The organism is Arthrobacter sp. YAF16, from assembly GCF_052113385.1.
Classification (GTDB): Bacteria; Actinomycetota; Actinomycetes; order Actinomycetales; family Micrococcaceae; genus Arthrobacter.
Map to the genome: position 1 here is coordinate 278526 of NZ_JBFRDC010000002.1, position 48074 is coordinate 326599.

The window sequence follows — 48074 nt, forward strand, 5'->3', positions numbered from 1 at the left end:
CCTTGAGGCGCTTCTCCAGGCGGGTGACGAACAGGTCCACGATCTCGATGATCTCGTCCTGGGTCAGCTGCGGGAACACCACCACGTCGTCAACACGGTTCAGGAACTCGGGGCGGAAGTGCTGCTTGAGCTCCTCCGTGACCCGGGCGCGCATCCGGTTGTAGCCGGTCTGCGTGTCCGTCCCGGACTGGAAGCCGGTGGCGACGCTCTTGGAGATGTCCCGGGTGCCGAGGTTCGTGGTCATGATGATCACGGTGTTCTTGAAGTCCACCACGCGGCCCTGGGAGTCGGTCAGGCGGCCGTCTTCCAGGATCTGCAGCAGCGAGTTGAAGAGGTCGGCGTGCGCCTTCTCCACTTCGTCGAACAGCACCACGGAGAACGGCCGGCGCCGGACCTTCTCGGTCAGCTGGCCGCCTTCCTCGTAGCCCACGTAGCCCGGAGGGGCACCGAAGAGCCGGGAGACGGTGTGCTTCTCCGAGTACTCGGACATGTCCAGCGTGATCAGCGCGTCTTCCTCGCCGAACAGGAACTCCGCGAGGGCCTTGGCCAGTTCGGTCTTGCCGACGCCGGTGGGGCCGGCGAAGATGAACGAGCCGCCCGGACGCTTCGGATCCTTCAGGCCTGCACGGGTACGGCGGATCGCCTGGGACAGGGACCTGATGGCCTCGTTCTGGCCGACCACGCGCTTGTGCAGTTCGTCTTCCATCTTCAGCAGGCGCGAGGATTCTTCCTCGGTCAGCTTGAAGACCGGAATGCCGGTGGAGTTCGCCAGCACCTCGGCGATGAGATCCTCATCCACCTCGGAGATGTCGTCCATGCCGCCGGTCTTCCATTGGCGTTCCTTCTCGGCGCGCTCGGCAATGAGCTTCTGCTCCTTGTCGCGCAGCGAGGCGGCGCCTTCGAAGTCCTGCGCGTCAATCGCGGATTCCTTCTCGAGCTTCATGGCCGCGATCTTCTCGTCCATGACCTTGAGCTCCGGCGGGGCGGTCATCCGGCGGATGCGCAGCCGCGCGCCGGCTTCATCGATCAGGTCGATCGCCTTGTCCGGCAGGAAGCGGTCCGAGATGTAGCGCTCGGAGAGGCTGGCCGCCGAGGCGAGGGCGCCGTCGGTGATCGTGACGCGGTGGTGCGCCTCGTAGCGGTCACGCAGGCCCTTGAGGATCTCGATCGCGTCGGCGACGGAGGGCTCCTTGACCTGGATCGGCTGGAAGCGGCGCTCCAGGGCGGCATCCTTCTCGATGTGCTTGCGGTACTCATCCAGCGTGGTCGCACCGATGGTCTGGAGCTCGCCGCGGGCCAGCATGGGCTTCAGGATCGAAGCCGCATCGATGGCACCTTCGGCAGCACCGGCACCAACCAGGGTGTGGATCTCGTCGATGAAGAGGATGATGTCGCCGCGGGTGCGGATCTCCTTGAGCACCTTCTTCAGGCGCTCTTCGAAGTCACCGCGGTAGCGGGAGCCGGCCACCAGGGACCCGAGGTCCAGGGTGTACAGCTGCTTGTCCTTGATGGTCTCCGGCACGTCGCCGCGGACGATCGCCTGGGCCAGGCCCTCGACGACGGCGGTCTTGCCGACGCCGGGCTCGCCGATCAGCACCGGGTTGTTCTTGGTGCGGCGGGAAAGGACCTGCATGACGCGTTCCATTTCCTGCTCGCGGCCGATCACCGGGTCCAGCTTGTTCTCACGTGCGGCCTGGGTCAGGTTGCGCCCGAACTGGTCGAGGACGACCGAGCCTGCGGGGGTGCCTTCGGCCTGGCCGGAGCCAACGCCGGCACCGGCGGATTCCTTGCCCTGGTAGCCGGAGAGCAGCTGGATGACCTGCTGGCGGACGCGGTTCAGGTCCGCTCCGAGCTTGACCAGCACCTGGGCTGCCACACCTTCACCCTCGCGGATGAGGCCGAGCAGGATGTGCTCGGTGCCGATGTAGTTGTGGCCCAGCTGCAGGGCTTCGCGCAGCGAGAGCTCCAGCACCTTCTTGGCGCGCGGGGTGAAGGGGATGTGGCCGGACGGGGCCTGCTGGCCCTGGCCGATGATCTCCTGCACCTGCTCGCGGACGCCGTCGAGCGAGATGCTCAAGGACTCGAGGGCTTTGGCGGCAACACCTTCACCCTCATGGATCAGACCCAAGAGGATGTGTTCGGTGCCGATGTAATTGTGGTTCAGCATGCGTGCCTCTTCTTGGGCAAGCACAACTACGCGACGGGCACGGTCCGTAAATCGCTCAAACATTTCGCCACACTCCTAGCTACGACGTACTTTGATGCTACGTGGCGGAGTTCGAGATTTGTGGCTTGTTCGCCACGGGGGAAACCCGGACGGGTCCCGGGCGTCACGGCGGTCCGCGGATACCGGCCGGCCGGGGCCCTGCCTCGGCCCCGGTCAGGGCTGCGCTCCCGCCCGGTTACTTCTTCCCAAATCCTGAAGACACGGCGTGTCCTCGGCTTATTGAGGGATTTTCCGGAGGCAACCGGGCGGGAACGCACAGTTGCCGCCAGCACCGGCCGTCCGGACACGACAATGCCCCCGCCGCGGGGGCAGGGGCATGGTCGAAGGAAAGAGGCGAGCCGACGCGCCCTTCCGGGAAGCAGGTACTAGGAATTTGCCTTTTGGTAGGCTTCCTGAATTTCGGCTTGGATACGGCCGCGGCTGTTTACCGCATAGCCGTTGTCCCGGGCCCACTGTCGAATCTGCGCCGAGTCCTGATTGCGGCCGCTCGAAACTTTAGTCCGGGTTGCCCGCCCGGTCGACGTCTTGCGCGCGTGGGCCACGTACTGCTCGACGGCCGAGCGGAGTTCTGATGCGTTGCCCGATGACAGGTCAATTTCATAACTCACGCCATCAAGGCCAAACCGGACAGTTTCGTCCGCGGATCCCCCATCCAGATCATCAACAAGGATGATTTTAACTTTCTGTGCCATAAAAACTCTCTTTTCAAAAGGTCGAGTATTTAGAAAAGCAGGATGTATCTGAAAAAAGTATCCATCCTTTTATGGCCGGGAGTCAAAGCGGAAAAGCCCTTCCAAAGAAAGTCCACAGGAAGGAATAGCCCCAGCTTTTAGCGCTGTTCGGGGGAATGCCCGGTCCCGGGAGCGGGATTTTGCTCCGGCCCGCGGGCTGCCGCCTCCGCCTGGGCGCGGGCCTCGGCCTGGCGCTCGGATTTGTCGGCATTGAAGATTGCCTTCATGGCGAACCAGAAGATGAGCCCGACCACCACGGACGGGAGCAGGACGGCAATGTATTCCATGATCAGTGGCCTTCGGGCTTCAGCAGCGGGAAGAGAATGGTCTCGCGGATGCCGGCGCCGGTGAAGAGCATGACCAGCCGGTCGATGCCCAGTCCGATGCCGCCCATCGGCGGGGCGCCGTACTCGAGGGCGCGGAGGAAGTCCTCGTCCAGCTGCATGGCTTCGACGTCGCCGGCGGCGGAGCGGCGGGACTGCTCGGTGAGGCGTTCGCGCTGGATGACCGGGTCGATCAGTTCGGAGAAGGCGGTGCCGCGCTCCATCCCGCCGATGATCAGGTCCCACGCTTCGATCAGCCGGTTGTCCTCGCGGTGGTGGCGGGCCAGCGGCTGCGCGGAGGGCGGGTAGTCATAGACGAAAGTCGGGTTGAGCAGGGTCGGTTCGACCAGCTCGCCGAAGAGCTCGACCACGAGCTTCTCGGCGTCCCAGGCCGCGTCGACCTTGACCTCGTGCTTGGCGGCGATGGCCAGCAGTTCCTCGACGGGGGTTTCCGGGGTGATGTCCTGGCCCACGAAGTCGGAGAGTCCCGGGTACACGGCCATCCAGGCCCAGTCGCCGTCGAGGTTGATCTCGCCGGCCTCGGTCTGCAGCACGCGGCCCACCCCGGCGGCGTCGGCGGCGTCCAGGATGATCTCCTTGATGCGGTCCGCCATGACGAACTGGTCGGCCCAGGCCTCGTAGCTCTCCAGGGTGGTGAATTCGGGGCTGTGGGTCGAGTCCACGCCCTCGTTGCGGAAGACCCGGCCCATGTCATAGACCCGGTCGATGCCGCCGACCACCGTGCGCTTGAGGTACAGCTCGGTGGCGATCCGCAGCGTCATCTTCTGGTCAAAAGCGTTCATGTGCGTCTCGAACGGGCGGGCCGTGGCGCCGCCGTGCACCAGCTGCAGCATCGGCGTCTCCACCTCGACGTAGCCCTGGCGGTGCAGGGTTTCGCGGATGGAACGCGTGATCGCGGCCCGGGTGTAGACCATTTCGCGGGCCTCGTCGCGGACAATCAGGTCCACATAGCGCTGGCGGACGCGGGTTTCCTCGTTGAGCTCCGCGTGCAGCACCGGCAGCGGCCGCAGCGCCTTGGACGCCATGGACCAGGATTCGGCCATCACGGAGAGCTCGCCGCGGCGGGAGGAGATGACCTCGCCCTTGATGAAGACGTGGTCGCCGAGGTCCACGAGGGACTTCCAGTCCGCGAGCGCTTCCTCGCCGATGTTGGCCAGGCTCAGCATGACCTGCAGCCGGACGGCCTTGCCGTCGAGGCCGCCCTCCTGGAGGGTGGCGAAGCAGAGCTTACCGGTGTTGCGGATGAAGACAATGCGGCCGGTCACGCCGACGACGTCGCCGGTGGTCTCGTCGGCCACGAGGTGCGCGTACTTTTCGCGGATCTCCGTCAGTGAGTGCGTGCGCTCGACTCCCACCGGGTACGCCTCGATGCCACGTTCGATCAGCTTGGCGCGCTTTTCCATGCGGACCAGCGTCTGCTCGCTGGCGTCGGAGTGCTCGGCGGTGTTCGGGGCGGGGGTGTTTTGGGAAGTCACAATCCCCAAGTTTACCGGGCATCCGGCCCCCTCCGGTGCGGCAGGCGCGGGAATGGACCGGGAATACAATCACAGCTGTGGAGACGTGGACGATTCGGACCGACGACGGCGAGGGGCACCTCGAGCTGCACACCTTCCGGCCCAGCGCGGAAAAGGCCCCGGAGGGCGCCCCGGCAGCAGCGCCGGAAGCCGCCCCGGGGGCAGCGCCCGGGCACTTCCCGGAGCCCGCCGGCGCGGCGCCCGGGGACGCGCCTGCGGCGGCGGCCGGCATCGTTCTGGTACATGGGACCTTGGTCACGGACGCCCTCTACCGCTCGTTCGCCCGGAGCCTGAGCCGGCTCTTGGGCCGCCCGGTGCACTGTTACAACCGCCGCGGCCGGGCCGGGTCCTCACCGCAGCCCGCGGACTACTCGGCGGCCACGGAGGTTGCAGACCTCGCCGCCGTGCTGCGGCAGACCGGCTCAACGGACGTGTTCGCGCACAGCTACGGCGGGTTCGTGGCGCTGCAGGCCGCACGCAGCGTGCCGATCCGCCGCCTGGTGACCTACGACGCGGCTGTGTCCCTCGCCGGGAACCTGACCAGCCGCTGGCGACCGGAACTGGAACGATCGGTGGCGGCCGGTGAACTGGACCACGCGTGGGCCCACCTGGTCCAGGGGCTGGAAACCGCCGGTCCCGTGTCGAAGCTGCCGCTCGGCGCCCTGCGCATGCTCAGCATCCTCTCGGCCCGGACCAGCCTGGGCGCGGAGATGCGGGAACTGCTGCCCACGGCCGTGAAGGAGATGCGCGCGGCGCTGGCCGCGGACGCCGAGCTCGACGACTTTGCCGGCATCACCATGCCCACGCTGATGCTCACCGGCGGGTGGAGCCCGGACTACTTCGCCGAAACCGGGCGGCAGCTCGCGGCGGCGGTACCGGCAATCGAGTTTGCCGTGGTGCCGGGCCAGCTGCACGAGGGCCCCATCCGTCCCGGCAACCGGCGGCTGGCGCTGATTGCGGCCAGGTTCCTGCTCGACGGCGACGCGGTCCCGGCGCGGCTCCGGGTCCGGCGGCGGCTGCGGCCGGCCCGCTGACTTCTGGCACTAGAATCGGGGGCGACCTAAGTCGAAAGGACCCCCTTGGCCAAGCTCTACTTCCGTTACGGCGCGATGAACTCCGGCAAGTCGACGGGCCTGCTGCAGGCCGCGTTCAACTACGAGGAGCGAGGCCAGCGGGTGGTGCTCGCCAAGCCGGACATCGACACCAAGGGTGACGCCGACGTCGTATCCCGGCTGGGCATGACCCGCTCGGTGGACTTCCTGATCCCGTCCGGGGCGTCCGCCCGGAAGCTGTTCGCGGCGCACGCGCACGGGGATGACCCCGACGCGTTGCTGCAGCACGTGGACACACCCCCCGTGGCCTGCCTGCTGGTGGACGAGGCCCAGTTCCTTGAGCCCGAGCAGGTGGACGACCTTTTCCGCATCGCCGTGCTGGACAACGTTCCCGTGCTCGCCTACGGCATCCGCACCGACTTCCGGACCCGCGCCTTCCCCGGCTCGCTCCGGCTCCTGGAAATCGCGCACACCCTCGAGGAGCTCAAGACCATCTGCCGGTGCGGCCGCAAGGCCATCTTCAACACCCGCCGGATCGGCGATCAGGTGGTGTTCGACGGCGACCAGGTGGCCATCGACGGGCAGGACGCCTGGTACGAGTCACTCTGCGGCTCCTGCTACCTCGAGATCTCCGGCGGCCGGCTGGGCAGCTGACAGCACCCTGCTGTGCGGTTCCGGGCGCCTCGGCTAGGCTCGGAGCATGACCCGCGAGAACATCAAAACCCCCGACGGCGGAACCCTTGAGCTTTTCAGCACGGGCGCGGAGCTTGCCGCGGCGGGTTCCGGCGTCGTCGTCGTGCCGGCTTCGATGGTGACGGCGGCCGACTACACCCGTTTCGCGCAGAAGCTCAGCGCCGCGCTGGGCCGGCCGGTCCACACCTTCAACCGCCGAGGCCGCGGCTCGTCCTCGCCGCAGCCGGAGGACTACACCCTGGACGTGGACATCCGCGACCTGGACGCCGTGATGAAGCACACCGCCAGTACCGACGTCTTCGGGCACAGCTTCGGCGGCGCGGTGGCGCTGCATGCCGCACGCACCCTGCCGGTGGAACGCCTCGCCGTCTACGACCCGGCCGTTTCGGTGAACCACAGCGTCACGGCGGACTGGACCGCAGAGTACGAGCGCCTGACGGCGGCGGGCGACGACGACCGGGCCCTCGCCGTCCTGGTCCGCGGCCTAGAGACCGGAAGCGCGCTGTCCCGGATGCCGCTATCCATGCTGACGCTGGCGAACAAGCTCACCGCCGGCACACCTGTCGGCAAGCAGCTGCGCGAGCTGATGAAGACCGGCGTCCGCGAGATCAAGGCGATCATCGCCGCCGACATGCCGGCCGAACCATTCCTGGAGCTGCCGCTGGAGACCCTGATCATCGTGGGCGAGAAGAGCCCGGCGTACTTCGGGGTGGCCTGCGGGCAGATCCACGACGTGCTCTCGGGCTCCAGCTACACCATCCTGCCGGGCATGGGCCACGACGGCGTCAACAAGGCCCCGGACAAGCTCATCGCCGAACTCAGCGAGTTCTTCGCCGGCTAGCAGCTGCCGGGTCAGTGGGCCGCCGGGCCCGCCGCGCCTTCGGTCTTGCGCATCAGCACGGACAGCACCACGGCAGCGAGCGCTATGGCGGCCGCGGTCAGGAACGCCGCGTGCATTCCGGCGACGATGCCGGACCCCGCCGAGACGACCGCGTAGATCGAGACCAGCAGCGCCGTGCCCGCCGCGCCCGCGACCTGCTGCAGGGTGCTCATGATGGCCGAGCCGTGGGAGTACAGGTGCGGCGGCAACGGGTTCAGCCCCGTGGTGAACGCGGGGGTGAACAGCAGCGCCAGGCCCAGGCTCAGCGTCACATGCAGCGCGATGATCCAGCCGACCGGCGTCTGGGCGTCCAGCCGGGAGAACTGCCAGAGCGAAAGCACCATCAGGACCGATCCCGTCACGGTCAGCGGCAATGGGCCGAACTTGTCGAAAAGCCGGCCGATGACCGGGCCCAGCAGGCCCATTGCGAGGCCGCCGGGCAGCAGGGCGAGGCCGGTTTCCAGCGACTTCAGGCCGCGGACTTCCTGCAGGTACAGGGGCAGCAGGATCACGGCGCCGAACAGGGCAATCATCGCGACCACCAGCAGCAGCACGGACACGGTGAACATCCGGAAGTTAAAGGCGCGCAGATCCAGCAGCGGCGCGTCGGACTTCTGCAGCCTGAGCTGGCGCAGGACGAAGGCGAACAGGGCCACGACGCCGACGGCGAGCGCCGCCACGGCCGGGGTGGCGGGGCCGCCCTGGCCGCCGCCGATCTGGCTCAGTCCGTACACGACGCCGCCGAAGGCCGGGACGGTCAGGACGACGGAGAGCGCATCGAGCCGGGTCTTCTCGTTGTCGCCGATGTTCCGCAGGAACCTGGCTCCGATGGCGAACGCGAGCAACGCGATCGGGAGCACGAACACGAACATGAACCGCCAGGAGAAATTCTGCAGGATCAGCCCGGAGACCGTCGGGCCCATGGCGGGCGCCACCGAGATCGCGATGCTCACGTTGCCCATCACGGCGCCGCGGCGCGCAACCGGCACCAGGGTCAGGATGGTGGTCATCAGCAGCGGCAGCATGATGGCGGTGCCGCCGGCCTGGATGATTCTGGCCAGAAGCAGGATTTCGAAACCGGGTGCGAGGGCTGCCAGCAGGGTGCCGGCGGAAAACAGCCCCATCGCCAGCATGAAGACCGCCCGGGTGGAGAGTCGCTGCAGGATGAAGCCCGTGGTGGGAATGACCACGGCCATCGTCAGCATGAAGCCGGTGGAAAGCCACTGCACGGTGGGTGCATCGACCCTCAGGTCCACCATCAGCCGCTGCAGGGCCACGTTCATGATGGTTTCGTTCAGGATCACCACGAAGGTGGCTACCAGCAGGGTGGCGATGATGGTGACGGACTCCCGGGACAGCTTCTCCGGCCCGGCCGCCGGTGCCTCCGCGCGCTGCACGGGCGCCGGGGGCAGGGCTGCGGTCCGGGGCGGCTGAGCCAGGTTCTCCTGGACGTTGGAAGGGGCATCTGCTGGCATGGGGATTCCCTCAGGGAGTTGAAGTGGGTTTCGGCGCACGTGGTCGCCACTACGAATTCCAACCCGCCCCCCGCAGCGGTAATTCCCGGCGGCGGCGATAAATTATTCCGATTCGCAGCGGGACGGAAACTCGGCCCGGGGCCTTTGTCCCCTACCCGCTTTCCGGCGGCGGGCGTTGGCTGGTAACGGGCCGAGGCTCCCCTCCGGGCGCCCGCACCCCCGACTTACTCCACCGGCTTATTCCACGAGAGGATGATCCATGGGCCACATCAAGCTCGACACCCAGATCGACGCGCCGGTCGGGCGCGTCACCGAGATCGCCGTCGACCCCTACCACTGGGCGTCGTGGTGGGTGAACCTCAGCGAGCCGAAGAAGGTCGAAGGCGACGGCCGGGCGGGGACCGTCGTCGAGCACAGCTACCTGATGGCCGGGGTTCCGTTCCCGGTCACCACGCGCGTCCTGGAAAACGAGCCGACCCCCAGCGGCGGCCAGCACGTCCGGCTCGAATTCGACGGCCCGCTCAAGGGATGGCAGACGTGGGACTACGAGCCCTCGGGAACCGGCACCCGGGTCACCGCGGAAATCGAGTACAACGTCCCGGGCGCGGCGATCGGGAAGTTCGCCGACCGGGTGCTGGTGGAACGGCTGCAGGAGCGCGCCAGGGAACAGACCCTGGCAAACCTCAAGCTGATGGCCGAGACGGGGAAGGGCTAGGAGTCCAGCGGCACGTTGTCGATCAGGCGGACCGGGCCGACCTTGGCCGCGATGAGAACCAGTCCTTCGCCGCGGAACGGGGTCTCGCGGCAGTTCTCCGCGAGCGGCTCAAGGGTGCGCGGGTCCACGACGTCGAAGTAGTCCAGCTCCACGAGGGGCTGGGATTCCACGAGCGCCCGGGCGGAGTCCAGGTCCAGGGGTTCGTGGGCGTTGGCGCGTTCCTCGACCAGCCGCAGCGCCCGGGAGAGCACCAGGGCGGCCTCGCGTTCCTCGGCCGAGAGGAAACGGTTCCGGCTGGAGAGCGCGAGACCGTCCGGGGACCGCACGATCGGCACCGGGACGATCTCCACCGGGAAGTTCAGGTCCGCCACCATTCGCTGGACCAGGGTCAGCTGCTGGGCGTCCTTTTGGCCGAAATAGGCGCGGTAGGCGCCCTGTCCCAAGGCGGGCAGGCCGTAGTGCAGCAGCTTCGCCACCACCGTCAGGGCGCCGTCGAAGTGCCCCGGCCGGGAGGCTCCCTCCCACTTGTCGGCCAGCACACCGGCAGTGATCCGCACCAGGGGTTCGCCGCCGGGATACACCTCCTCCACCGCCGGCGCGAAGGCGAGGTCTACTCCTTCGGCCTCGAGCAGGGCCAAATCCGCCTCAAGCGTCCGCGGGTAGCGGTCAAGGTCCACCGCCTCGCCGAACTGCAGCGGATTGACGAAGATGCTGGCCACCACGACGTCGTTTTCCGCGACGGCGGTGCGTGCGAGCCGGGCATGTCCCTCGTGCAGGGCGCCCATCGTGGGCACGAGCCCCTGCGAGGTGCCGCGCTTTTCGGTGAGCAGCCGCGCGCTTTCAGTGCGCAGCTGCGCAGCCGTGGTCACCAACTGGATTGCCATCTCAGGGTCCTTCCTCAGGAATCGGGCCGCCGGCGTCGGGGGCCTCGAGCGCCTGCCTGATGCCGTCGATTTGCTCCGGCTTCAACAGCCCGCGGCTACCCGCACGGCGGGCCGTTGCCCGGGCCATGGCCAGGTACGCCTCAAGAATATCGCCGCCGGAGCCGCCGTCGAGTTCGCGCAGCGCCTCCGAGTGCGCGGCGACAGTCCCCACATCCCCGCGCGCCACCGGACCGGTCAGCGCCGACTCTCCCGAGGCGAGGGCGTTTTCCAGGCTGGCGCGCAGCAGGGGGCCCAGCATGCGTTCCGGGGCTTCGACGCCCACTTCGCGCAGCAGCTGGGAGGCTTGCGCCACGAGCGTGACCAAATGGTTTGAGCCGTGCGCCAGGGCCGCGTGGTACAGCGTGCGGTCAGCTTCGGCGATCGCGACCGGCTCCGCGCCCATCTCCACCACGAGGGCCTGCGCGATCGGCAGCATGGCCGGGTCGGCCGTCACGCCGAAGCTGCAGTCCAGCAGCCGGGTCAGGTCAAGGCTCATGCCGGTGAAGGTCATGGCGGGGTGCAGCGCCAGCGGGATGGCCCCCGCGGCGCGGACCGGGCGCAGGATCCCGACGCCGAATCGCCCGGAGGTGTGGGCAACGAGCTGCCCGGGCTGCCAGGCGCCAAGTTTCGCGAGCCCTTCCACGAGCGGACCGAGGGCGTCGTCCGGGACCGCCAGCAGTACCAGTTCGGCGCGTTCCACGATGTCCTGCACCTCGAGGATGGGAACGCCGGGCAGCAGGGTTTCGGCGCGCTCCCGGCTCGCGTCCGAGACGGCGGAGACCCCGACGACGGCGTGCTCGGCGGCGCGCAACGCCGCCCCTAGGACGGCCCCCACCTTGCCGGCTCCGATGATTCCGACGCCGAGGCGTCCTGGCTTAGCCATGCTGCGGACCTTCCTTTGGTGCGTGTACGAGGTGCTCTGCCGGGGCGAGCCAGTGTTCGCTGGTCTGCCGTTTCCGCGCGGTCCGGGCGCGGGCCGCCTGCGCGTCCAGCAAGGCCCGGCCTTCGTCCAGGCCGGCCTGGATCAGCCGCGGCGCGACCGGCCCGGCGGTGGTGTGCAGGACCAGGTCCGCCACCCGGAAGCGCTGGGCGAGCGGGCCCTGCTGCAGCGCGATCGACTGGGTGCGCTGGTGCGGGACCAGGATGAGGTGGCGCCACCAGCGGCCGGAGCGGATCAGCAGCGCGGTGTCGGTGGCGGTGAAGCCGTTGCGCCGCCAGCCCAGCGGGGCCAGCAGGCGGGCCCGCCTCGGCGTGGTGACGAAGCCGCCGTCTTCCGGAGCGGCGTCGTCGCCGCCGTCCGGAGCGGCGGAACGGCCGGCGCCGCCGGCGGGCGCCAGCCCGTTCAACCCCGCGGTGAAGACGCGCCCGGGGTCCGGGGTGCCGGGGTCGGGCAGGACCAGCGACAGCATGGTGAACACCTCCGCCAGCGTTCCGACGGGCAGCAGGGTGGTCCGGGCGGAGGCCTCGCCGTTGCTGCCGGCGGTGCCGTAGCCGGCCACGTTGACCTGCATCCGGTACCAGCCGAAGACCCGCCAGAGCGGCGGCTGGCTGACGCGCACGGCCTGGATCCGCCCGGGCGGCAGGGTCTGGGCCTGGGTGTCCAGCAGGCCGTAGCGGAGCCGGATACCGTCCGGGGAAATGGCGGCGGTGAAGTTGAAGCCCTTGTTGAAGGAGTTCCAGTACGCCGCGGCCAGGCCCAGGCCGGCCGGGACCAGATAGAAGTAGAAGCTGCGGTTCTCGGTGAGGGCGGAGAGCAGCACCGAGGCCACGGCGCCGAGGACGATGACGACGCTTTGCTCGCTCAGCACCAGCGACCCGACCAGCCGCGGCGGCGGCACGGTGAGTACGGCATGTTCCGGCGCCTCCTCGGCGACGGCCGCCCGCTGCCCCGGATCCTGCCCCGCCGTTACCGGCGCCGGCGTCCCGCCTCCGGCGCCGGAGGCACGGGCAAGGATGGTCGCGCGGAGCTGGCGGGCCTCGGCCAGGGGCAGGTAGGCCAGGTGCACCGCGGACTGGCCGGCGTCGGCGACCTCGAACCTGAGCTCGGCGAGCCCGAAAATCCGCGCCAGCAGGGGCTGCACGACGTCGATTGCCTGGACCCGGTCCAGCCGGGCCTGGCGCTGCTGCTTGAACAGGAACCCGGTGTTGATCCGCACGTACCCGTCAGCCACCTGGTACCGGGTGAAGTACCAGCTCAGCACGAAGCCGAGCACGGTCAGCAGCAGCACCGTGCCGCCGCCAAGCAGCAGCCATGGCGCCCGTCCGGCGAGCCGATCGTCAATGACGGGTCCGCCCTGGAGCAGGCGTTCAAAGGCATCGCGGCCAAAGAAGAAGAACATCGCGGCCAGCGCCACCCAGCCCCGAACGAACGGCGATGCCGGATGCACGCGCCGCCAGCTGTCCCCGGCGGCCGTCACAGCCCGGCCAGGCGGGCCTCGCCGCGGGCGGACAGCTGTTCGCGGAGCCTCGCCCCCTCCCCCGCGGGCAGGCCGGGGATCTCCGCGCTGGTGCCGGCCGAGGCCGTGTGAAGCTTCAGGGTGCACAGGCCGAGGCCGCGCTCCACCGGGCCGGCCCCGATGTCCACGTACTGCATCCGCCCGTACGGGACCACCAGGACGCGCTGGAAGAAAATGCCACGGCGGATCAGCAGGTCGTCCTCGCGTTCGGCGTAACCGATGGACCGCACCTGTCGCGGGATGAGCACGAGCCGCCACAGGGCCAGCAGGAAGGCCGCGGCGGGCACGGCTGCGGCGAGCCACAGCGGCGGCCAGCCCCACGCGCCGTTCAGGACCAGCAGGAGGGGCAGGGACAGGACCGCGACGGCGGCCAGATTGGCCAGCGCCCAGCCCACCAGCCGCACGGTCACGTACCGGGGAGACACCCGCCGCCAGACCAGCCCGGGCGGGTCAATCGCCTCGGTATGCATATTCGCCTTCAGCCTTGGGCTTGCCGCGCTTGCCCTGCAGTCCGGGGCTCCCCTCGGCGTCGCCGTCCTCGGGAGGAATCCGGCAGAAGCGCTCCACCACCAGGCCCACCACCACCATCACGAGGCCGCCGCCGGCCATGGACAGCGTCTCCCAGGTGATGGACTGACCGCTGCGCACGGACCATAGCCTCAGCTGGTCCAGGAAAATTCCGGCGTGCCAGCCCAGCAGCACGGTCCCGGTGTAGGCGCAGGCCTGGGCCAGGACAAGGGTCCACGCGGCCAGGATCGGGTTGAGCATTCTCTTCTTCTTGCCGTTGCGCCAGCGCAGCACACGGACGCCAAGGATCAGGGTGAGGGCCACGATCACGCCCATGGTGAGCAGGCCGGTCAGCGGCAGCACCGGGGTCTCGAGGCTGTAGCGTCCGGAAATCAGGGCGGCAAGCCAGCCCAGGACGGCGAGCGCGACAGCAATGACGAGGAGCAGGAGCGGGCTGACCGGCTTCATGGGGCCTCCACCGGCGCGGCTCCGGCCGCGCCCTTGAGGTCTTCGAAGCCGTCGAACGGCGCGAGGTCCGGGAAGTCGGCGGCCTTGGCGGCGAGGTCGCCCACCCGTTCGCCGTTGAGCTCGGCCGCGGGGTCGATCAGGGACCAGGGGTAGAGCACGAAGGCACGCTCCGCGGCTCGCGGATGCGGAAGCGTCAGGTCCGGGTCGGAGCTCACCAGGTCGCCGTAGGTGATGATGTCCACGTCGAGGGTGCGCGGACCCCAGCGGACTTCACGGACCCGCAGGTGCTTTTGTTCCACCGCGTGGCAGTGCCGCAGCAGTTCCTCCGGGGACAGCGAGGTTTCCACGGCGATCACCATGTTCAGGAAGTCCGGCTGGTCCGGCGGTCCGCCTACGGCCTTGGTCTGCACGATCGGCGAGATGGCCAGCAGCCGCACCTCCGGCGGGTCGACGAGGTCGGCGACGGCGGCGGAGAGCGTGTCGTTGCGCTCCCCCAGGTTGCTGCCGAGCGCGATCACGGCGCGGGTGTAGGGCGCTGCGTGGGGGCTCATGGCCGGTCCCGGTGGACGCTGACGGACACATCGCCGAACTCGACCTCGATCGGGGCCTTGGGCTTGTGCACGGTGATGTCGACGGCGGCCACCGGGAAGCGCAGCAGCAGGTCGTCGGCGATCCGCACCGCAAGGGCCTCGATCAGGTTCAGCGGCGTGCCGGTGATCCAGCCGCGGATGCACTCGGCCACTTCGCCGTAATGCGCGGTGTCCCGCACGTCGTCACTGGTGGCGGCCTGGCTGAAGTCGAGGTGCAGCACGGCGTCGACGACAAACGGCTGGCCGTCCCGGCGTTCGAAATCAAACACTCCGTGATGCCCGACGGCGGTGACGCCGCTTAGCGTGATCCGGTCCATGGGGCGGCCGTCTCAGCCGTTGCCGGGCACGGCCGGCGCCGATCCGGTGCGCGGACCCGGGGCGATGCGGGCGGCGACCTTGACGGCGTCGAGGCTGGGGCCGACGTCGTGCACGCGGACCGCCCAGGCGCCGCGGAAGGCGCTGATGGCGGTGACGGCGGCGGTGGCGGCATCCCGATCCTGGGGCGGGGCTGCCTTTCCGGCGACGGTCAGGAGGCTGCCCAGGAACCGTTTCCGGGACGCGGCGACCAGGACTTTGTGGCCCATGGCCTGCAGGACGTCGAGGTTCTGCAGGAGTTCCCAGTTCTGCGCCTCGTTCTTGGCGAAGCCCAGGCCGGGGTCCAGGATGATTTGCTCCGACGAGGCGCCGGCGGCGTACAGCTTGTCGCGCACGCCGGCGAGCTCGGCGGCGACCTCCCGGGCCACGTTGCCGTAGTCGGTCAGCGAGTCCATGGTGCTCGCGTCGCCGCGGCGGTGAGTGAGGATGTAGGGCGCCTTGCTCCGGGCCACCAGCTCAACCATCTCCGGCTCGATCGTGAGGCCGGAGACGTCGTTGATGATCGTGGCACCGGCCGCCAGCGCGGCCTCGGCGGTGGCGGCGTGCGTGGTGTCGATGCTGACCAGGGCGCCGGCCTTGACCAGCGCCTCGATCACGGGCAGTACCCGCCGCTTTTCCTCCTCGACGCTGACCTCCGCGGCACCGGGGCGGGTGGATTCCCCGCCGACGTCGATGATGTCTGCGCCGGCGTAGTACATCCGCAGGCCGGCGGCGACCGCGGTGTCCGCCGTCGCGTGCCGGCCGCCGTCGCTGAACGAATCCGGGGTGACGTTCAGGATCCCCATCACGAGCGTGCGGTCCGTCGGCAGGTCCTTGAAACTCGCAGCCGGGCGCGGCTTGCGCAGCACGGGCAGCGGCGAGGTGGCAGGTCCTGTTCCAGGGGCTGCGGCTAGGGAATCCATAGTCTGTTTTTGTTACCTTCCAAGGATGAGGCTCATGGCTTCGGCGCGGGTGGCCGGGTCATGCAGTTGCCCGCGGACCGCGCTGGTGACGGTTTTCGCGCCGGGCTTGCGGATGCCGCGCATCGACATGCAAAGGTGTTCGCATTCGACGACGACGATCGCGCCGCGCGGCTTGAGGTGGGTGACGAGGGCTTCGACGATCTGCGTGGTCAGCCGCTCCTGCACCTGCGGGCGGCGGGCGAACATGTCCACCAGCCGGGCCAGCTTGCTCAGGCCGGTGACCTTGCCGTCGTGCGAGGGGATGTAACCGACGTGGGCCACCCCGTGGAAAGGCACGAGGTGGTGCTCGCAGGTTGAGTAGAACGGGATGTCCTTGACCAGTACCAGTTCTTCGTGGTCCAGGTCGAAGGTGGTGGCGAGGATTTCCGCCGGGTCGTGGTGCAGGCCGGCAAACATCTCCGCGTAGGCCTTGGCGACCCGTTTGGGGGTGTCCAGCAGTCCGCTGCGGTCCGGGTCCTCGCCGATGGCGATCAGGATCTCGCGCACCGCCGCCTGGATCCGCGGGCGGTCCACCTTGGTTCCGGGCTGGCCCGCGGCCTCCGCCGGCTCTCCCGTGGGGAGGGAACCGGCGGTGGCGGGAACGTCGTCGTCGAAGTAGGAAGTCACAGAAGAAGCCTAGCCGGGATGGACGTCGGGCCCGAGATCCGTGACGCCGTCCTGGAAGGACTCCTGTCCGGGCACGCCCTGGGCGTGCGGCGGCAGGGTGTCGAGCGGCTCCTCGAGCCGGGCTTCCTTGGCTTCTTCCTGGGCTTCGCGCTCGGCCTTTTCACGGCGGGACTCCACCGGGCCGACGGCCTGGATCGGCCGGCTCTCCTTGGAGAGCCAGATCTCGCGGAAATCGCGCTTGCGGATATTCGTGAAGACCTGGGCGATCTCGCTCTGGTTCAGGGTTTCCCGTTCCAGCAGTTCCAGCGCGAGCTGGTCCAGGACGTCGCGGTTCTCGGTCAGGATCGCGTAGGCCTCGTCGTGCGCGCCCTCGATCAGGCGGCGCACTTCCTCGTCCACGACGTAGGCGATCTGGTCCGAGTAGTTGCGCTCGTGGCCGGCGTCGCGGCCCAGGAACGGCTCGCCGCCGCCCTGTCCGAGGCGCACGGCGCCGACGCGTTCACTCATGCCGAACTCGGTGACCATCTTGCGCGCGATTCCGGTGGCCTTTTCGATGTCGTTCGAGGCACCGGTGGAGGGGTCGTGGAAGACGAGTTCCTCGGCCACCCGGCCGCCCATGGCGTAGGCCATCTGGTCCAGCAGTTCGTTGCGGGTCACGGAGTATTTGTCGTTCTCCGGAACCACCATGGTGTAGCCCAGGGCGCGGCCGCGCGGCAGGATGGTGATCTTGGTGACCGGGGCAGAGTTGCGCAGTGCCGCCGCCACCAGGGCGTGGCCGCCCTCGTGGTACGCGGTGACCTTGCGCTCGTGTTCCTTCATGACCCGGCTGCGCTTCTGCGGACCGGCCATCACCCGGTCGATTGCCTCGTCGAGCGCGCGGTCATCGATCAGGTTGGCATTGGAGCGGGCCGTCAGCAGCGCGGCTTCGTTGAGCACGTTCGCGAGGTCCGCGCCGGTGTAGCCGGGGGTTTTCTTCGCGACGGCTTTGAGGTCGACGCCGGGGGCCATCGGCTTGCCCTTCGCGTGCACCTTCAGGATCTGGTCGCGGCCGATCAGGTCCGGGGCCTCGACCGAAATCTGGCGGTCGAAGCGGCCCGGGCGGAGCAGGGCGGGGTCGAGCACGTCGGGGCGGTTGGTGGCCGCGATCAGGATGACGTTGGTCTTGACGTCGAAGCCGTCCATTTCAACCAGGAGCTGGTTGAGGGTCTGCTCGCGCTCGTCGTTGCCGCCGCCGATGCCGGCGCCGCGGTGCCGGCCGACGGCGTCGATCTCGTCCACGAAGATGATGGCCGGCGCGTTGGCCTTGGCCTGTTCGAACAGGTCGCGGACGCGGGAGGCGCCGACGCCGACGAACATTTCCACGAAGTCGGAACCGGAGATGGAGAAGAAGGGAACGCCGGCCTCGCCGGCGACCGCGCGGGCCAGGAGGGTCTTGCCGGTACCGGGAGGGCCGTACAGCAGCACGCCCTTGGGGATCTTGGCGCCCACGGCCTGGAACTTGGCGGGTTCCTGGAGGAATTCCTTGATCTCTTCGAGTTCCTCGACGGCTTCGTCGGCGCCGGCGACGTCGCTGAAGGTCACCTGCGGCATGTCCTTGTTGACCATCTTGGCTTTGGACTTGCCGAACTGCATGACCTTGGAGCCGCCGCCCTGCATCCGGGAGAGCAGGAACCAGAAGAGCACACCCAGCAGCAGCACCGGGACCAGCAGGGAGAACAGGCCGGAGAACCAGTTGCTTTCGACCGGCTGGTCGGTGAAGCCGCTCGGCGGTTTGGCAGCCGTTACGGCCTTGACGACGTCCGCCGCGCGGGCGTTGACGTAGTAGAACTGGACGTTCTTGCCCTTGTCCTGGCCGTCAATCTGGATGTCGTTTTTCAGGACCAGGTCCACGCGGTTCTCGGCGTCGAAAATCTTGGCCTGCTCGACCTTGTCGCTGTCGGCCAGCAGGGCCAGGCCCCGGTCCGTGTCGATCCGGACGGAGCCGCCCGGGGCCAGGGTGGCAAAGGCCAGCAGGAGCATGCCGATTACAACGACAATCCAGATGCCCGGGCCCTTGAAGAAACTCTTAGCTTTCATCTGATCGGGGGCTGGCCCCGTCCCTCCTGGTAGTGCTGCACGGCGACCGATCTGCGCGCGTGTGGTGCTGCGTCAGGTTATAGCTATACACCGTCGCAGTAACTCACGCACGGTCAGGGCTAAAAGTTCCCTGTCGGCGTAGCGGAGGGCTGTGCGGGCGCAGACCAGACACAGCGTCGAGCCGGAGGGAAGCTGCCGGTGCGGTCCCCGGGTTACTCGTAGACGTGCGGCGCCAGGGTGCCCACGAAGTCCAGGTTGCGGTACTTCTCGGCGTAGTCCAGGCCGTAGCCGACGACGAATTCGTTGGGGATGTCATAGCCGACATACTTGACGTCGATCTGGACCTTGGCGGCGGTGGGCTTGCGGAATGCGGTGCAGATCTCCACCGAGGCGGGGCCGCGGGACTCCAGGTTGGTCTTGAGCCAGGAAAGCGTGAGGCCGGAGTCGATGATGTCTTCGACGATCAGGACGTCCTTGCCCATCAGGTCGGTGTCGAGGTCCTTGAGGATGCGGACCACGCCGGAGGACTGCGTGCCGGAGCCGTAGGAGGAGACAGCCATCCAGTCCATCGAGACGTGGCTGTGCAGCGCACGGGCCAGGTCGGCCATGACCATGACCGCACCCTTGAGCACACCGACGATCAGCAGATCGCGGCCTACGTAGTCCTTGTCGATCTGGGCAGCGAGTTCAGTGATCCGGGTCTGGATCTGCTCCTTGGAGTAGAGAACGTGCTTGAGGTCTGCCTGGACGTCGTTTGAATCCACCAATGGCTCCTGTGTAGATGCGGGTGCGACTATTCTTGGGGCGGTTTTTGAGGCCGGAATACAAGCTTCCCACAGCGGGCGCCCTCACGGGGAACGCCGGCGGGGGCGGACTGCCCGGCCGCGAGCAGCTGGGCGAGGGAGAGCCGGTAGACGCTCACGCCGCCGGGCAGCTCCACGGGTCCCGCGGATCCCTGCCGGCGAAGCAGCGCTTCGGCGGCCAGCAGCCGCTGGTAGCTGGGCTGTTGACCCCCGACGGCGGCGGCGGCCTTGGCGATCACCCGGAACCTGACGGCCGGCGCCAGTTCGCGGAGCGCGGCCTCGGGCAGGCTGAGCTCGGTCCCGGAGCGCTCCTGCAGGCGGCCAAAGGTGTCGTTGGCCACATCCTCGAGGTAGTCGGCGTCGAGCTGCAGGATCGCCGCCGTCCGGGCCAGCGACTCGGCCACCCCCGGTCCGAGCTTCTCCTCCAGCATCGGCAGCACCTCCACCCGGGTCCGGGACCGGGCGAAGGCGGGGTCCTCGTTGCTCGGGTCGTGCCACGGGTCCAGGCCTTCGACGGCGCAGATTTCCAGGGTGTCGGCCCGTCGCAGGCCCAGGAACGGCCGCAGCAGGCGGCCGCGGGCCGGCCGCATCCCGGCGAGCGAGCGGGTGCCGGAGCCGCGCGCCAGTCCCAGCAGGACCTGTTCGGCCTGGTCGTCCAGGGTATGGCCCAGCAGGACGGCCGCGGCGCCGGTATCGTCGGCGGCGGCCTCGAGGGCGGCGTGCCTGGCGTCCCGCGCGGCGGCCTCCGGGCCCATCCCGGCGGGGGCAACGTCAACGGTCCTGACCTGCACGGGGGCGAGTCCCAGCTCCCGCAGCGCCGCCGCTGTCGCCGCGGCCACCTCCGCGGAACCGGGCTGAAGCTGGTGGTCCACGACGACGGCGCCGACGGAGATCGGGTGGCCGTCAACGTGGCCGCGGCGGGCGAAGTAGGCCGCGACGGCGGCAAGCGCCAGCGAATCCGGACCGCCGCTGCACGCCACAAGCACCCGCTCGGGGTAGCCGGCGTCGGCCAGGGCGTCCTGCAGCATCTTCCGCGCCTTGCCGACGACGGGCGCCAGCCGGCCGGGCCGTCGTCGTCCGCGGGAAGCCGCCGGGAGATCCGGGTGGGTTGGGGCCGGCACCCGGACTAGAGCCCCATCCGGTCGAGCCACAGCTTGGAGTCGTGGATTTCGGGCTCGGTGGGAAGGTGGTCGGCGGACTCCCAGACCTTGTTGAAGCCCTGCATCCCGGCGGCGTCCACCACTTCGCGGACGAACTTCGAACCGTCGCTGTACTGCCGCATCTTCGCGTCCAGCCCGAGCAGGCTGCGGATGAACTTCTCGATGGCGCCGCGGTCCGTGCCGCGGGCGTTGAAGCGCTGCCGGATGGTCTTGACCGAGGGGACGATGCTGGCGTCCACCGCATCCATGACCACGTTGGCGTGGCCTTCCAGCAGGCTCATGACGGCGGTCAGGTGCGAGATCGCCGCCCGTTCCGCCGGGTCCTGCAGGAGGTCCAGGATTGCCCCGCGGCCGGGGGCGGCGCCCGAGCCGGCCCGGTCCTTGAGGGCCTTCGCGGCCGCCGCGGCACGTTCCATGATCGAGTCGACGTTGCCCAGCAGGTGTTCACTGAGGTCCTCGATTTGTTCCAGCATGTGGTGGCGCAGCCAGGGTGCGGCCGCGAACTGCACGCGGTGGGTCTGTTCGTGCAGGCACACCCAGAGCCGGAAATCCTCGGGCGCGACGTTGAGCTCGCGCTCCACGGAGATGATGTTGGGCGCCACCAGCAGCAGCCGGCCCGCGGCGGGGGCGGTGGAATTCTCGGCCAGCGCCGAGAACGGGTCGTACTGGCCGAGGACCTTGCTGGAGAGGAACGCCAGGATCGCGCCCAGCTGGCTGCCGGTGATCGCGCCGCCGACGCTCGCGGCGCCCGGGCTGACGGTCCCGCGCCGGCTTTCGAGCATCTTCTCGATGGCGGGCTGCAGCATCACGGCAAAGCTCTGTGTGTTTGCCTTGGCCCACGAGGCGCGGTCCACCACCAGGACGGAGGAGTCCCGCAGGTCGCGGGCGGCCTCGAGGCCGGTGATGTCGTGCACGTGCGGAACGGAGATGTCTGCCATCAGGCGCAGGTTCTCGACGGCGGCGCCGATCTCCGCGGACCCGAGCGAGGGACCGGCCGGGGTGAGGCGCGCGGCCGTGGACGCGGCGAGCTCCCAGTTGATCAGGGCCTGGGCTGGTGTTTGGCCTGGTGCCTGGGCAGATGTCTCGCGCGAAGAGGACTCCATAGCCCCATCAGATCACAGCGGAGCGGGGAAGCGCCTTAAATTCGTCGGGCGGCGAACGGGCAGCCGGGACCCGCCGGTTAGATGGTTCCCCGCGGGTTAGGCGTTTCGAGTCGTCGAGTGCGCAGCGAACCGTCGAAACGGCGCGGCCTCAGCGGCAGCCGCAGGCGGCCAGGACCGAGGCTGTCCGGTCCAGGGCGGCCTTGTTGCCGGCCGCGCCGGGCGTCAGGCCGTTGCCGATGAAGGAGAAGACCAGCAGCCGGCCGTCGGCGTCCACGACGTAGCCGCTGAGTGCGATCACCGTGTTGAGCGTTCCGGTCTTGGCGCGGACCAGGCCCGCACCCCGGGAGGTGCTGGTATCCATGTACCGGTTGCCGAGTGTTCCGGTCAGCCCGGCCACCGGAAACCCGGCCAGGGCGGAGCGGAGGCGGGTGTCTGTGCCGGTGGTCATGGCACGGATCACGGCGGAGAGTTGCCGCGCCGAGACTTTGTTCTCCAGGGTCAGCCCGGCCAGGTCGGCGGCCCGGAGGGTGCCCGAAGGGACGTTCAGCTCCTCGAGCTGCTGCAGTACGGCGGCGACGGCGCCGTCGTTGCTGGCGGGTTTGCCGCTTGCCACCGCCACCATCCGGCCCATGACCTCGGTGAGGTAGTTGTCCGAGGTGCGCAGCATCAGGTCCACCTGCTGGCTGACGGTGGCGGACTGGACTTCGGCGAGGAGCTTGCCTGACTGTCCGCCGGCGTCCGCGGCGGGCTTCCGCCCGGCCGGCAGCCTTGCGACGTCGGGCGCCACGGTGAGTCCCGCGGCGGCGCCGGCGGCCGAGAGCCGGTCCGCGAAGGCCTCGGCGGCCGTCATGGCGGCGTCGCGGGGGCGGGGTCCGGTGGTGACGGCGGGGTCGAAGCGGGCCGAGTTCAGGGCCAGCGGAAACAGCGGCGCCACTTCGCCGGCCGCCACGTCATCCGGGCTCCAGGCCCGGCTCAGGGACGGTCCGCTGAAGAGGGAATCGTCCAGCAGGACGGTCACCGGACTGGCCACGCCGGCCTTCTGCAGCGCACGGACCGTGGACTGCGCGAGGGTGGCGAGCCCGGCGTGCCCCAGGACGGCATCCGGTGCGGACTCGCCTGCACCCAGCAGCACGTCTCCGCCGCCGGTCAGGACGACCGTGCCCGGCGTGGGTCCGGCCACAACCCTGGTGCTGAAGCGCCGGTCCGGGCCGAGGGTGCGCAGCGCGGCGGCGGCGGTGAGGAGCTTGATGTTGGAAGCGGGGGCGCGGACCTCGTCGGCGGCCCGGTCGAAGAGCACCTTCCCGGTGAGGGCATCCTGGACCAGGCCGCTGAAGGACCCGGCGCCGTCGGTCTTCAGCGTGGCGGTGAGCTGGGCGGCAACGGTGGCGGCATCCGGCACCGGCGCATCGGCGCTGAGCGGCCGCATGCCTCCGGCGGTTTCCGAGCCGCCGTCGGGAGCGCTGAGGGTGGCGGGCATCTGCTGCCACGGGCCCGCCGCTGCAGGTTCCGGGGGGAGGGCCGGGCCGCGGAATCCGGGACTGACCACCAGGCCCGCGGGGACGGCGAGCACCATGACCAGGAGGGTCAGGAGCAGCATCGGGACGATCCGCCCGAACCTTCCGGGCGCCGGAGCCGTGCCCTCACGGCTCGTTGTGCGTTTCATGCTGCTGCTGGTCCTTTAGTCCCGAAATGTCCCCACTAGTTCCTGAAACCAGGGCCTGTCGCTATATCCTCAATAATAGTCGGCGGCACCGGCACTGCTTTTTCTGCACGCCACGTGTGCCGCGCACCCCCTGAATCCGTCGAGGAGCATTCCATGAAGCATGACGTGACCATCGAGATCCCCAAGGGATCGCGCGTCAAGTACGAAGTCGACCACGAGACCGGCCGCGTCCGCCTGGACCGCGTCCTGTTCACCTCCATGCAGTACCCCACGCACTACGGCTTCTTCGAGAACACCCTGGGCGAGGACGGCGACCCGCTGGACGCACTGGTGCTCCTGCAGGACTTCGATCTGCACCCCGGCGTGATCGTCGAGTCCCGCCCGATCGGCGTCTTCAACATGACCGACGACGGCGGCGGGGACGCCAAGGTCCTCTGCGTGCCGGCCGATCCGCGCTTCGACCACATCAACGAGATCAGCGACGTCAGCGAATTCCTGATCAAGGAAATCGAGCACTTCTTCACCCGGTACAAGGACCTGGAGCCCGGCAAGTGGGTCAAGGCCGAGGGCTGGGGCGATCGCGCCGCGGCCGAGGCCGAACTCGAAGCGTCGATCAAGCGCTTCGTCCCGCACACGCACTAACGCCTCCGCAGCACCAACGCGGGGTCACTTACCGCCGATCCGGCCGACGGATATGGGCGGTAAGTGACCCCGCGTTGCTGTTTGAGCGCAGATGACCGCTGGCAGCCGTGGGTCAGGAAAGTGTGAAATCGTTGGTTCATGCATGAACCAACCTTTAGCCCGCCCTGCGGCCCGGTCTCCGGGTGGCGGGACGGCGACGTGGTGCGTGCCACGGGTATTCCGTACGCCACCGCGGCGCGTTTCCAGCCCCCGGCGGGTGCGCCCGACTGGAGCGAAACCCTCGCGGCCACGAACCTCTCCCCCGCCTGCCCGCAGGCGCCGGTCCCGTTCCTGGACGACATTCTTGGCACCCGCTACGGCGAACTCCCCGGCAGCGAGGACTGCCAGCGGCTCTCGATCACCATGCCGAAGGACCTGCGCGACGGCGAACGCGTGCCGGTCATGGTGTGGCTGCACGGCGGCTCCTACACCTCCGGTTCCGGCGACCTGGCAATCTTCGACCCCAAGGCGCTCGTCGCCGAAAACCGCGTCATCGTGGTCTCCGTGACGTACCGCCTGGGCCTGTTCGGTTACCTGGCCACCGGCACCGGCCGGCCCGCCAACCTCGGCCTGCTGGACCAGCTCGAGGCGTTCCGCTGGGTGCAGCGCAACATCGGCGCCTTCGGCGGCGACCCGGGCAACGTCACGGCTTTCGGTCAATCTGCCGGAGGCGACGCCGTCGCCCACCTGATGGCGACGCCGGAGGCCCCCACCCTGTTCCAACGCGCCATCATCCAGAGCGCGCCGCTTGGCATTACCCGCGGCCGGGACAAGATGAGCCGCGCCATGGGCGTCGCCGCGGAGGCCGTCAACGAAGACACCCCCGCGATGGAAGTCGTGGAGATCGAGGGGCACGTGTCGCAGGTGGCGCGGAAGTACGGGCTGATCGCGGCCATGCCCTTCGGCACCCAGTACGGGCATGCGCCCCTGCCGCCGGAGTCCGGGATTGAGGCCGCCTGGAACGCCACGGCACCCGGGATCGAGGTCCTGATCGGGCACACCTCCGAGGAAGCCCGGATGTTCCTGCCGCGCAACCCGGCGGTCAGCCGCTTGGCCAAGGTCCCCGTGCTCGGGCCCGCCGTCGTCAAGGCCATCAACTGGGCAGTGACCGAGGCGGTGTACGGCCGTTCCGCCAGGCGGTTCGCCCGCCGCCACACCCGGGCGGGCGGCACGGCCTACCGCTACGTGCTGTCCTGGGCCGCGCCGGGGAACTTCTACGGGGCGGCACACACCGTGGACCTGCCGCTGCTGTTCGGCGACCGGCGGACCTGGGAAGGTGTGGGGTTGGTCGCCGGAGCCAGCTGGGAGGAGATCAACGCCCAGGGCCGGGCCCTGCGTGCCGTGTGGGCCCGCTTTGCCTCGGGAAAGGGTCTGGAGAGCCGCGGCGGGATCCCCGGCGCGTTCCGGTACCGCGCTCTATGAGCCACAGGAAAGGTTGATGCCATGTCCACCTCGCTGAGCCCCCGGGCGGGCAGCGGATGTTGACCCTCGGCGTCGACCTCGCGGCGGCAACGAAGAAGACGGCGGCCGCCGTCGTCGAATGGAACAATGGCACCGCCCGCCTGGCGCACCTGGCGCTCGACGTCGACGACGACGAAATCGTCCGGCTCTTTGGCGCTGCGGATCTGGCCGGGATCGACTGCCCCGTGGGCTGGCCGGACGCCTTCCTGCCCTTCATTGCCGGGCACCTGGCCGGGGATCCGCACCCCGTGCTTGACCATGACGGAATCGAAGGCCGCCGGCTGCTGGCCTACCGGGACACCGACCGCTTCGTCACCGCCCGGACCGGGTTGATCCCGCTCAGCGTCTCAGCCGACCGGCTGGCGCACCCGGCGATGCGCTGCGCCGTCATCCAGGCCAAGATCGCCGTGGAGCACGGTCCCCAGGCGCGGGACGGCCGCGGCCGGCTGGCCGAGGTCTACCCGGCAGCGTCACTGAAGTCCTGGGGCCTGCTGGCCCGCGGCTACAAGGGGCGCGGCGGCGCGGAAACGCAGCGGCTGGGCGATCTCCTCCGCGGGCTCAGGCAGGCCGCCCCGTGGCTGGATCTGGCCGGGCACGGGGAGCAGCTGGCCGGTTCGGACGACATGTTCGACGCCGTCATCGCGTCCCTTACCGCGCGGGCCGTGGCCCTCGGCGCGACCATCCGTCCCGACGCCGCGCACGCCCGGGCCGCACGGACCGAGGGCTGGATCCATCTGCCCACCGGCGGGCTGTCCGCACTCACCGGCGGGCCGGCCTAGACCCGCCACCGCGGGCAGGCTATTCGCCGCCGAGGGTCCAGCCGCTGATCTCCTTCGCGTCCTCGCCGTGCTCCCTGGTGTGGTTGTGGGCCCGGATGCGCCGGTCCTGCAGCGACTGGCGCAGCAGCGAGTGCCGTTCGGCCAGCCCCGGCACCCGGTCAATTGCGTCGATGGCCAGCTGGTAGCGGTCGATCCCGTTGAGCATCGCCATGTCGAACGGCGTCGTCGTGGTGCCTTCCTCCTTGTAGCCGCGCACGTGCAGGCCCTCCTGGTTGGTGCGGCGGTAGGCCAGCCGGTGGATCAGCGAGGGGTAGCCGTGGTACGCGAAAATGATCGGCTTGTCCGCGGTGAAGATGCCGTCAAAGTCCCGGGAGGAGAGGCCGTGCGGGTGTTCGGCGGCGTCCTGGAGCCGCATCAGGTCCACCACGTTCACCACCCGGATCTTCAGCCCGGGTGCCCCTTCCTTGAGCAGTTCGGCCGCCGCGACGGTCTCCACCGTGGGGACGTCCCCCGCGCAGGCCAGGACGACGTCGGGCTCCTCGCCCGGGACCTCGGAACCGGCGAATTCCCAGATTCCCAGGCCGCGCTGGCAGTGGTGCGCGGCGTCGGCCGGTCCCAGCCAGGTGGGCGAGGGCTGTTTGCCGCTGACCACGATGTTGACGTAGTCCCGCGAACCGAGGCAGTGCTCCATCACCGAGAGCAGCGTGTTCGCGTCCGGCGGCAGGTAGACCCGGATGACCTCGGACTTCTTGTTCACCGCGTGGTCGATGAAGCCCGGATCCTGGTGCGAGAAGCCGTTGTGGTCCTGCTGCCAGACGTGCGAGGAGAGGACGTAGTTCAGCGAGGCGACGGGCTGGCGCCACGGCAGCTCGCGGTGCACCTTGAGCCACTTGGCGTGCTGGTTGAACATCGAATCGACAATGTGGATGAACGCCTCGTAGCAGCTGAACACCCCGTGCCGGCCGGTGAGCAGGTAGCCTTCCAGCCAGCCCTGGCACAGGTGTTCGCTGAGGACCTCCATCACCCGGCCGGCGCGGGCCAGGTGCTCGTCGACGGCCTCGATCCGGTACTGCCAGACCTTGTCCGTGACCTCGTAGACGTCCTGCAGCCGGTTGGACGCGGTCTCGTCCGGGCCGAAGAGCCGGAAGGTCTCCGGGTTGAGCGCTATCACGTCCCGCATCCAGGAGCCGAGGGTGATCATGGCGCTGACCCGCTCCCGGCCCGGCTGGGCGACCTCCACCGCGTGGTCGGCGTAGCCGGGCAGCTTCAGGTCGCGCAGCAGGATGCCGCCGTTGGCATGCGGGGTGGCGCTCATCCGCAGCTCGCCGCCCGGGGCGTTCGCGGCCACCTCCGGTCGGAGCCGCCCGGCGCCGTCGAACAGTTCCTCCGGGCGGTAGGACTCCAGCCACTGCCCGAGCTGGGCCAGGTGCTCGGGATTGGTGCGGACTTCGGCGAGTGGCACCTGGTGGCTGCGCCAGGTGCCTTCCACCTGCAGCCCATCAACCGTCGTCGGCCCGGTCCAGCCCTTGGGCGAGCGCAGCACGATCATCGGCCACGCGGCGGCGGGAGCGTCGTCACCGTTCCAGCCGCCGGCGCGCCGTTCGGCCTGGATGGCCCGTATTTCCGCCAGGCACTCGTCCAGCACCGCGGCAAAATCGCGGTGCGCCGCGGCGGTGTCCTCCGGGTCAGTGACGGTTACGAAGTGCGGCTTGTGGCCGTACCCGCGCAGCAGCTGCTCCAGCTGGGCCTCCGGCATCCGCGCGAGAATCGTCGGGTTGGCGATCTTGTAGCCGTTCAGGTGCAGGATCGGCAGCACGGCCCCGTCCGCCGCCGGGTCCAGGAAGTTGTGGGAGTGCCAGCTCGCGGCCAGCGGCCCGGTCTCCGCCTCGCCGTCGCCGATCACGACGGCGGTGATCAGCCGGGGGTTGTCGAACACCGTGCCGTAGGCGTGGGCCAGCGAGTACCCGAGTTCACCGCCCTCGTTGATGGAGCCCGGTGTTTCCGGGGCGGCGTGGCTGGGGATGCCGCCGGGGTAGGAGAACTGCCGGAACAGCTCGGCCAGCCCGTCCTCGTCCGGGCCCACGTTGCTGTAGATCTCCGAGTAGGTGCCCTCCAGCCAGCCGTTCGCCACCACGGCCGGTCCGCCGTGGCCCGGCCCGGCGACGAACAGCATCTCCTGCGAATCCCGGCGGATGACCCGGTTCAGGTGCGCATAGATGAAGTTCAATCCTGGAGTGGTGCCCCAGTGGCCGAGCAGGCGGGACTTGGTATCCCCGGCGCTCAGCGGCTCACGCAGCAACGGATTGGAGCGCAAATAGATCTGGCCTACCGAGAGGTAGTTGGCGGCCCGCCACCACCGGTCCACGAGGCCAAGTTCGTCCCTGCCCGCCGTCTCCGCGGTCCGCTGCCCTGTCCCCTGTTCCAACCCATTACCCACTGATGCACTCCGCCCCGGTCCGTGCCGCCGTCGGCAGCGTCTCCCCCCATCGCAACATCTCCCGGGACCAGAGACAAGCCCGCCGGGTGTCCCGGCGGGGGCCGCGGCGGGGTTGTTACGTGGCCGGCATCAGGCACACCCTGCGGGCTTGCCTCCCGTTTGCCACGCGGTAGTGTGGCATCCAGTATGTTCACGCTGACCATCAACCAAACCGACAGCCGGCGCGACGGCGACCGTGTGCCGCAGCTCCTCAAGGACCTGCGGCACATTCCGGCGCGCCTGGATTTCGACCGTTCCGTGGAGGACGAGGTCCAGGGCATCCTGGACTGCCCGCGTCAGGCCGTCGAGGCGGCGCTGATCGCCCTGCGGACGGGGGCCTGGTACGTCGGAATCGGCGTCGGCCCGGTCAACGAACCGCTGCCGAACCAGATCAAGGACGCGTCCGGCCACGGGCTCGTCTACGCCCGCCGCGCCGTGGACCGGCTGAGAAACGGCAAGGAACGCATCCCGGTGGCGGTGGAAGGCCCGTTCGCTGATCTGGCCGCGGAAGCCGAGGCCGTGCTGCGGCTGCTGGGCCACATTGTGCACGACCGGAGCGCCGCCGAGTGGCGGGTGCTGGACCTGCTGACCCCCGGCGTGCGCGGGCAGCAGAAGGCGGTGGCCGAGGAACTCGGCATCACCACGCAGGCCGTCAGCAAGGCCGTGGCCCGGGCGCAGTGGAACGAGGAACACGCGGCCCGGCCCGCCGCCGCCCGGCTGCTGGGCCTGATCCTCGACGTCCGCTAGGGCCGGCGCGCCCGCACCGGCGTCCGCGCCGGTGTCTTAGAGGAGGATGCTGCGCAGCACGTGGGCGGCGCCGTCGTCGTAGACCGAGTGGGTGACCTCGTCGGCGGCGGCGATCACCTCCGCGGGCGCCTGGCCCATCGCCACGCCGCGGCGTGCCCAGGTGAGCATCTCGATGTCGTTGCGGCCGTCGCCGACGGCGACCGTGCGGTGCGCCTCGATGCTCAGCCGTCCGCGCAGGTGTTCCAGGGCGCTGGCCTTGGTGACGCCGGCGGCGGCAATGTCCAGCCACGCCGTCCAGCCGACGGAGTAGGTGACGCCGGCGAGGCCCACGTGGCGGATGGCCGCGTTGAATTCCTCTGGCGTGTTCTCCGAACTGAACACCACGACGCGCACGGCGGTGGCCTCCAGCATGGTCTGGAAGTCGACACCGATTGCCTCGACGCCGAAGCTGGCGTCCTGGAAGCGTTCGGTGGAGAGGAAGTTGCCGTTCTCGTCCTCGAGCGCGTACTTGGCCGAGGGCAGCCGCTTGCGCAGCGCCCGGAGCGCCGGCCCGGGGTCGAAGGTGGCTTTGTGCAGCACCTCGTAGCCGTCGGCCAGTCCGGAATCCACGCGCAGCGTGACGCCGCCGTTGGAGCAGACCGCGTAGCCGCTTTCAATGCCGATGTGCTCGATGATGGGCAGCGTGGCGTTGAGCGAGCGGCCCGTCGCGATCATCACCTCGTGCCCGGCGGCCACCACGGCCTGGGCGGCTTCCCGGACGGGGACGGACATGTGCCCGTCATGGTCGACGAGGGTTCCGTCGACGTCGAGGGCGATCATCATTTTTTCGTTTGCATCTCGCTGGTCATCGTTGCCAGCGACTGAGGCTTCAGTCAATGTAGTCATCCAATAAGTAGAGCAGACACCGCCGACAGCTGCTAGGACGCGCGCCACAGCGGCACGTGAAGCGTCGGTGAACAGCTGCCGGCGGCGGGTGGGCTAGAGGACGGGGAAGACCGTCATGCCCCCGAGGTACTTTTGCAGCGCCGCCGGGACGTTGACCGAGCCGTCCGGGTTCTGGTGGTGTTCCAGGATGGCGACGATCCAGCGGGTCGTGGCGAGGGTCCCGTTGAGGGTGGCAACCGCGCGGGTGCCCTTGGTGGCGCCCTCCTCGTTCAGCACGCGTTCACGGATGTTGAGCCGGCGCGCCTGGAAGGTGGTGCAGTTGGAGGTGGAGGTCAGCTCGCGGTAGGCGCCCTGGGTGGGGACCCAGGCTTCGCAGTCGAACTTGCGGGCCGCGGAGGTGCCAAGGTCGCCAGCGGCGGTGTCGATCACGCGGTAGGGCAGTTCGCACTTGGCCAGCATTTCCTCTTCCCAGGCCAGCAGGCGGGCATGCTCGGCAGCGGCCTCTTCAACCGTGGTGTAGATGAACATCTCCACCTTGTTGAACTGGTGGACCCGGATGATGCCGCGGGTGTCCTTCCCGTGCGAACCGGCCTCGCGGCGGTAGCAGGAGCTCTGCCCGGCGTAGCGGATCGGACCGCCGGAGAGGTCCAGGATCTCGTCGGCGTGGTAGCCGGCCAGGGCCACCTCCGAGGTCCCCACAAGGTAGAGGTCGTCCTCCGCGAGGCGGTAGATCTCGGCGTCGTGCTTGACGTCGAAGCCGGTACCCTGCATGGTTTCGGGCCGCACCAGCGTCGGGGTGATCATGGGCACGAAGCCGGCGTCGATGGCCTGCTCCATGGCCATCTGAAGCAGTGCCATTTCCAGCCGGGCGCCCACACCGCGCAGGAAGTAGAAGCGTGAACCGGAGACCTTGGCCCCGCGCTCCATGTCGATCGCACCGATCAGTTCGCCGATTTCGAGGTGGTCTTTCGGCTCAAAGTCGGGGAATTCGCGGGGCGTCCCCACCGTCTTCACCACAACGTAGTCGTCCTCGCCGCCCGCCGGAACCCCGTCCTCGACCAGGTTGGGAATGCCGCGCAGCAGCTCCTCCTGGGCGGACTGGGCGACGTCGGCCTCGGCCGAGGCTTCCTTGACCGAGGCCGCAAGGACCTTCACCTCGGCGAGCAGGGCCTGCTTTTCCTCGCCCTTGGCCTGCGCCACCTTCTTGCCGAAGGCGTTTTGCTCGGCGCGCAGGTTTTCAAAACGGATCAGCGCCGCGCGCCGGGCCGAATCCGCGGCGATGATCGCGTCCACCACGGATTCATCGGCGCCACGGGCGCGCTGGCTGGCACGGAACTTGTCCGGATTTTCGCTGAGGTCTTTTACGTCGATCACCAGATAAGAGTATCGAATCCGGGGGCCGCCCTTCGGCAGTCCTGCCGCGGCGGACACGCGGGATAGTGTTGGAGCAACATGCGCGACTGGCTGCTCTACCTCGTCATCGCTGGAGCCCTGGTATTTGCCGTCTCCAGCTGGTGGGGTGTGCGCCGGTTGAAGGCCAAGCACACGCGCAGTGCCGTCTGGGAAGAAACGCACAACCCGGGCCTGGTCAGGCAAAAGGTCGCCGTCGTGATCAATCCGATCAAGTCCAGGTCCGCGGAGGCCCGGGTCCTGGTCGAGAGCGCCTGCCTGGCGGCCGGCTGGGAGGCCCCGCGCTTCTTCGAGACCACCGCCGAGGACCCCGGCTTTTCGCAGGCCCGTGCCGCCGTCGAGTACGGGGCCGACGTCGTCCTGGTGGGCGGCGGCGACGGCACCGTCCGCGTGGTGGCGGACGTCCTGGCGCACACGGATATCGCCATGGGCCTCTTGCCGCTGGGCACCGGGAACCTGCTGGCCCGCAACGTCCACCTCGACATCGGGGACCTGCACGGCTGCGTGGAGATTGCGCTGTTCGGACACCAGCGCTTCATCGACACCGCCCGCATGAGGGTAGAGAACGCCCGGACCGGGCAGTCCGCGGACCATGCCTTTTTGGTGATCGCCGGGATGGGCATGGACGCCGAGGTGGTGGGGGACACCAACGACGGGCTCAAGAAGGCGGTGGGCTGGCTCGCCTACACCGAGGCCGGTGTGCGGCACCTTCCCGGGCGCCGCAAGAGGGTCTCCATCGCCCTTGACGACCAGCCGGAGCAGTCCCGGAAGATCCGCAGCGTGCTGTTCGCGAACTGCGGGCTGATCCCCGGCGGAATCGATTTCATCCCGCAGGCCATGATCGACGACGGCATGCTGGACGTGGTGGTGATGAGCCCGCGCAGCGCGATCGGCTGGCTGGCGATGTACTGGAAGATTGTGCTGAAGCACAAAAGAAACTTGCCGGTGATGACGTATTACCGCTCCGGCAAGATAGTGATCAAGTGCGCCGAACCGATGCCCACACAGGTCGACGGCGATCCGTCCGGCGAGGCCACCACCGTCACCGTCCGGGTGGCCCCCCGCTCGCTGCTGGTCCGGGTTAGGGAGGACCCCGCCCGCGAGGAACTGCCCCATGGCGGCGGGGCGGCCGGCAAGTCCCGGAGCAGCCAGGCCCGGCACCTGCCATGACCCGGCCGGCTTAGCGGGCTTCCTTCTTAGCTGGCTTCCTTTTTAGCGTCGGCTTCCTTCTTCGCGTCCGCGGCTGCCTTGGCGGCGCGTGCCTCCGACTGCTCGCGGATCATCGCCTGCTCCTCCTCGAAGCGCAGCCGGTCCGCACGGTCGGCGTCGTCGCCGTCCCAGTCCTGGTTTTCGGCCGTCGGTTTGGGATTGACAATCATTCCCTGGCCGTCATTTTCTGTGCTGGTGCCAGCCATGACCCGCTCCTTCCGGTAGAGGACTACCCCAATAGATCAGGCAAGCATACGCACAGTTTCCAAGGGGTGGAAGTGCCGCATGTGGCATTTGCCTACGCTGTGGGCGAAGCCTGGGGCTTATATTCCTGAACTACAGATGCCCCCGTGAGTATGTCTTCGACCCATGCATGGGCGGCCCGGAATGCCTGGTCGGAGGTGTGCGGCGCCACCTCGGCGCGCTGGCCGTCAGCCCGGCCGTAGGAGCCAAGGAAGCGTGTCGCCGGACTGATCCGGTGCAGTCCGGCCAGCGCGTCGGCCACCCGGGCGTCGCCCACATGGCCGTCCGCGTCGATGCTGAAGAAGTAGTGGCCGAGGTACTGGCCGGTGGGACGGGATTCGATCCGGCTCAGGTTCACGCCCCGGGTGGCGAACTGATCCAGGATTTCCATCAGCGCGCCTGGCCGGTCTTCCGGCAGCGGGACCACCACCGTGGTCTTGTCCGCGCCGGTCCGTTCCGGCAGCACTCCGGGGCGCCCCACCAGCACGAACCTGGTCACCGCGCCGGGGTTGTCGCCGATGTTTTCCGCGAGCACCGCCAGGCCGGGCTGCTCGGCCGCGACGATGGGCGCACAGATGGCGGCGTCGTAGTGCGGGACATCCTCCAGCAGGCCCATTGCGGCCGCGGCGGTGGAGGATCCCGGGATGTATTCCGCATTCGGCATATTGGCGTCGACCCAGAGCCGGCACTGCGCCCAGGCGTGACCGTGGGTGGACACCCTGCGAATGTCCTCGATCCGCAGGCCGGGCCTGGCCACCAGCACGAAGCTGATCGGCACCAGGGCCTCGCGGAGGATCCGCAGTTCCTGGCCGGTGGCAATCGCGTCGAGGGTTGCCGTGACGCCGCCCTCCACGGAGTTCTCGATCGGCACCATCGCCGCGTCGGCCGAACCGTCGCGGACCTTGTCCAACGCGGTGTTGACGTTCGAGGAGGGGATGCGGATGGCCTCCGCGGCGCCTGGCACCTGCATCAACGCCGCCTCGGTGAACGTGCCTTCGGGGCCGAGGAAGGTATAGGTGACAGTTGACGCGGACATGGTTCTTCTTTCGTTTACAGGATGACGGGCTTGAGCCCGTTGTCGGACACGAGCGGCAGGCCGTTCTCGAGCCACTGGTCCATGCCGCCGGCCACGTTCAACGCTGAGTAGCCATGGCCGACGAGCCACTGCGCAGCGCGGAAGGAACGTCCGCCGGTGCGGCAGATGACATACAGGTCCTCGTCCGGATCCAGTTCGTCGAGCCGGGCCGGGAGCTGGTCGAGGGGAATGTGGACGGCGTGCTCGGCGTGGCCGGCCGACCATTCGTAGTCCTCGCGTACGTCCAGGATCCGCGCCGCTTCGGGAATGTCGGAAACGGTCACGGTGTCGATGTCGCTCATGGTCGTCCTCTCCGCTGAAATCAAGGTCTGCCTCCAGCGTATCGCCAGCGATCGGGGCCGGGGCCAAACAGGTGGCAGGTTACGCTTCTGGAGAGCGCAAAGGAGACCATTGGCTGAGATCCACGAGTTGTCCGCCGTCGCGCTCCGCGACGCCCTGCGCTCCGGCGAGCTCTCCGCGCGCCAGGCCGCGGCGCACTTCCTGGACCGCATCGCGGCCGACAACCCGCACCTTGGCGCATTCATCACCGTCACCGCAGAGCAGGCCCTCCAGGACGCCGACGCGGCGGACCGCCGGCATGTACGCGCGGCGGACGACGAACGCAGGGCGGCCCTGCCGCTGCTGCACGGCATGCCGACCGCGTTCAAGGACCTGACCGACGTCGCCGGCGTGGTCACCACGCACGGCAGCGCCGCCCTGGAGCACAAGCCCGCCGCCGACGACGGCGCCCTGGCCGCCACACTGAAGGGCGCCGGCGTCATCTCGCTGGGCAAGACGCAGGTCCCGGAATTCGGGCTGACAGCCTACAGCGAGAACCGGATCGCCCCGCCCTCACGCAACCCGTACGCGCTGAGCCGCAGCTCCGGCGGTTCCTCCGGCGGCAGCGCGGCCGCCGTGGCCGCCGGCCTGCTTCCCTTCGCCCCGGGATCCGACGGCGGCGGGTCCATCCGCATCCCCGCCGCCGCCTGCGGCCTGGTGGGACTGAAACCGGGCCGCGGGCTGGTCCCGGCCGGGGAAAGCACCGGCGACCCCGCCGGGCTGGTGGTCGCCGGTCCGCTGGCCCGTTCCGCGGCGGACGCCGCCCTGATGCTCGACGCGCTGGTCCCGCCGCCACCAACCCGCCAATCACCCGGAGAACGGGCCGGAGAACCAGCCGGCCGCCGGCGCAGCTACCTGCAACTGGCCGGCCAGGAGCCACCCCCGCTGCGGATCGGCGTCAGCCTGGACAGTCCATGGCAGGCCGTCTTCCCTTACACCCCGGACCGCGAAGCCCTCGATGCACTCCAGACCGGCATCAGGCTGCTGGAGGCGGCCGGGCACGAGACCGGCGAGGCCGCCATCCGCTATGACAACCGCTACCCCGGCGCGTTTACGACGGCGTGGACCGCCGGCGTCGGGAGCGCCCGCATCGCGCCGCAGCGCGAGGCCCTCCTGACCCCGCTGACCCGCACCTTCCGGCGGCGCGCCCAGCAGCGCAGCGCGGCGAAGCTGAACGAGGCCCTCGGGTTCCTGCGCCAGTTCCAGCGGGACACTGTTGCCCAGTTCTCGGCCTGGGACCTGGTGCTGAGCCCGACATTGGCTCAAACGCCCCGGCCGGTGGGCTGGTTCACCGGCGCCGCGCACGGCGACGGCTACTGGCCCGCCGAGTGGCCCGCCGACGCGGACGACGACTACCGCAAGCAGTGCGAGTTTGCCCCGTGGTCCTCGCTGGTCAACGTCTGCGGGCTTCCCGCAATCAGCATTCCGGTGCACTGGACCGGCGGGCCGCCCGGCGCCGGCCTGCCGATGGGAATCCAACTGGTCGGCCCGATGGGATCCGAGGCGCTGCTGCTGCAGGTGGCCGGGCAACTCGGCCTTTAAGCTGCCCCCGCGGGGATTACCCCGGCCGCGGCCGCGTGGGGTTTACTGGTGCCAACGCGGTTAACGACACGAGAGGGATCGATGAAGATCACCGGTGCAGTACTGGAGGAAATCGGCCGCCCCCGGCCCTTCGCGGAGTCCAAACCGATCAGTATCGCGGAGCTGGAGCTCTCCGCCCCCGGACCGACGGAAATCCTCGTCCGGCTCGAGGCGGCCGGCATCTGCCACTCGGACCTCAGCGTCGTCGACGGCAACCGGGTGCGCCCGGTGCCGATGCTGCTCGGCCACGAAGCGGCCGGCCGCGTCGTCGAGGTCGGCGCCGACGTCACCGACCTGCAGCCCGGCCAGCGGGTGGTCATGTCCTTCCTGCCGCGCTGCGAGCAGTGCGCCAACTGCGCAGCGGACGGCCGGCTGCCCTGCACCGCCGGTTCCAAGAGCAACAACGAGGGCACCCTGCTGCACGGGTCCATGCATTTGAGCCGCTCCGGAGAACCGATCTTCCACCACCTCGGCGTTTCCGGTTTCGCCAGCCACGCCGTCGTGGACCGGGCCTCCGCGGTGCCGGTCGGCGACGACATCCCGGCGGACATCGCCGCCGTCCTGGGCTGCGCGGTGCTAACCGGAGGCGGCGCAGTGCTGAACGCCGCCAAACCCCGGCCCGAGGACAGCATCATGATCGTGGGACTTGGCGGCGTCGGCATGGCCGCGCTGATCACTGCGGTCTCCCAGGGCCTCTCCCGGATCGTCGCCGTCGACACCCTGGACGAGAAACTGGAGCACGCCCGCCGCCTCGGCGCGCACGAAACGTACACCCCGCAGCAACTGGCCGAACAAGGCATCAAAGCCAAATTCGTCGTCGAATGCGCCGGCAGCGCGCGGGCGTTCGAGACCGCTTTCGCGGCCACCGACGTCGGCGGCACCACGATCACGGCCGGGCTGCCCTCTCCCGACGCCCGCGCGCAACTCTCCCCGCTGACCATCACTGCGGAGGCCCGCACAATCATTGGCAGCTACCTCGGCTCGGCCGTGCCGGCCCGGGACATTCCCAAGTACGCGCAGCTGTGGCGGGACGGGAAGCTGCCGGTCGAGGAGCTCATTTCCTCCCGGATCGCGCTGGCGGACATCAACCAGGCCATGGACCAGCTCGCCGACGGCAAGGCCGTCCGCCAGGTCATCATGTTCGACGCCGGCTAGCCTGGCCGCGGGGTCCCCTTCGGCCGACGCTCCCGGCAAAGCGGGTCCGCGAAACACCCTCGAATTGACTTGCCCCGGAGCGCCGCGGATGTGACAATCGCGCGCCGCGGTGTCAGCATTAAGTAAATGAGCACAACTCATTTAGCCAATCCCCCCGCTACAACGCCGGGCGATACCTCGTTTTTTGGCCACCCGAAAATGCTGGCCAGCCTCTTCTCCGTAGAAATGTGGGAGCGCTTCTCCTTCTACGGAATGCAGGGGATCCTCCTCTACTACATGTACTTCACGGCCGCTGAAGGCGGCCTCGAAATCAACAAGGCCCTCGCCGCCAGCCTGGTCGGCGCCTACGGTGGCGGCGTATACCTCTCGACCATCCTGGGCGCCTGGCTCGCGGACCGGCTTTTCGGCTCCGAGCGTGTGCTCTTCGGTTCCGCGGTCATGATCATGGCCGGCCACATCGCCCTGGCCCTTATCCCCGGGATTCCGGGCCTGATCGCCGGCCTCGTGCTGGTGGGCGTGGGATCCGGCGGCTTGAAGGCCAACGCCACCGCCCTGGTCGGAAGCCTGTACCGCGAGAAGGACGAACGCCGCGACGCCGGCTTCTCCATCTTCTACATGGGCATCAACGCCGGCGCCCTGATCGGCCCGCTGGTCACCGGCTGGCTCCAGGAAAGCCAGGGCTTCCACTGGGGCTTCGGTGCCGCCGCCGTCGGCATGGCCGTCGGACTGGCCATCTACGCCCTGGGCCGCAACAAGCTGCCCGAAGAGGCCCACCGGGTGCCCAACGCGCTGCCCGCAGCCGAACGCACCAAGTACGGACTGCTCTTCGCCGTGATCGCCGCGATCATCGCCGTGCTGCTGGCGACCGGCGTCGTCAACGCTGACAACCTCGCCATGTCCATGGCGTACGCGGCCATCGGCGCGTCGGTGCTCTACTTCGTCCTGATCTTCAGCAGCAAGAAGGTCAACGCCACCGAGCGAAGCCGGGTCGCGGCGTTCATCCCGCTGTACATCGCCTCCGCCGCGTTCTGGGCGCTCTTCCAGCAGCAGTTCACCTTCATCGCCGTGTACTCGGAGGAGAAGCTGGACCGGAACCTGTTCGGCTGGGAAATGCCGGCCGCCTGGGTCCAGTCCATCAACCCGGTGTTCATCATCATCTTCGCCGGTGTTATGGCTGCCCTGTGGACCCGCCTGGGACGCAAGCAGCCCGGATCGGCCCTGAAGTTCTCGATCGGCCTCTTCGTGATGGGCCTGGCCTTCCTGGCGTTCATCCCGCTGGCCGGCGACGGCAAGACGCCGCTGCTGGCGTTGGTGGGGATCCTGCTGCTGTTCACGCTGGCGGAACTGTTCCTCTCCCCCATCGGCCTGTCCGTGACGACCAAGCTGGCGCCCAAGGCCTTCCACACGCAGATGGTTGCCTTGTTCTTCCTCTCGGTCTCGCTGGGCACCACGCTGGCCGGCATGCTCTCGGGGCTCTACAACCCCGACGACGAACTGCCGTACTTCATCGGCGTCGGCGGCACGGCGATGCTTCTGGCCGTCGGCCTGGCTGCGGCCTCGCCGGCCATCAAGAAGCTCATGGGCGGCGTACGCTGAGCTAAATGAGCATCCGATATCGCCCGCCGGTTGAGGCGCGCGTCTACGTCCCCGCCCCCGGCGAGGCGTCCGACGTCGAACTCATGCCGGTGGGCGATGTCACTGAAGGCGTGGTGCGGGTCGGCGGGACAATCCGCCGACCGCACCAGCCGCAGAGCCTCGCCGTCGCAGGCTACCTCGACTGGCTCGAAGATGCCGGATTCGACGGCTCGCCGCGGTTCCTGGGCCGGGACGAGGAGGGCAGGGACGTGCTGACCTTCCTGCCGGGACAGTGCGCCGGGCCGGTGCCCGAGGCCTGGGTCCAGTCCGAGGAGCTGCTGGCCTCGGTGGCCCGTTTGCTGCGCCGGCTGCACACCGCCTCTGCCGGTTTCATGCCGGCCACCCACCCGTTTCCGCCCCGCTACATCCCACCGGTCGCCGTCAGGCAGGACCCCGCGGAGCTCGTGTGCCACCTGGACGTCACGCCGCAGAATGTGGTGGTCCGGGACGGCCTGGCCGCCGGGCTGGTGGACTTCGACCTCGCCGGACCCAGCACGGCGCTCAGGGATTCCTTCAACACTGCCATGCACTGGACGCCGCTCCGCGACCCGGCGGACGTGTGGCCCGGCTGGGAGGGAGTGGACCCGTTCCGGCGGCTCCGTATCTTCGCCGATGCCTACGGCTGGGACCAGGACGAACGACGCCGGGTGCCGGGGCTGGGCATCGAGGCCGCGTCGCTGAGCTATGAACGGATGGCACACAACGCTGCCACGCTCGGCGGCGGCTGGGCCCGGATGTGGGACGACGGCGTGGGCGGGCTGATCCTCCGCCGTCGCGGCTGGCTGGAGGCCAACGCTGAGCAGCTGGTGGCCGCTCTTACCGGGTGATGAAGTCCGCGTTCGCGAAGGCGACCCCCAGGATCACAACCACCAGCAGGGTGATGGCGATTGCGGCATAACCAAGGACCAGTCCCGCGATAGCCAGGCCCTTGCCGCCCGGCTCGCGGTGCAGCGCCAGGTGGCCGAGGACGACGGCGGCCAACTGCGGGAGCAGGAAGAAGCCGAAGCCGAGGAACGACGCGATGCCGCAGCACAGGCTCGCGATACTCAGGCCCCTAGGCGCGGGAGCCACGCCGTAGTAATACGGCTGGCCGTAAGCGTCCGCGTACGGCCCGGCCGGCTGGCCGTAGGCGGCGTAACTGCCGGCCGGCTGGCCGAGGTGCGGGGCTGCCGTCGGCATCGGCGGAACATGGCCGTCGCCACCGTATGGCGGACGATACGGCGGCGGCTGGTAGCCTCGGTGCGCCTCGTCATACCCGGACGTGGGCTGCTCGGTCATGGAAATCCCCTCTGACGTGTGTACGTCAAGATTAGCGCCGCGCCGTTTCCCCCAGCCGGACGCGCGGCGTCACAGCGGTCCGATTCGGGCGAAACCATGTCGCGGCACCCCCTCGTCTGGCATGCTGGAGCCATGGCTAGCCGCGCGGGCACAGTTGCCCAACCCCAAGACCTTGTTGACCTCACTGCGCTTCTGGACGCGTACTACGACGTTTCGCCGGATCTCGGCGACCCCGGGCAGCGGGTCGCCTTCGGCACCTCCGGGCACCGGGGCTCAAGCCTCAAGGCGTCGTTTAACGAACCGCATATCCTCGCGATCACCCAGGCGATCGTGGAATACCGGGCGGGCCAGGGCATCACCGGCCCCCTGTATCTCGCCAAGGACACCCATGCCCTGAGCGAGCCGGCGCAGAACTCCGCGCTTGAGGTGCTTGCCGCGAACGGCGTGCACGTGCTGATCGACGCCCGCCACGGCTACACGCCCACCCCGGCGTTGAGCCACGCCATCCTGACCCACAACAACAACTCCGCCGCAGGCGCGCCGCAGGCCGACGGCATCGTGGTGACGCCGAGCCACAACCCGCCCGGCGACGGCGGCTTCAAGTACAACCCGCCGCACGGCGGCCCGGCGGACACCGACGCCACAGGCTGGATCGCCAACCGCGCCAACGAACTGCTGGAGAACGGACTGCGCGGGGTCAAGCGGGTTCCGATCGCGGACGCCATGGCTGCCGGCACCACCGGCAAGTTCGACTTCCTGTCCAGCTACGTCGATGACCTGCCCTCGGTGCTGGACCTGAACGCGATCCGCGAGGCGGGCGTCCGGATCGGCGCCGACCCCATGGGCGGTGCGTCCGTGGACTACTGGGGCGAAATCGGCGAACGCCACCACCTGAACCTCACCGTGGTGAACCCGACGGTGGACCCGCAGTGGGCCTTCATGACGCTGGACTGGGATGAAAAGATCCGGATGGACTGCTCCTCGCCGTCGGCGATGGCCTCCCTGATCAACCGCATGGCTGTTGGTGCGGACGGGTCCGCACCCTTCGACATCGCCACCGGCAACGACGCCGACGCCGACCGGCACGGCATTGTCACGCCGGACGGCGGGCTGATGAACCCGAACCACTACCTCGCCGTCGCGATCGACTACCTGTACCGGCACCGCAACGGGTGGAACCCGCAGTCCGTTATCGGCAAGACCCTGGTGTCCTCCTCGATCATCGACCGGGTGGCCGAAAGCCTCGGCCGGAAGCTCGTCGAGGTGCCGGTGGGCTTTAAGTGGTTCGTCCCCGGGCTGCTGTCCGGCGAGGGTGCCTTCGGCGGGGAGGAATCCGCCGGCGCGTCGTTCAACAAAATGGACGGCAGCGTCTGGACCACGGACAAGGACGGCATCCTGCTGGCGCTGCTGGCGTCCGAGATCACGGCGGTGACGGGCAAGTCGCCGTCGCAGCTGTACAAGGGCCTGACCGACAAGTTCGGCGACCCCGTCTACGCCCGGATCGACGCCGCCGCAACGCGCGAGCAGAAGGCCGCCCTGGGCAAGCTGTCGCCGTCGGACGTCACCGCGACGGAACTGGCCGGCGAAACCATCACCGCCAAACTGACCGAGGCGCCCGGCAACGGCGCTGCCATCGGCGGATTGAAAGTGGTCACCGAGAACGCCTGGTTCGCGGCCCGGCCGTCGGGCACCGAGGACGTATACAAGATCTACGCCGAGTCCTTCAAGGGCGCGGAGCACCTGAAGCAGGTGCAGGCCGAAGCCAAGGCCCTGGTGGACGGGGTTATTTCCTAGCCGCAGCCGTGGGCCGAGGCTCAGGCCGTCTGCTCCTCGCGGAGGCTGGCGGCCAGTACCGACCGGTCCCGGCCGAGCGTTTTGGCGCGGTAAAGAGCGGCATCGGCCGACGCGATCAGGGCCTGCAGGTCCACCCGGCCGGGGCCCGTCGAGGCAATCCCATAGCTCACGGTAGGAAGCCGCGCCTCAACGTTCGGCTGTGCCTCCTGCAACCGGCGGCTGATCGTGGCCGCCATCTCGCCGGCACGTTCCGGGCTGACGCCCGGTAGGAGCAGGACGAACTCTTCGCCGCCATAGCGTCCCACGAGGTCGGTTGAACGGACCGAGGCCGTGCACGCTGCGGCGAACGTTTGCAACGCGACGTCCCCGGCCGCATGGCCGTACTGGTCGTTGACAGCCTTGAAGTGGTCCAGGTCTGCCAGAACCAGCGAGGCCGTGGTGCGGGCGTTGCCCAGGCGGCGCAGTTCGTTCTCTGCCAGATCCACAAAGGCGGTGCGGTTCAGTAGCCCGGTGAGCCCGTCAACCGTGGCGCGCGCCCGAAGGTCACGGGTCAGTTGTTCGTTGCTCAACTCGGCCATGGTGAAGGATGCGAGCACAAGGATCATCGTGGTGAGAAGGGTCGTCACCACGGAGCCGAAGTAGGTGACGAACACCGGCCCATGGGGGCCGTCAATGACAAAAACGGTCAGGCGTCCAAGATAGAAGAGGGCCAGCAGCGCTGAGCCGTAGGCGAGGGGGCGGTGCACCCTGGAGTAGTCGACGTCGAGCAGGAAGAGTTCTCGGCACGATAGCCCCAGCATCAGCGCCATCATGCCCAGCATGACCGGGCCGCCGGACCAGTCGTTCGTGGCCGGGTGGTCAAACACCGAAACGACGCCCGTCACAAAAGGCCCCGCCGTCAAGGACCACAACCTCGGAATGCTCGTCCGCAGCGACCGGGCCCCTGCCCACATGGCTCCGGCGCCGCCGACCAGCAAGGTATTTCCCAGCGGGTTTGCCCACACTTGGTGGACCGTGCCGTCCCACAGATAGGACGCGGATCCAGTCAGGAAGAGCAACAGCGCCGAACACCACCAGCCGCTGAACGGGGAACGGGTCCGCCTGAAAGTGATGAAGTAGAACAGGCACAGCAGCGTCAGGGTTACTACAGCCAAGGCAACACGCAGGGTAGAGGTGTCAAGCATCATCCTGTAGTTCCCCCAGCACGCACCTAGTGACCCAAGTATTATTCGGAGTCAAACTCTCAATTTGACCTCAGTATTGCACCTCGGACCATAAATGAAGAGGTTCATTCACAATGTGGCCTCCCAGAGCCTGAGCACCCGCCGCGTGGCATGGCCGCCGTCGGGAGCCATGTCCACCAAGGCGATCCGGTCCAGCGCCATTTGCTCGCCCGCGCGGGGGGCTTTTTCACCCCGGTGGGAAACGTGCGGACGGAAGGCAGCCATCGTGTAGCCGGGGGTTGCGACCCGGCCATGAAGAGCCTCGACCGCTGCCACGAGGGCTTCGTGGAGGGTCTGGAGCGGGGCGCTGGGTTCGATCAGGCTGACCTGGACGGAGCCGCCGCGGCCAAAGCCCGCTTCCCCGCCCACGGTCACGGTGCTGCCCAGCGCGGCCCTGGCCGGAGCGTCCATTAGCCCGGCCACCTGGGTGGCCAGGGTGTCGCCGGAGAGGACGGCGTCAGCCCCGCCGTCGTCGGCTGGCAGTTGCTCGACGACGTCGAACTTCACCAGTGTGATGTGCAGCGGCCAGGCGTCGCGCGGAAATTCCATCCCCTCGGTAACGGGTTCCAGGAAGGCGACCACAATCAGATTCCGCATGGGCCCAGTCTGCCACTGGTCGCCGACGCCCGCCCCTGCCTGTGGTTGCCTCGGCCGCTGCCTCGGTCGCTTAGACCGTGCGGACCACGTCTTCGTAGGCGAACTTCGGCTTCGGGGCGCCCCAGGCGTCCTCGGCGGCGTGGCCGATGTTGACCACCATGAAGCTCTTCTGGCTACCGTCCGGGAAGAAGGCGGTGTCGATCTTGCTGAAGTCGGCACCGGTCATCGGCCCGGCAGCGAGTCCTAGCGACCGGACGGCGAGTATGAAGTAGCCGGCCTGCAGGTGGGCATTGTTGTTGCCGGTGGCCGCGGCGAGGTCCGGGGCGGCGTCGTACATTGCCTTGGGGGCGTTGTAGCCGGGGAGGAAGTTGTCCCACTGCTCGTGCCACGCGGTGTCGACACTGAGGACCGCGACCAGCGGTGCGGAAGCCGTCTTGGCCCGGTTGCCGGCGGACAGGGCGTCCACCAGCGTGGCGCGGGCCTCGTCCGAACGGACATAGGTGACACGAAGGGGCTGCGAGTTGAACGCGGTGGGACCAAACTTCGTCAGCTCGTAGATGGCGCGGGCCTGCTCGTCCGTGACTTCACCGGTGAAGGAGTTGGCCGTGCGCGCCTGGGCAAAGATGGCGTCCACTGCTGCGGCGTCGATTACTGCTTCTTCATGGGCGATAGTCATCGCGTACCTTTCGCTGGGCTTCCACCCCGTCCGGGGCACTCTTGCTGTCCCTCGCTTCAACCGATGCCCGGGCCGGCTGCTTCCCGGGGCGCGGGGTGACGTCGCCCACAGCGGGCTGATCGTGCCGTCATGCGTCCTTCGCCAGCTGCACCATGCGAATGCTGTCGCGGCGGTACATTGCGGCGTGGTCGTTGAGTTCCGGCCGTCCCGTGGCGGCCGCCCGGCCCTCGGAATAGTCGGCGAGTTCAACAAGCCTGGCGCCGAGTGTTCTCAGCACGTCCCGGCGCGGGAACGGTAAGCCGTAGGCTGCAATCAGTTCGTCCAGGCGGCCCATTCTCTCCGGCCCCTCCGGCGCAGCGACGCCACCGCCCTCAATGAACGGCACCAACTGGTAGGCCAGATAGGCGAAATCCCAGATCCTCGGCCCGGGCGACGCCGCGTCAAAATCAAAGATTCCGGCGAACCGCTGGTCTTGGAACACCATGTTGTACGGGGCAAAGTCGTTGTGGCACACCACCTCGACCGGTTCGTGGTTTGGCAATTGCCAACTGAGCGTCTCGTGCGCCAAACCGACGCTGGAATCGTGGATCTGCCGGAGCAGGCCGGCCGCGTCCCGCAGGATCGAGGGATGCCAAATCCACTCCGGAAGCGGATACTGCACCACGTCCCCCGGCAGGAAGGACAGAATTTCGCGGCCTTGTTCGTCGAGGCCGGCTGCTGACGGAACGCGCGTGATTCCACTGGCGCGGAGCGCATCGAGCAAGGCGTGAACGGCCGGCGTCCAGGGCCCGGAGTTTCGGCGGACGGTGTCCCCCACGCGCACCACGATGCTGGAATTACCACCGGCAAGGACCTCTTCGTTCACCATCCAACCAATCTAGGGGATGGGGTGAGCGCCGGTTGGCGGTTCGGTGCCCGCCCCTTCGGTGAGGGGGACGGCGGCCGGCGCCCCGGGCGCATAGGCGCCCGGCGTCGTCGTGGTGCTAGGAGGACGAGAGCTCGCGGTGGTCGTTGGCCTGTTCGATGAGATCGGTGTCCGCCGGAACGTCGTTCAGGCGCCGGTTGGCGGGTCCGGAGGGAGACCCTGGACGCCCGCCCCCTCAGAAGATCCAGTGAGTTGGGCTGTAATGTCATCAGTCCAGTCGTCGATGGAAGTCCAATCCCGCAAGTCTCCGAAGTGGCCGCCGGTGAGCCGGAACAGGACCCGGAGCGGCCCTGGCATCTGGGCCGCCTCGTAGACACCCGAGAAGACTTTGTGGCCGCGAAGCTCAACGTCCTGGAACTGGGATTGTTCCAGGCGCTGCTGTTGTAGTGCCGCACCGCGCTTTCGAAAAAGTCTCGGCAAGGCGTCGGACATCCCCACGCTGAAGACCCAGACAGGTCGTTTGGCCAGCTCGTGCGCATTGTGTGTGAAGAACACCAAAGCCGGATCCAGCCACGCCTGATTGTGGATGGCGCTGCCGACGACGAATGCGTCGTAGCCGGAGACAGACTTAACTTCCTCCACGGACCGGCACTCGACCTCGCCCAGCGCAACAGCCATGCGGTCGGCTACGTGTTGGGCGATTTCCCTGGTGGACCCCAGTGCACTTGCGTAGGCAACGAGAACCCTCATGGTTGAACCTCCTACCGTCCTCGCTCAAGTCTGTTGGAAGCTGGGGCCGGTTGGAACCTGCCATAGGTCCCGGCACAGGCCAGCCTGCGACGGCCAGTGGCAGTATGTAGGTCGGAAGTCCGCTGTAATTTTAGGGGAAGGCTCGGCGAATGACGTTTGAGGAACTATCCGTCCGTCCGGGCGCGGAGGAAGATGCAGGCGAAGTTCGGCGGTTGTCGATCGCTTTCACACCCGCCGCCCGGGATGTGCCGCAGCAGGACTTCGACAGCCGTTACGCGAACGTACTCTCAGACGGGGCCTGGTGCGTTGCTGTGGCCCAGTCGGGCAGCCGGCTCCTCGGCTACGGACTGGCCCAGGACTTCGGGCCGGGTTTGCGCACCACCTTCACTACGGGCCGGGTCCATGACCTCTACGTCGATCCGGAGGCACGTCGGCTCGGCGCGGGGAAGGCGTTGATGGACTTCGTCTTCGATTGGGCCAGATTACGGCCGCAGCCGATGATTCTCGACTGGCAGGCGAGCCCCTCTGCCGTGGGCTTCTACGAAGCGCTGGGGTTCCCGGCCGATCGTGCGGGCGACTATCCGGACTATCCGGGTTTCACTCTTGACCTGCGCGAATAGCGGCGGCGGATAGGAGTAGTTGGAGCGCGCAGCTGGGCGGCACCGGCTGCTCCTAATAATGTCTGAGGTCTCTGATTAACTAAGTTCATGGGAATCAGTGCAGCTCTCATTGCTCGTCCGGCCGGCTGGCCGGGTGATGATGTCCGTTTTTTGTCCCTGGCCGGTCCCGCGCACGCCCGGTCCGAGGCAGGCGCCGGCTGTTCCGGTGCGGGCAATAATGTCGTAGGTCCACGGCAGGATTGATTCATGGGAACCAGTGCAGCCCTCATCGCTCGTCCGGCCGGCCGGCCGGGTGATGATGTCCGCCGGGGCCCGTCGCTGCGTAGCGTTCTGGGACAGTTACGGGAGTTGACCGCGACGGCGGTCGGGGATGCGGCGCTTTTCGGGTTCGGGGAGGCCGTGGAGTTCGCTGCCGGGGTTGAGGAGGCTGCCCGGGCCTTGGAGTACCTGCAGGTTGTTGCTGCCGGGGCGGTGGACCGGACCCGCAAGGAGGCCGCCGCCGAGAACGCCCCGGTCCTCGATGACGGTTACCGCAAGACCGGGGAGTTCCTGCGGGACCGGCTCCAGATCACCGCCGTCGAGGCCCACCGCCGGCTGGCCCTGGCCGGGGACGTGTTGCCGCGGACCGGGATCACCGGCCAGCCGCTCCCGCCCCTGCGCGAGGAACTCGCCGACGCCGTGGCCGCCGGTACCGTCCCGTCCCGGTCCGCGACCATCATCACCCTCGCCCTGGCCCGGGTCCGGCCACTGTGCGATGCGGAAACGGCCGCCCGGATGGAACACGCCCTGACCCGCACCGCAGTGGAGCACGACCCGGATTTCCTGGCCCGGGTCGCGAGGCGCTGGACGGACGCGATCGACCAGGACGGCGCCGAACCCTCCGAGGAGGTCCTGCGCCAGTTACAGGGCGCGTTCCTCCGCAAACCCCGCCACGGCCTGCAACACCTGGAAATCTTCGCCACCACCGAACAGTTCGAACACCTGCTGACCGTGATGAACACCGCCACCAACCCCCGCACCGGCACCCAAGCTCCCGGTAATGCGGCAACCGGGAGCGCGGGCAGCGAACCCGGCGCAGAAGCGGGCAGCGAACCCGGCAGCGCGGCCGGCGGCGTGGCAGGCGCCGAAGAAACACTGCTCGACCGGCGGTCGAGGCCGCAGAAATCCCTCGACGGCCTGGTCGGCGCCTGCAAAGTGGCCCTGGCTTCCGGCGCACTGCCCGCCACCGGAGGGCTCCGGCCCCAGGTCATGGTCACCATCGATTACCGCGAC

47 protein-coding genes (1 of these 47 only partly in view) are annotated in these 48074 nt (G+C 68.7%); 16 read left to right on the forward strand and 31 right to left on the reverse strand.

Features of this window, described 5'->3' with window-relative positions; genetic code table 11:
- From AB4Y91_RS08945 to lysS, 4 genes are all read right to left on the reverse strand, one after another.
- Window positions 1-2230 carry the 5' portion of an ATP-dependent Clp protease ATP-binding subunit gene (locus tag AB4Y91_RS08945; RefSeq protein ID WP_441418128.1) on the reverse strand. The gene continues 263 nt to the left of window position 1, outside the view, so 2230 of the gene's 2493 nt are visible here — the first part of the coding sequence; it begins with the start codon at window positions 2228-2230; its stop codon lies beyond the left edge, outside the window.
- Window positions 2231-2592: 362 nt separating this feature from the next.
- Window positions 2593-2919, reverse strand: coding sequence for a histone-like nucleoid-structuring protein Lsr2 (locus AB4Y91_RS08950; RefSeq protein ID WP_441418129.1), 327 nt, complete (start codon window positions 2917-2919; stop codon window positions 2593-2595).
- A 137-nt stretch (window positions 2920-3056) separates the two neighbouring features.
- Window positions 3057-3245, reverse strand: coding sequence for a hypothetical protein (locus tag AB4Y91_RS08955; protein ID WP_441418130.1), 189 nt, complete (start codon window positions 3243-3245; stop codon window positions 3057-3059).
- Between the two features lie 2 nt (window positions 3246-3247).
- The gene (gene lysS, locus AB4Y91_RS08960) at window positions 3248-4777 is read right to left on the reverse strand and encodes a lysine--tRNA ligase (protein ID WP_175323910.1); all 1530 of its coding nucleotides are present in this window, start codon (window positions 4775-4777) and stop codon (window positions 3248-3250) included.
- Between the two features lie 77 nt (window positions 4778-4854).
- On the opposite strand from lysS, the gene AB4Y91_RS08965 reads away from it, so the two are divergent.
- The 3 genes from AB4Y91_RS08965 to AB4Y91_RS08975 are packed head-to-tail and all read left to right on the forward strand — an operon-like array spanning window position 4855 to window position 7402.
- Window positions 4855-5850: an alpha/beta fold hydrolase gene (locus AB4Y91_RS08965; protein ID WP_441418131.1), complete on the forward strand. Its 996-nt coding sequence runs from the start codon at window positions 4855-4857 to the stop codon at window positions 5848-5850.
- Between the two features lie 45 nt (window positions 5851-5895).
- A complete protein-coding gene (locus AB4Y91_RS08970) occupies window positions 5896-6522 on the forward strand; it encodes a thymidine kinase (protein ID WP_441418132.1) in 627 nt (208 codons plus the stop codon).
- Between the two features lie 46 nt (window positions 6523-6568).
- Entirely contained in the window at window positions 6569-7402 is an 834-nt protein-coding gene (locus tag AB4Y91_RS08975; RefSeq protein ID WP_441418133.1) for an alpha/beta fold hydrolase, read from the forward strand.
- Between the two features lie 11 nt (window positions 7403-7413).
- Here AB4Y91_RS08975 and AB4Y91_RS08980 read toward each other — a convergent pair whose 3' ends face one another.
- Window positions 7414-8916: an MDR family MFS transporter gene (locus AB4Y91_RS08980; protein ID WP_441418134.1), complete on the reverse strand. Its 1503-nt coding sequence runs from the start codon at window positions 8914-8916 to the stop codon at window positions 7414-7416.
- A gap of 259 nt (window positions 8917-9175) precedes the next feature.
- On the opposite strand from AB4Y91_RS08980, the gene AB4Y91_RS08985 reads away from it, so the two are divergent.
- Window positions 9176-9631, forward strand: a complete 456-nt coding sequence (locus AB4Y91_RS08985) for an SRPBCC family protein (protein WP_441418135.1) — start codon at window positions 9176-9178, stop codon at window positions 9629-9631.
- On the opposite strand, the gene panC is transcribed toward AB4Y91_RS08985, so the two are convergent.
- From panC to dacB, 14 genes are all read right to left on the reverse strand, one after another.
- Window positions 9628-10515, reverse strand: coding sequence for a pantoate--beta-alanine ligase (gene panC, locus AB4Y91_RS08990; RefSeq protein ID WP_441418136.1), 888 nt, complete (start codon window positions 10513-10515; stop codon window positions 9628-9630). The genes AB4Y91_RS08985 and panC overlap by 4 nt on opposite strands.
- 1 nt (window position 10516) lies before the next feature.
- Complete coding sequence (locus tag AB4Y91_RS08995) at window positions 10517-11437, reverse strand: Rossmann-like and DUF2520 domain-containing protein (RefSeq protein ID WP_441418137.1); 921 nt, start codon at window positions 11435-11437, stop codon at window positions 10517-10519.
- Window positions 11430-12893, reverse strand: a complete 1464-nt coding sequence (locus AB4Y91_RS09000) for a PH domain-containing protein (protein ID WP_441418182.1) — start codon at window positions 12891-12893, stop codon at window positions 11430-11432. The genes AB4Y91_RS08995 and AB4Y91_RS09000 overlap by 8 nt, the downstream gene beginning before the upstream one ends.
- A 74-nt stretch (window positions 12894-12967) precedes the next feature.
- Window positions 12968-13480 carry a PH domain-containing protein gene (locus tag AB4Y91_RS09005; protein ID WP_441418138.1) on the reverse strand — a complete coding sequence of 171 codons (513 nt, stop codon included), beginning with the start codon at window positions 13478-13480 and terminating at the stop codon, window positions 12968-12970.
- Window positions 13461-13985, reverse strand: coding sequence for a DUF3180 domain-containing protein (locus AB4Y91_RS09010; RefSeq protein WP_441418139.1), 525 nt, complete (start codon window positions 13983-13985; stop codon window positions 13461-13463). The genes AB4Y91_RS09005 and AB4Y91_RS09010 overlap by 20 nt, the downstream gene beginning before the upstream one ends.
- Window positions 13982-14536: a 2-amino-4-hydroxy-6-hydroxymethyldihydropteridine diphosphokinase gene (gene folK, locus AB4Y91_RS09015; protein WP_441418140.1), complete on the reverse strand. Its 555-nt coding sequence runs from the start codon at window positions 14534-14536 to the stop codon at window positions 13982-13984. The genes AB4Y91_RS09010 and folK overlap by 4 nt, the downstream gene beginning before the upstream one ends.
- The gene (folB, locus tag AB4Y91_RS09020) at window positions 14533-14892 is read right to left on the reverse strand and encodes a dihydroneopterin aldolase (RefSeq protein ID WP_441418141.1); all 360 of its coding nucleotides are present in this window, start codon (window positions 14890-14892) and stop codon (window positions 14533-14535) included. Before folB ends, folK begins: the two co-directional genes overlap by 4 nt.
- 12 nt (window positions 14893-14904) lie before the next feature.
- Complete coding sequence (gene folP / locus AB4Y91_RS09025) at window positions 14905-15852, reverse strand: dihydropteroate synthase (protein ID WP_441418142.1); 948 nt, start codon at window positions 15850-15852, stop codon at window positions 14905-14907.
- A gap of 12 nt (window positions 15853-15864) precedes the next feature.
- Window positions 15865-16518 carry a GTP cyclohydrolase I FolE gene (gene folE / locus AB4Y91_RS09030; RefSeq protein WP_441418143.1) on the reverse strand — a complete coding sequence of 218 codons (654 nt, stop codon included), beginning with the start codon at window positions 16516-16518 and terminating at the stop codon, window positions 15865-15867.
- 9 nt (window positions 16519-16527) lie between these two features.
- Window positions 16528-18594, reverse strand: a complete 2067-nt coding sequence (gene ftsH, locus AB4Y91_RS09035) for an ATP-dependent zinc metalloprotease FtsH (protein WP_441418144.1) — start codon at window positions 18592-18594, stop codon at window positions 16528-16530.
- Window positions 18595-18806: 212 nt separating this feature from the next.
- Window positions 18807-19358: a hypoxanthine phosphoribosyltransferase gene (gene hpt, locus AB4Y91_RS09040; protein WP_441418145.1), complete on the reverse strand. Its 552-nt coding sequence runs from the start codon at window positions 19356-19358 to the stop codon at window positions 18807-18809.
- Between the two features lie 29 nt (window positions 19359-19387).
- A complete protein-coding gene (gene tilS, locus AB4Y91_RS09045) occupies window positions 19388-20425 on the reverse strand; it encodes a tRNA lysidine(34) synthetase TilS (RefSeq protein ID WP_441418146.1) in 1038 nt (345 codons plus the stop codon).
- Window positions 20426-20523: 98 nt separating this feature from the next.
- Window positions 20524-21660: a zinc-dependent metalloprotease gene (locus tag AB4Y91_RS09050; RefSeq protein WP_441418147.1), complete on the reverse strand. Its 1137-nt coding sequence runs from the start codon at window positions 21658-21660 to the stop codon at window positions 20524-20526.
- A gap of 148 nt (window positions 21661-21808) precedes the next feature.
- Window positions 21809-23323, reverse strand: a complete 1515-nt coding sequence (gene dacB / locus AB4Y91_RS09055; RefSeq protein ID WP_441418148.1) for a D-alanyl-D-alanine carboxypeptidase/D-alanyl-D-alanine endopeptidase — start codon at window positions 23321-23323, stop codon at window positions 21809-21811.
- Window positions 23324-23476: 153 nt separating this feature from the next.
- On the opposite strand from dacB, the gene AB4Y91_RS09060 reads away from it, so the two are divergent.
- The 3 genes from AB4Y91_RS09060 to AB4Y91_RS09070 all read left to right on the forward strand — a co-directional run bounded on the left by AB4Y91_RS09060 (window position 23477) and on the right by AB4Y91_RS09070 (window position 26244).
- Window positions 23477-23965, forward strand: a complete 489-nt coding sequence (locus AB4Y91_RS09060; RefSeq protein ID WP_441418149.1) for an inorganic diphosphatase — start codon at window positions 23477-23479, stop codon at window positions 23963-23965.
- Between the two features lie 138 nt (window positions 23966-24103).
- Window positions 24104-25426: a carboxylesterase family protein gene (locus AB4Y91_RS09065; protein ID WP_441418150.1), complete on the forward strand. Its 1323-nt coding sequence runs from the start codon at window positions 24104-24106 to the stop codon at window positions 25424-25426.
- Between the two features lie 56 nt (window positions 25427-25482).
- The gene (locus AB4Y91_RS09070; protein ID WP_441418151.1) at window positions 25483-26244 is read left to right on the forward strand and encodes a DUF429 domain-containing protein; all 762 of its coding nucleotides are present in this window, start codon (window positions 25483-25485) and stop codon (window positions 26242-26244) included.
- A gap of 19 nt (window positions 26245-26263) precedes the next feature.
- On the opposite strand, the gene AB4Y91_RS09075 is transcribed toward AB4Y91_RS09070, so the two are convergent.
- A complete protein-coding gene (locus AB4Y91_RS09075) occupies window positions 26264-28669 on the reverse strand; it encodes a phosphoketolase family protein (protein ID WP_441418152.1) in 2406 nt (801 codons plus the stop codon).
- A gap of 198 nt (window positions 28670-28867) precedes the next feature.
- Here AB4Y91_RS09075 and AB4Y91_RS09080 point away from each other — a divergent pair, with 198 nt between their 5' ends.
- On the forward strand, window positions 28868-29467 hold the full coding sequence (locus AB4Y91_RS09080; protein ID WP_441418153.1) for a hypothetical protein: 600 nt from the start codon (window positions 28868-28870) through the stop codon (window positions 29465-29467).
- A 36-nt stretch (window positions 29468-29503) separates the two neighbouring features.
- Here AB4Y91_RS09080 and AB4Y91_RS09085 read toward each other — a convergent pair whose 3' ends face one another.
- Together AB4Y91_RS09085 and serS are read right to left on the reverse strand one after the other, a co-directional pair.
- The gene (locus AB4Y91_RS09085; protein ID WP_441418154.1) at window positions 29504-30352 is read right to left on the reverse strand and encodes an HAD family hydrolase; all 849 of its coding nucleotides are present in this window, start codon (window positions 30350-30352) and stop codon (window positions 29504-29506) included.
- Window positions 30353-30445: 93 nt separating this feature from the next.
- Entirely contained in the window at window positions 30446-31726 is a 1281-nt protein-coding gene (gene serS, locus AB4Y91_RS09090) for a serine--tRNA ligase (protein WP_441418155.1), read from the reverse strand.
- A gap of 78 nt (window positions 31727-31804) precedes the next feature.
- Between serS and AB4Y91_RS09095 the strand changes: the two genes are divergently transcribed.
- The gene (locus tag AB4Y91_RS09095) at window positions 31805-32932 is read left to right on the forward strand and encodes a diacylglycerol/lipid kinase family protein (protein ID WP_441418156.1); all 1128 of its coding nucleotides are present in this window, start codon (window positions 31805-31807) and stop codon (window positions 32930-32932) included.
- A 26-nt stretch (window positions 32933-32958) separates the two neighbouring features.
- Here AB4Y91_RS09095 and AB4Y91_RS09100 read toward each other — a convergent pair whose 3' ends face one another.
- The 3 genes from AB4Y91_RS09100 to AB4Y91_RS09110 form a co-directional block, all read right to left on the reverse strand.
- On the reverse strand, window positions 32959-33177 hold the full coding sequence (locus AB4Y91_RS09100; RefSeq protein WP_175323934.1) for a hypothetical protein: 219 nt from the start codon (window positions 33175-33177) through the stop codon (window positions 32959-32961).
- 92 nt (window positions 33178-33269) lie between these two features.
- Window positions 33270-34250 carry a prephenate dehydratase gene (gene pheA, locus AB4Y91_RS09105; protein ID WP_441418157.1) on the reverse strand — a complete coding sequence of 327 codons (981 nt, stop codon included), beginning with the start codon at window positions 34248-34250 and terminating at the stop codon, window positions 33270-33272.
- A gap of 14 nt (window positions 34251-34264) precedes the next feature.
- Window positions 34265-34591, reverse strand: a complete 327-nt coding sequence (locus AB4Y91_RS09110) for a rhodanese-like domain-containing protein (RefSeq protein WP_175323936.1) — start codon at window positions 34589-34591, stop codon at window positions 34265-34267.
- 109 nt (window positions 34592-34700) lie between these two features.
- Here AB4Y91_RS09110 and AB4Y91_RS09115 point away from each other — a divergent pair, with 109 nt between their 5' ends.
- The 4 genes from AB4Y91_RS09115 to AB4Y91_RS09130 all read left to right on the forward strand — a co-directional run bounded on the left by AB4Y91_RS09115 (window position 34701) and on the right by AB4Y91_RS09130 (window position 39826).
- Window positions 34701-36170: an amidase gene (locus AB4Y91_RS09115; RefSeq protein WP_441418158.1), complete on the forward strand. Its 1470-nt coding sequence runs from the start codon at window positions 34701-34703 to the stop codon at window positions 36168-36170.
- A gap of 81 nt (window positions 36171-36251) precedes the next feature.
- Window positions 36252-37364: an alcohol dehydrogenase catalytic domain-containing protein gene (locus AB4Y91_RS09120; RefSeq protein ID WP_441418159.1), complete on the forward strand. Its 1113-nt coding sequence runs from the start codon at window positions 36252-36254 to the stop codon at window positions 37362-37364.
- A gap of 126 nt (window positions 37365-37490) precedes the next feature.
- Entirely contained in the window at window positions 37491-38960 is a 1470-nt protein-coding gene (locus AB4Y91_RS09125) for a peptide MFS transporter (RefSeq protein WP_441418160.1), read from the forward strand.
- Between the two features lie 5 nt (window positions 38961-38965).
- The gene (locus AB4Y91_RS09130; RefSeq protein ID WP_441418161.1) at window positions 38966-39826 is read left to right on the forward strand and encodes a phosphotransferase; all 861 of its coding nucleotides are present in this window, start codon (window positions 38966-38968) and stop codon (window positions 39824-39826) included.
- On the opposite strand, the gene AB4Y91_RS09135 is transcribed toward AB4Y91_RS09130, so the two are convergent.
- Window positions 39816-40277, reverse strand: a complete 462-nt coding sequence (locus AB4Y91_RS09135; protein ID WP_441418162.1) for a DUF4190 domain-containing protein — start codon at window positions 40275-40277, stop codon at window positions 39816-39818. The genes AB4Y91_RS09130 and AB4Y91_RS09135 overlap by 11 nt on opposite strands.
- Window positions 40278-40409: 132 nt before the next feature.
- Here AB4Y91_RS09135 and pgm point away from each other — a divergent pair, with 132 nt between their 5' ends.
- Window positions 40410-42071: a phosphoglucomutase (alpha-D-glucose-1,6-bisphosphate-dependent) gene (gene pgm, locus AB4Y91_RS09140; RefSeq protein WP_441418163.1), complete on the forward strand. Its 1662-nt coding sequence runs from the start codon at window positions 40410-40412 to the stop codon at window positions 42069-42071.
- 20 nt (window positions 42072-42091) lie between these two features.
- On the opposite strand, the gene AB4Y91_RS09145 is transcribed toward pgm, so the two are convergent.
- From AB4Y91_RS09145 to AB4Y91_RS09165, 5 genes are all read right to left on the reverse strand, one after another.
- Complete coding sequence (locus AB4Y91_RS09145) at window positions 42092-43258, reverse strand: GGDEF domain-containing protein (RefSeq protein WP_441418164.1); 1167 nt, start codon at window positions 43256-43258, stop codon at window positions 42092-42094.
- 105 nt (window positions 43259-43363) lie between these two features.
- Window positions 43364-43891, reverse strand: coding sequence for a 2'-5' RNA ligase family protein (locus AB4Y91_RS09150; protein WP_441418165.1), 528 nt, complete (start codon window positions 43889-43891; stop codon window positions 43364-43366).
- 70 nt (window positions 43892-43961) lie between these two features.
- Complete coding sequence (locus tag AB4Y91_RS09155; protein WP_441418166.1) at window positions 43962-44567, reverse strand: malonic semialdehyde reductase; 606 nt, start codon at window positions 44565-44567, stop codon at window positions 43962-43964.
- 127 nt (window positions 44568-44694) lie between these two features.
- The gene (locus tag AB4Y91_RS09160; protein ID WP_441418167.1) at window positions 44695-45435 is read right to left on the reverse strand and encodes a phosphotransferase; all 741 of its coding nucleotides are present in this window, start codon (window positions 45433-45435) and stop codon (window positions 44695-44697) included.
- A gap of 183 nt (window positions 45436-45618) precedes the next feature.
- Window positions 45619-46182, reverse strand: a complete 564-nt coding sequence (locus tag AB4Y91_RS09165; RefSeq protein WP_441418168.1) for a flavodoxin domain-containing protein — start codon at window positions 46180-46182, stop codon at window positions 45619-45621.
- Window positions 46183-46331: 149 nt separating this feature from the next.
- Between AB4Y91_RS09165 and AB4Y91_RS09170 the strand changes: the two genes are divergently transcribed.
- Together AB4Y91_RS09170 and AB4Y91_RS09175 are read left to right on the forward strand one after the other, a co-directional pair.
- Entirely contained in the window at window positions 46332-46802 is a 471-nt protein-coding gene (locus tag AB4Y91_RS09170) for a GNAT family N-acetyltransferase (RefSeq protein ID WP_441418169.1), read from the forward strand.
- A gap of 246 nt (window positions 46803-47048) precedes the next feature.
- Window positions 47049-48074 (forward strand): DUF222 domain-containing protein (locus AB4Y91_RS09175; protein WP_441418170.1); only part of this gene is annotated, 1026 nt, incomplete at its 3' end.

What these genes read in the sequence shown, in the direction of transcription:
- AB4Y91_RS09165 (WP_441418168.1), bottom strand. Translation starts at nt 46,182, where the DNA reads ATGAGGGTTCTCGTTGCCTACGCAAGTGCACTGGGGTCCACCAGGGAA.
- dacB (WP_441418148.1), bottom strand. Translation starts at nt 23,323, where the DNA reads ATGAAACGCACAACGAGCCGTGAGGGCACGGCTCCGGCGCCCGGAAGG.
- AB4Y91_RS09000 (WP_441418182.1), bottom strand. Translation starts at nt 12,893, where the DNA reads ATGTTCTTCTTCTTTGGCCGCGATGCCTTTGAACGCCTGCTCCAGGGC.
- tilS (WP_441418146.1), bottom strand. Translation starts at nt 20,425, where the DNA reads ATGCTGCAGGACGCCCTGGCCGACGCCGGCTACCCCGAGCGGGTGCTT.
- AB4Y91_RS09120 (WP_441418159.1), top strand. Translation starts at nt 36,252, where the DNA reads ATGAAGATCACCGGTGCAGTACTGGAGGAAATCGGCCGCCCCCGGCCC.
- AB4Y91_RS08950 (WP_441418129.1), bottom strand. Translation starts at nt 2,919, where the DNA reads ATGGCACAGAAAGTTAAAATCATCCTTGTTGATGATCTGGATGGGGGA.
- folK (WP_441418140.1), bottom strand. Translation starts at nt 14,536, where the DNA reads ATGAGCCCCCACGCAGCGCCCTACACCCGCGCCGTGATCGCGCTCGGC.
- ftsH (WP_441418144.1), bottom strand. Translation starts at nt 18,594, where the DNA reads ATGAAAGCTAAGAGTTTCTTCAAGGGCCCGGGCATCTGGATTGTCGTT.
- AB4Y91_RS09155 (WP_441418166.1), bottom strand. Translation starts at nt 44,567, where the DNA reads ATGACTATCGCCCATGAAGAAGCAGTAATCGACGCCGCAGCAGTGGAC.
- AB4Y91_RS09095 (WP_441418156.1), top strand. Translation starts at nt 31,805, where the DNA reads ATGCGCGACTGGCTGCTCTACCTCGTCATCGCTGGAGCCCTGGTATTT.
- AB4Y91_RS09160 (WP_441418167.1), bottom strand. Translation starts at nt 45,435, where the DNA reads ATGGTGAACGAAGAGGTCCTTGCCGGTGGTAATTCCAGCATCGTGGTG.
- AB4Y91_RS08955 (WP_441418130.1), bottom strand. Translation starts at nt 3,245, where the DNA reads ATGGAATACATTGCCGTCCTGCTCCCGTCCGTGGTGGTCGGGCTCATC.
- pgm (WP_441418163.1), top strand. Translation starts at nt 40,410, where the DNA reads ATGGCTAGCCGCGCGGGCACAGTTGCCCAACCCCAAGACCTTGTTGAC.
- AB4Y91_RS09125 (WP_441418160.1), top strand. Translation starts at nt 37,491, where the DNA reads ATGAGCACAACTCATTTAGCCAATCCCCCCGCTACAACGCCGGGCGAT.
- AB4Y91_RS09130 (WP_441418161.1), top strand. Translation starts at nt 38,966, where the DNA reads ATGAGCATCCGATATCGCCCGCCGGTTGAGGCGCGCGTCTACGTCCCC.
- AB4Y91_RS09080 (WP_441418153.1), top strand. Translation starts at nt 28,868, where the DNA reads ATGTTCACGCTGACCATCAACCAAACCGACAGCCGGCGCGACGGCGAC.
- AB4Y91_RS09135 (WP_441418162.1), bottom strand. Translation starts at nt 40,277, where the DNA reads ATGACCGAGCAGCCCACGTCCGGGTATGACGAGGCGCACCGAGGCTAC.
- AB4Y91_RS09060 (WP_441418149.1), top strand. Translation starts at nt 23,477, where the DNA reads ATGAAGCATGACGTGACCATCGAGATCCCCAAGGGATCGCGCGTCAAG.
- AB4Y91_RS09145 (WP_441418164.1), bottom strand. Translation starts at nt 43,258, where the DNA reads ATGATGCTTGACACCTCTACCCTGCGTGTTGCCTTGGCTGTAGTAACC.
- AB4Y91_RS09065 (WP_441418150.1), top strand. Translation starts at nt 24,104, where the DNA reads ATGCATGAACCAACCTTTAGCCCGCCCTGCGGCCCGGTCTCCGGGTGG.
- panC (WP_441418136.1), bottom strand. Translation starts at nt 10,515, where the DNA reads ATGGCAATCCAGTTGGTGACCACGGCTGCGCAGCTGCGCACTGAAAGC.
- AB4Y91_RS09050 (WP_441418147.1), bottom strand. Translation starts at nt 21,660, where the DNA reads ATGGAGTCCTCTTCGCGCGAGACATCTGCCCAGGCACCAGGCCAAACA.
- AB4Y91_RS09010 (WP_441418139.1), bottom strand. Translation starts at nt 13,985, where the DNA reads ATGAAGCCGGTCAGCCCGCTCCTGCTCCTCGTCATTGCTGTCGCGCTC.
- AB4Y91_RS08995 (WP_441418137.1), bottom strand. Translation starts at nt 11,437, where the DNA reads ATGGCTAAGCCAGGACGCCTCGGCGTCGGAATCATCGGAGCCGGCAAG.
- AB4Y91_RS09110 (WP_175323936.1), bottom strand. Translation starts at nt 34,591, where the DNA reads ATGAGCGACATCGACACCGTGACCGTTTCCGACATTCCCGAAGCGGCG.
- AB4Y91_RS09070 (WP_441418151.1), top strand. Translation starts at nt 25,483, where the DNA reads ATGTTGACCCTCGGCGTCGACCTCGCGGCGGCAACGAAGAAGACGGCG.
- AB4Y91_RS08975 (WP_441418133.1), top strand. Translation starts at nt 6,569, where the DNA reads ATGACCCGCGAGAACATCAAAACCCCCGACGGCGGAACCCTTGAGCTT.
- folB (WP_441418141.1), bottom strand. Translation starts at nt 14,892, where the DNA reads ATGGACCGGATCACGCTAAGCGGCGTCACCGCCGTCGGGCATCACGGA.
- AB4Y91_RS08985 (WP_441418135.1), top strand. Translation starts at nt 9,176, where the DNA reads ATGGGCCACATCAAGCTCGACACCCAGATCGACGCGCCGGTCGGGCGC.
- AB4Y91_RS09100 (WP_175323934.1), bottom strand. Translation starts at nt 33,177, where the DNA reads ATGGCTGGCACCAGCACAGAAAATGACGGCCAGGGAATGATTGTCAAT.
- folP (WP_441418142.1), bottom strand. Translation starts at nt 15,852, where the DNA reads ATGGATTCCCTAGCCGCAGCCCCTGGAACAGGACCTGCCACCTCGCCG.
- pheA (WP_441418157.1), bottom strand. Translation starts at nt 34,250, where the DNA reads ATGTCCGCGTCAACTGTCACCTATACCTTCCTCGGCCCCGAAGGCACG.
- AB4Y91_RS09085 (WP_441418154.1), bottom strand. Translation starts at nt 30,352, where the DNA reads ATGACTACATTGACTGAAGCCTCAGTCGCTGGCAACGATGACCAGCGA.
- AB4Y91_RS09170 (WP_441418169.1), top strand. Translation starts at nt 46,332, where the DNA reads ATGACGTTTGAGGAACTATCCGTCCGTCCGGGCGCGGAGGAAGATGCA.
- AB4Y91_RS08980 (WP_441418134.1), bottom strand. Translation starts at nt 8,916, where the DNA reads ATGCCAGCAGATGCCCCTTCCAACGTCCAGGAGAACCTGGCTCAGCCG.
- AB4Y91_RS09005 (WP_441418138.1), bottom strand. Translation starts at nt 13,480, where the DNA reads ATGCATACCGAGGCGATTGACCCGCCCGGGCTGGTCTGGCGGCGGGTG.
- AB4Y91_RS09150 (WP_441418165.1), bottom strand. Translation starts at nt 43,891, where the DNA reads ATGCGGAATCTGATTGTGGTCGCCTTCCTGGAACCCGTTACCGAGGGG.